The 47287-nt window shown below is 76.8% G+C and carries 48 protein-coding genes; 25 read left to right on the plus strand and 23 right to left on the minus strand.

Translation table 11 applies throughout. The annotated features are described in order from the left end of the window. Nucleotides 1-139: 139 nt before the first annotated feature. From ACI79R_RS22510 to ACI79R_RS22530, 5 genes are all read left to right on the plus strand, one after another. Nucleotides 140-535: a helix-turn-helix domain-containing protein gene (locus tag ACI79R_RS22510; RefSeq protein ID WP_456575915.1), complete on the plus strand. Its 396-nt coding sequence runs from the start codon at nt 140-142 to the stop codon at nt 533-535. Between the two features lie 125 nt (nt 536-660). After that, nucleotides 661-966, plus strand: coding sequence for a metal-sensitive transcriptional regulator (locus tag ACI79R_RS22515; protein ID WP_456575916.1), 306 nt, complete (start codon nt 661-663; stop codon nt 964-966). 25 nt (nt 967-991) lie between these two features. Beyond that, nucleotides 992-1201: a heavy-metal-associated domain-containing protein gene (locus ACI79R_RS22520; RefSeq protein WP_456575917.1), complete on the plus strand. Its 210-nt coding sequence runs from the start codon at nt 992-994 to the stop codon at nt 1199-1201. Nucleotides 1202-1226: 25 nt separating this feature from the next. Beyond that, a complete protein-coding gene (locus tag ACI79R_RS22525; RefSeq protein WP_456575918.1) occupies nt 1227-2183 on the plus strand; it encodes a hypothetical protein in 957 nt (318 codons plus the stop codon). Between the two features lie 9 nt (nt 2184-2192). Continuing rightward, a complete protein-coding gene (locus ACI79R_RS22530) occupies nt 2193-4433 on the plus strand; it encodes a heavy metal translocating P-type ATPase (protein ID WP_456575919.1) in 2241 nt (746 codons plus the stop codon). A 56-nt stretch (nt 4434-4489) separates the two neighbouring features. Here ACI79R_RS22530 and ACI79R_RS22535 read toward each other — a convergent pair whose 3' ends face one another. Both ACI79R_RS22535 and ACI79R_RS22540 read right to left on the minus strand, forming a co-directional pair. Next, a complete protein-coding gene (locus ACI79R_RS22535) occupies nt 4490-5422 on the minus strand; it encodes a M48 family metalloprotease (RefSeq protein WP_456575920.1) in 933 nt (310 codons plus the stop codon). 4 nt (nt 5423-5426) lie between these two features. After that, on the minus strand, nt 5427-5771 hold the full coding sequence (locus ACI79R_RS22540) for a BlaI/MecI/CopY family transcriptional regulator (protein WP_456575921.1): 345 nt from the start codon (nt 5769-5771) through the stop codon (nt 5427-5429). Nucleotides 5772-5879: 108 nt separating this feature from the next. Here ACI79R_RS22540 and ACI79R_RS22545 point away from each other — a divergent pair, with 108 nt between their 5' ends. Genes ACI79R_RS22545 through cydC form a run of 3 tightly spaced genes read left to right on the plus strand, consistent with a single transcriptional unit; the run spans nt 5880 to nt 11860 of the window. Then, complete coding sequence (locus ACI79R_RS22545; protein ID WP_456575922.1) at nt 5880-7451, plus strand: cytochrome ubiquinol oxidase subunit I; 1572 nt, start codon at nt 5880-5882, stop codon at nt 7449-7451. A 15-nt stretch (nt 7452-7466) separates the two neighbouring features. Next, nucleotides 7467-8486, plus strand: a complete 1020-nt coding sequence (gene cydB, locus ACI79R_RS22550) for a cytochrome d ubiquinol oxidase subunit II (RefSeq protein WP_456575923.1) — start codon at nt 7467-7469, stop codon at nt 8484-8486. After that, complete coding sequence (cydC, locus tag ACI79R_RS22555) at nt 8483-11860, plus strand: thiol reductant ABC exporter subunit CydC (RefSeq protein ID WP_456575924.1); 3378 nt, start codon at nt 8483-8485, stop codon at nt 11858-11860. Before cydB ends, cydC begins: the two co-directional genes overlap by 4 nt. Before the next feature lie 92 nt (nt 11861-11952). Here cydC and ACI79R_RS22560 read toward each other — a convergent pair whose 3' ends face one another. Both ACI79R_RS22560 and ACI79R_RS22565 read right to left on the minus strand, forming a co-directional pair. After that, the gene (locus ACI79R_RS22560) at nt 11953-13125 is read right to left on the minus strand and encodes a DUF222 domain-containing protein (RefSeq protein WP_456575925.1); all 1173 of its coding nucleotides are present in this window, start codon (nt 13123-13125) and stop codon (nt 11953-11955) included. A gap of 118 nt (nt 13126-13243) precedes the next feature. Then, the gene (locus ACI79R_RS22565; RefSeq protein ID WP_456575926.1) at nt 13244-13885 is read right to left on the minus strand and encodes a hypothetical protein; all 642 of its coding nucleotides are present in this window, start codon (nt 13883-13885) and stop codon (nt 13244-13246) included. A gap of 19 nt (nt 13886-13904) precedes the next feature. On the opposite strand from ACI79R_RS22565, the gene ACI79R_RS22570 reads away from it, so the two are divergent. Further along, nucleotides 13905-14153, plus strand: a complete 249-nt coding sequence (locus ACI79R_RS22570) for a hypothetical protein (protein WP_456575927.1) — start codon at nt 13905-13907, stop codon at nt 14151-14153. 133 nt (nt 14154-14286) lie between these two features. Then, on the plus strand, nt 14287-14682 hold the full coding sequence (locus ACI79R_RS22575) for a nuclear transport factor 2 family protein (protein WP_456575928.1): 396 nt from the start codon (nt 14287-14289) through the stop codon (nt 14680-14682). 9 nt (nt 14683-14691) lie between these two features. Here the strand turns inward: ACI79R_RS22575 and eutC are convergent, their stop codons facing one another. The 4 genes from eutC to ACI79R_RS22595 form a co-directional block, all read right to left on the minus strand. Then, nucleotides 14692-15441, minus strand: a complete 750-nt coding sequence (gene eutC / locus ACI79R_RS22580) for an ethanolamine ammonia-lyase subunit EutC (RefSeq protein ID WP_456575929.1) — start codon at nt 15439-15441, stop codon at nt 14692-14694. Beyond that, entirely contained in the window at nt 15438-16853 is a 1416-nt protein-coding gene (locus ACI79R_RS22585; protein WP_456575930.1) for an ethanolamine ammonia-lyase subunit EutB, read from the minus strand. The genes eutC and ACI79R_RS22585 overlap by 4 nt, the downstream gene beginning before the upstream one ends. A 47-nt stretch (nt 16854-16900) precedes the next feature. After that, nucleotides 16901-17806, minus strand: coding sequence for an SDR family NAD(P)-dependent oxidoreductase (locus ACI79R_RS22590; protein WP_456575931.1), 906 nt, complete (start codon nt 17804-17806; stop codon nt 16901-16903). A gap of 123 nt (nt 17807-17929) precedes the next feature. Next, nucleotides 17930-18319: a hypothetical protein gene (locus ACI79R_RS22595; protein ID WP_456575932.1), complete on the minus strand. Its 390-nt coding sequence runs from the start codon at nt 18317-18319 to the stop codon at nt 17930-17932. A 168-nt stretch (nt 18320-18487) separates the two neighbouring features. On the opposite strand from ACI79R_RS22595, the gene ACI79R_RS22600 reads away from it, so the two are divergent. From ACI79R_RS22600 to ACI79R_RS22615, 4 genes are all read left to right on the plus strand, one after another. Beyond that, nucleotides 18488-19102: a hypothetical protein gene (locus tag ACI79R_RS22600; RefSeq protein ID WP_456575933.1), complete on the plus strand. Its 615-nt coding sequence runs from the start codon at nt 18488-18490 to the stop codon at nt 19100-19102. Nucleotides 19103-19142: 40 nt separating this feature from the next. After that, a complete protein-coding gene (locus ACI79R_RS22605) occupies nt 19143-19412 on the plus strand; it encodes a DUF2277 domain-containing protein (protein ID WP_456575934.1) in 270 nt (89 codons plus the stop codon). Between the two features lie 90 nt (nt 19413-19502). Further along, the gene (locus ACI79R_RS22610) at nt 19503-20051 is read left to right on the plus strand and encodes a hypothetical protein (protein ID WP_456575935.1); all 549 of its coding nucleotides are present in this window, start codon (nt 19503-19505) and stop codon (nt 20049-20051) included. A gap of 96 nt (nt 20052-20147) precedes the next feature. Next, nucleotides 20148-20648, plus strand: a complete 501-nt coding sequence (locus tag ACI79R_RS22615; RefSeq protein WP_456575936.1) for a PGPGW domain-containing protein — start codon at nt 20148-20150, stop codon at nt 20646-20648. 19 nt (nt 20649-20667) lie between these two features. On the opposite strand, the gene ACI79R_RS22620 is transcribed toward ACI79R_RS22615, so the two are convergent. Continuing rightward, nucleotides 20668-20886, minus strand: coding sequence for a hypothetical protein (locus ACI79R_RS22620; RefSeq protein ID WP_456575937.1), 219 nt, complete (start codon nt 20884-20886; stop codon nt 20668-20670). A gap of 116 nt (nt 20887-21002) precedes the next feature. Between ACI79R_RS22620 and ACI79R_RS22625 the strand changes: the two genes are divergently transcribed. The 3 genes from ACI79R_RS22625 to ACI79R_RS22635 all read left to right on the plus strand — a co-directional run bounded on the left by ACI79R_RS22625 (nt 21003) and on the right by ACI79R_RS22635 (nt 23849). Beyond that, complete coding sequence (locus ACI79R_RS22625) at nt 21003-21560, plus strand: DUF6328 family protein (RefSeq protein WP_456575938.1); 558 nt, start codon at nt 21003-21005, stop codon at nt 21558-21560. A gap of 64 nt (nt 21561-21624) precedes the next feature. Then, the gene (locus ACI79R_RS22630; protein WP_456575939.1) at nt 21625-23064 is read left to right on the plus strand and encodes a hypothetical protein; all 1440 of its coding nucleotides are present in this window, start codon (nt 21625-21627) and stop codon (nt 23062-23064) included. 83 nt (nt 23065-23147) lie between these two features. Then, nucleotides 23148-23849, plus strand: coding sequence for an ATP-binding cassette domain-containing protein (locus ACI79R_RS22635; protein ID WP_456575940.1), 702 nt, complete (start codon nt 23148-23150; stop codon nt 23847-23849). On the opposite strand, the gene ACI79R_RS22640 is transcribed toward ACI79R_RS22635, so the two are convergent. The 6 genes from ACI79R_RS22640 to ACI79R_RS22665 all read right to left on the minus strand — a co-directional run bounded on the left by ACI79R_RS22640 (nt 23837) and on the right by ACI79R_RS22665 (nt 29932). Then, entirely contained in the window at nt 23837-24520 is a 684-nt protein-coding gene (locus ACI79R_RS22640) for a glycosyltransferase (RefSeq protein ID WP_456575941.1), read from the minus strand. The genes ACI79R_RS22635 and ACI79R_RS22640 overlap by 13 nt on opposite strands. After that, nucleotides 24517-25383: an NAD-dependent epimerase/dehydratase family protein gene (locus tag ACI79R_RS22645; protein WP_456575942.1), complete on the minus strand. Its 867-nt coding sequence runs from the start codon at nt 25381-25383 to the stop codon at nt 24517-24519. The genes ACI79R_RS22640 and ACI79R_RS22645 overlap by 4 nt, the downstream gene beginning before the upstream one ends. Beyond that, complete coding sequence (locus tag ACI79R_RS22650) at nt 25380-26168, minus strand: aldolase/citrate lyase family protein (RefSeq protein WP_456575943.1); 789 nt, start codon at nt 26166-26168, stop codon at nt 25380-25382. Before ACI79R_RS22650 ends, ACI79R_RS22645 begins: the two co-directional genes overlap by 4 nt. Before the next feature lie 55 nt (nt 26169-26223). Then, on the minus strand, nt 26224-27324 hold the full coding sequence (locus tag ACI79R_RS22655; RefSeq protein WP_456575944.1) for an ABC transporter ATP-binding protein: 1101 nt from the start codon (nt 27322-27324) through the stop codon (nt 26224-26226). Further along, the gene (locus tag ACI79R_RS22660; protein WP_456575945.1) at nt 27321-28805 is read right to left on the minus strand and encodes an ABC transporter permease; all 1485 of its coding nucleotides are present in this window, start codon (nt 28803-28805) and stop codon (nt 27321-27323) included. The genes ACI79R_RS22655 and ACI79R_RS22660 overlap by 4 nt, the downstream gene beginning before the upstream one ends. Before the next feature lie 98 nt (nt 28806-28903). Then, a complete protein-coding gene (locus ACI79R_RS22665; protein WP_456575946.1) occupies nt 28904-29932 on the minus strand; it encodes an iron ABC transporter substrate-binding protein in 1029 nt (342 codons plus the stop codon). Between the two features lie 101 nt (nt 29933-30033). Here ACI79R_RS22665 and ACI79R_RS22670 point away from each other — a divergent pair, with 101 nt between their 5' ends. Continuing rightward, the gene (locus ACI79R_RS22670; RefSeq protein WP_456575947.1) at nt 30034-30480 is read left to right on the plus strand and encodes a GNAT family N-acetyltransferase; all 447 of its coding nucleotides are present in this window, start codon (nt 30034-30036) and stop codon (nt 30478-30480) included. Between the two features lie 4 nt (nt 30481-30484). On the opposite strand, the gene ACI79R_RS22675 is transcribed toward ACI79R_RS22670, so the two are convergent. Beyond that, entirely contained in the window at nt 30485-31360 is an 876-nt protein-coding gene (locus ACI79R_RS22675; protein ID WP_456575948.1) for a bacteriorhodopsin, read from the minus strand. Nucleotides 31361-31416: 56 nt separating this feature from the next. On the opposite strand from ACI79R_RS22675, the gene ACI79R_RS22680 reads away from it, so the two are divergent. From ACI79R_RS22680 to ACI79R_RS22690, 3 genes are read left to right on the plus strand one after another with little or no spacing between them, the layout of a single operon-like run. Further along, entirely contained in the window at nt 31417-31722 is a 306-nt protein-coding gene (locus ACI79R_RS22680) for a hypothetical protein (RefSeq protein ID WP_456575949.1), read from the plus strand. Nucleotides 31723-31778: 56 nt separating this feature from the next. Further along, nucleotides 31779-32408, plus strand: a complete 630-nt coding sequence (locus ACI79R_RS22685) for a TetR/AcrR family transcriptional regulator (RefSeq protein ID WP_456575950.1) — start codon at nt 31779-31781, stop codon at nt 32406-32408. 9 nt (nt 32409-32417) lie between these two features. Then, on the plus strand, nt 32418-32891 hold the full coding sequence (locus ACI79R_RS22690) for an SRPBCC family protein (protein ID WP_456575951.1): 474 nt from the start codon (nt 32418-32420) through the stop codon (nt 32889-32891). Between the two features lie 6 nt (nt 32892-32897). Here ACI79R_RS22690 and ACI79R_RS22695 read toward each other — a convergent pair whose 3' ends face one another. Further along, nucleotides 32898-33467 carry a DM13 domain-containing protein gene (locus ACI79R_RS22695; protein ID WP_456575952.1) on the minus strand — a complete coding sequence of 190 codons (570 nt, stop codon included), beginning with the start codon at nt 33465-33467 and terminating at the stop codon, nt 32898-32900. Between the two features lie 115 nt (nt 33468-33582). On the opposite strand from ACI79R_RS22695, the gene ACI79R_RS22700 reads away from it, so the two are divergent. Next, nucleotides 33583-33966 (plus strand): PaaI family thioesterase, encoded by a 384-nt coding sequence (locus ACI79R_RS22700; protein WP_456575953.1) that lies wholly within the window; start codon nt 33583-33585, stop codon nt 33964-33966. A gap of 6 nt (nt 33967-33972) precedes the next feature. On the opposite strand, the gene ACI79R_RS22705 is transcribed toward ACI79R_RS22700, so the two are convergent. Then, nucleotides 33973-36735 (minus strand): AfsR/SARP family transcriptional regulator, encoded by a 2763-nt coding sequence (locus tag ACI79R_RS22705; protein ID WP_456575954.1) that lies wholly within the window; start codon nt 36733-36735, stop codon nt 33973-33975. Between the two features lie 118 nt (nt 36736-36853). Here ACI79R_RS22705 and ACI79R_RS22710 point away from each other — a divergent pair, with 118 nt between their 5' ends. Both ACI79R_RS22710 and ACI79R_RS22715 read left to right on the plus strand, forming a co-directional pair. Further along, a complete protein-coding gene (locus tag ACI79R_RS22710; RefSeq protein WP_456575955.1) occupies nt 36854-37522 on the plus strand; it encodes a hemerythrin domain-containing protein in 669 nt (222 codons plus the stop codon). Between the two features lie 51 nt (nt 37523-37573). Beyond that, entirely contained in the window at nt 37574-37855 is a 282-nt protein-coding gene (locus ACI79R_RS22715; protein WP_456575956.1) for a DUF427 domain-containing protein, read from the plus strand. Nucleotides 37856-37936: 81 nt separating this feature from the next. On the opposite strand, the gene ACI79R_RS22720 is transcribed toward ACI79R_RS22715, so the two are convergent. The 5 genes from ACI79R_RS22720 to ACI79R_RS22740 form a co-directional block, all read right to left on the minus strand. Next, nucleotides 37937-38362, minus strand: coding sequence for a hypothetical protein (locus ACI79R_RS22720; RefSeq protein WP_456575957.1), 426 nt, complete (start codon nt 38360-38362; stop codon nt 37937-37939). 112 nt (nt 38363-38474) lie between these two features. Then, on the minus strand, nt 38475-39446 hold the full coding sequence (locus ACI79R_RS22725; RefSeq protein ID WP_456575958.1) for a ferritin-like domain-containing protein: 972 nt from the start codon (nt 39444-39446) through the stop codon (nt 38475-38477). A gap of 179 nt (nt 39447-39625) precedes the next feature. Then, entirely contained in the window at nt 39626-39778 is a 153-nt protein-coding gene (locus ACI79R_RS22730; protein WP_456575959.1) for a hypothetical protein, read from the minus strand. 100 nt (nt 39779-39878) lie between these two features. Next, nucleotides 39879-40337, minus strand: a complete 459-nt coding sequence (locus tag ACI79R_RS22735) for an NUDIX domain-containing protein (RefSeq protein WP_456575960.1) — start codon at nt 40335-40337, stop codon at nt 39879-39881. A 308-nt stretch (nt 40338-40645) separates the two neighbouring features. Next, nucleotides 40646-40765, minus strand: a complete 120-nt coding sequence (locus ACI79R_RS22740) for an excalibur calcium-binding domain-containing protein (RefSeq protein WP_456575961.1) — start codon at nt 40763-40765, stop codon at nt 40646-40648. A 157-nt stretch (nt 40766-40922) separates the two neighbouring features. On the opposite strand from ACI79R_RS22740, the gene ACI79R_RS22745 reads away from it, so the two are divergent. Continuing rightward, on the plus strand, nt 40923-47090 hold the full coding sequence (locus tag ACI79R_RS22745; RefSeq protein WP_456575962.1) for a DUF3320 domain-containing protein: 6168 nt from the start codon (nt 40923-40925) through the stop codon (nt 47088-47090). The last annotated feature ends 197 nt before the right edge of the window (nt 47091-47287 follow it).

Genomic DNA, 47287 nt, shown 5'->3' on the forward strand with positions numbered 1-47287 from the left:
GGGCGATCCTGGCTGAGGATCGAGTATCACCCCGCCCGCCCCCCCCCCCCCCCCCCCCCCCCCCCCCCCCCCCCCCCCCCCCCCCCCCCCCCCCCCCCCCCCCCCCCCCCCCCCCCGACCGTTCCTGCGAGGAGGTCCCATGGCCGCAGCACGCGGCGCGCGCCCCGATCCCGGCCGCGACCCCCTCCACCGGCTGGACGACCCCGACTTCCCGGCCCTCACCATGAGCCAGGCCGCGGACCTGCTCGGCGTCCAGGCCGCCTTCCTGCGCAGCCTGGACGGCTCCGGCGTCCTCCAGCCGCACCGCTCCCCCGGCGGCCACCGCCGCTACTCCCGCCACCAGCTGGCCGTGGCGGCCCGCCTCCGGGGACTGCTCGACGACGGGCACAGCCTCTCCTCGGCCGAGGTCATCCTCGGCCTGCAGGACGAGCTCGCCGACGCCCGGGCGCACAGCGAGGAGCTCCAGGGCACCGTCGACCGGCTGCGCGCCGAGCGCGCCGGCCGCGACGGCGACCCATCCCCGTCGCGACCCTGACCCGCCGAGAGGGGCGGCACCGCACCGCGGTGCCGCCCCTCTCGCGTGTGCGGGGTCACGTGCGCCAGGTACCCAAGGGGGGTATGGTTTCTGGCGTCGGACCGGGACGCACCGCAGGAGGGCACATGGAGGACACCGCCGGGCACGCCCCGCACGGCTACATCCACCGCAAGGACGACTACCTGAAGCGGCTGCGCCGGATCGAGGGGCAGGCCCGCGGCCTGCAGCGGATGGTCGAGGAGGAGAAGTACTGCATCGACATCCTCACGCAGGTCTCGGCCATGACGAAGGCCCTCCAGTCGGTCGCGCTCGGCCTGCTCGAGGAGCACATGGGCCACTGCGTGGTCCAGGCCGCGCAGGCCGGCGGCCGCGAGGCCGAGGAGAAGGTCCGCGAGGCCTCCGAGGCGATCGCCCGCCTCGTCCGTTCCTGAACCCATCCCCGTGAGAGGACCCACCATGAGCACCGCCACCTACACCGTCGTCGGCATGACCTGCAGCCACTGCGTGAACGCGGTGACCCAGGAGGTCGGCGACCTGCCGGGCGTCACCGAGGTGTCCGTCGACCTCGACAGCGGCGCCCTGACCGTGCGCAGCGACGCCCCCGTCGACGACGCGGCCGTGGCCGCCGCCGTCGAGGAGGCCGGCTACCAGATCGCCGGGCGCTGACCCGGCCGGTCCCCCGGGAGGGACGATGAACACCCCCGCCCGCCTCGCCGCGTTCACCGCCGGCCTGGCCGCCGTCTTCGCCGCCACCGTTGGGATCGGCAGCGCCGTCGGCCCGCTCGGCGAGCCCGCGGACGCCGGGCACGAGGGCATGACGGCTCCCGCGTCGGCGACCGCCGAGCCGGCCGCCGGCGCGCCGCTCCCCGGCGGCCTGCAGGTCTCCGACCAGGGCGTCACCCTCGCGCTGGACAGCGGCGTCCTGCCCGCCGGCCCGGCCACCCCGGTCGCCTTCCGCGTGCTCGGCGCCGACGGCGCGCCGCTGACCGCCTACACCGAGGAGCACGGCGAGGACCTGCACCTGGTCGCCGTCCGCCGCGACCTCTCCGGCTACCAGCACGTGCACCCCGAGATGGCCGCCGACGGCACCTGGACGACGTCGCTCGACCTCACCCCGGGCAGCTGGCGGCTGCTGGCCGACACCACCCCGGCCGGGGGCCCCGCGCTCGTGCTGGGCGCCGACCTCTCGGTGCCGGGCGAGTACACCCCCGCTCCCCTGCCCGAGCCGTCGCTCACCGCGGAGGTCGACGGCTACACCGTCGTGCTGACCGGCGAGCTGGTGCCCGGCCGGGAGACGGAGCTGACGCTCAGCGTCAGCCGGGACGGCGTCCCCGTCCGCGACCTGCAGCCCTACCTCGGCGCCTACGGGCACCTGGTGGCACTGCGCGCCGGCGACCTCGCCTACCTGCACGTGCACCCCACCGACGGCGAGCCCGGCGACCCGGGCGTCGCCCCCGGCCCGCACGTCCGGTTCGCCGCCACCGCGCCCTCGGCCGGCACCTACCGGCTGTTCCTGGACTTCCGGCACGGCGACGTCGTGCACACCGCCGCCTTCACCGTGACCGCCGGTCCCGCTCCGGCCGGCGGCACGCCCGCACCCGACACCCCGGCCCACGACGGCTCCGCCGACCACGGCCACGGGAACTGAGGACTTCCGATGGACACCGGCACCACCCCCGCGCCGCACGAGATCGAGCTGCTGATCGGCGGGATGACCTGCGCCTCGTGCGCGGCCCGCGTGGAGAAGAAGCTCAACCGGCTCGACGGCGTCACGGCCACGGTCAACTACGCCACCGAGAAGGCGCGGGTGAGCTACGCCGACGGCGTCACGCCCGAGGACCTCGTCGCCACCGTCGAGAAGACCGGCTACACCGCGACGGTGCCCACGCCCGAACCGGAACCCGACGCCGAGCCCGCGCGGGACGACGCGGACGGCGCGCTCCGGCGGCGGCTGCTGGTCTCCGCCGTCCTGACCGTGCCGGTGGTCGTGCTGGCGATGGTGCCGGCGCTGCAGTTCGAGTACTGGCAGTGGCTCTCGCTCACCCTCGCCGCGCCGGTCGTGGTGTGGGGCGGCTGGCCGTTCCACCGGGCCACCTGGACCAACCTGCGGCACGGCGCCGCGACCATGGACACCCTGGTCACCCTCGGCACCGGCGCGGCGTTCCTGTGGTCGCTGTACGCGCTGTTCCTCGGCACCGCCGGGGAGCCGGGCATGGTGCACCCGTTCTCCTTCACCCTCGCCCGCACCGACGGCAGCGGCGACATCTACCTGGAGGCCGCCGCCGGGGTGACCACCTTCCTGCTGGCCGGCCGGTACGCCGAGGCCCGGTCCAAGCGGCGGGCCGGTGCCGCGCTGCGGGCGCTGCTGGAGATGGGCGCCAAGGACGTCGCCGTGCTGCGCGGCGGCACCGAGCGGCGCATCCCGGTGGGCGAGCTCGTGGTCGGCGACGTCTTCCTCGTGCGGCCGGGCGAGAAGATCGCCACCGACGGCGAGGTCACCGAGGGCTCCTCGGCCGTCGACACCTCCCTGCTCACCGGCGAGCCGGTGCCGGTGGAGGTCGGCCCCGGCGACGCCGTGGTCGGCGCGACGGTGAACGCCGGCGGCCGGCTGCTCGTGCGCGCGACCCGGGTGGGCGCGGAGACGCAGCTGGCGCAGATGGCCCGGCTGGTCGAGGAGGCGCAGGACGGCAAGGCCCAGGTGCAGCGGCTGGCCGACCGGGTGTCCGGGGTCTTCGTGCCGGTCGTGCTGGCCCTGGCGGTGGCCACGCTCGGCTTCTGGATCGGCACCGGCGCGGGCCTGGCCGCTGCCTTCCCGGCCGCGGTCGCGGTGCTGATCATCGCCTGCCCCTGCGCGCTGGGGCTGGCCACGCCGACGGCGCTGATGGTCGGCACCGGCCGCGGCGCCCAGCTGGGCATCCTCATCCGCGGCCCCGAGGTGCTGGAGAGCACCCGCACGGTCGACACCGTCGTCCTCGACAAGACCGGCACGGTCACCACCGGCCGCATGACGCTGCAGGACGTCGTCCCGGCGCCGGGCGAGGACGCCGACCGGGTGCTGCGGCTGGCCGGTGCCCTGGAGGACGCCTCCGAGCACCCGATCGCCCAGGCGGTCGCCCGCGGGGCGGCCGAGCGCGCCGGGGCCCTGCCGCCCGTCGAGGGGTTCACCAACGTGGAGGGGCTGGGCGTGCAGGGCGTCGTCGAGGGGACGGCGGTCGTCGTCGGCCGACGGCGGCTGCTGGCCGACTGGTCGATGTCCCTGCCCGAGGCGCTCGAGCGCGCCGCCGCCGAGGCGGAGGCCGCCGGCCGGACGGCGGTCGCCGTCGGCTGGGACGGCGCCGCGCGGGGCGTGCTGGTCGTCGCCGACGCGGTCAAGGAGGGCTCGGCCGAGGCGGTCGCCCGGCTGCGCGGCCTCGGGCTGCGGCCGGTGCTGCTGACCGGCGACAACGCCGCGGCCGCCCGCACCGTGGCCGGCCAGGTCGGCATCGACGAGGTGATCGCCGAGGTGCTGCCGCAGGACAAGGTCGACGTCGTCCGGCGGCTGCAGGACGACGGGCACGTCGTGGCGATGGTCGGCGACGGCGTCAACGACGCAGCCGCGCTCGCCCAGGCCGACCTCGGGCTGGCGATGGGCACCGGCACCGACGTCGCCATCCAGGCCAGCGACCTCACGCTGGTCCGCGGCGACCTGCGCACCGCCGCCGACGCCGTCCGGCTGTCCCGCCGGACGCTCGCGGTGATCAAGGGCAACCTGTTCTGGGCGTTCGCCTACAACGTGGCGGCGATCCCGCTGGCGATGGCCGGGCTGCTCAACCCGATGATCGCCGGCGCGGCCATGGCGTTCAGCTCGGTGTTCGTGGTGACCAACAGCCTGCGGCTGCGGCGGTTCGCCCCGCTCTGAGCCCGGATCCCGCCGTTCGCGCGCGGAAGGCGGTCGCCGTTCGCGCGCGAAAGGCGTCAGAGGGCGGGCAGGAGCAGCAGCGCGGTCGGCACGAGCAGCAGCAGCCCGGCCGCGGCCAGCGCCCCGGCGCGGGCGGCGGCCGGCAGGGGGGCCGGCGGCTGCAGCAGCCGGACGACGCGCGCGGCCACCGCTCCCCCGCTGACCGCCAGCGCTCCCGACGGCACCCCCGCCCCGCCGCCGGGCCCGCCCGCGGCGGCCACGATCGCCTGCGCCAGCGTGCGCCGGTGCGCGGCGCCGCCGAGGGCGGCCAGCGCGACGTCGTCGGCGCGCATCTCCACCAGCTCCCGCACCGCCGCGTGCGCCCGGGCGGCGGCCGGCAGCACGGGCAGCGCCGCCTCCCAGGCGACGAACGGCAGCAGCAGCAGGTGGTGGTGCTCGCGCAGGTGCGCCCGCTCGTGCGCGACGACGGCGGCGAGCTGGGCGTCGTCCAGCTCGGCCACCATGCCCGAGGAGACGACGACCAGCGGCCGCGCGCCGGGGATGCAGAAGGCCGCCGGCGCGGGGTGCTCGAGCAGCCGCGCCTCGGGATCCGCGGAGGGCCGGACGACGAGCTCGAGCAGCTCCCGGTGCCGGCGGCGGGCGCGGGCGGTGCGCACCCACGACAGCAGCAGCACCCCGAGCAGCTCGGCGGCGAGCACCCCGGCCAGGGTCAGGGCGACCCAGTGGTCGCCGCGGACCCGCTCCTCGGCCGGGTGCCCGGTGAGCACCGCCCAGCCGGCCTCGGGCAGCGAGTGCCCCCACGGCGCCAGCCCGTGCACCAGCAGCGCACCGATGATCGACAGGCCGCCGGCCAGGCCGATGGCCTGCCAGCAGACCAGGGCGACCAGCGGATCGCGGCGCGGCCAGCGCGCCCGGCCCAGCAGCGCCGGCACCGGCCAGGCCAGCAGCGCGGCGAGCACCGCCAGCGCCGCCGCGGTGGCGGGCAGCACGGGGTCAGCCCCCGGCGAGCAGCTCGCGCAGCAGCCGGGCCTCGTCCTCGCTGACGCTGCCGACGAACCGGGCGAGCACCGCCTGCCGGTCGCCGGAGCGGCCGAGCACCTCGTGCATGAGCTCGGCGGCGTGGTCCTCACGGCTGGCGCGGGCGCGGAACCGGCGCGGGCGGGCGTCGTCGTGCTCGACGAAACCCTTGGCCTCCAGCCGGCCGAGCACCGTGTGCACGGTGGTCAGCGCCAGGCCCCGGTCGGCCAGCGCGTCGCGCAGCTCCGCGGCCGACAGCGCCTCCCCGGCCGCCCACAGCCGGTCCATGACGGTCCGCTCCAGATCACCCAGCGAGGCCATCCGCGCTCCTGTCCTGCGTGTCACACGCTTCTTTTCTACAAGCCGTAGAAGTTTTCTTCTACGCGACGTAGAAAGGATACGTCGGCCCACGACCTGAGGAGAAGCGCGGTGGACGTGCTCGACATCGCCCGCTGGCAGTTCGGCATCACGACCGTCTACCACTTCCTGATGGTCCCGCTGACCATCGGGCTGGGGATCCTGGTCGCGGTCATGCACACGCTCTGGGTGCGGACGGACAAGCCCGAGTGGCTGCGGATGACCCGCTTCTGGGGCCGCATCTACCTGATCAACTTCGTGCTCGGCGTCGCGACCGGCCTGGTCCAGGAGTTCCAGTTCGGCCTGGCCTGGAGCGAGTACTCACGCTTCGTCGGAGATGTCTTCGGCTCGCTGCTGGCCCTGGAGGCCCTGCTGGCCTTCTTCCTCGAGTCGACCTTCCTCGGCCTGTGGATCTTCGGCTGGGGCCGGATCCCGAAGAAGCTGCACCTCGCCGCGCTGTGGGCCGCGGTCATCGGCTCGATCGTCAGCGCGTACTTCATCATCGCGGCCAACTCGTGGATGCAGCACCCCGTCGGGGTCGTCACCGACGACGAGACCGGCCGGCCGCTGCAGGTGGACTTCCTCGCCGTCCTGACCAACAACACCGCGCTGGCCGCCTTCAGCCACGCGATCGTCGCCGCACTCATGGTCGCCGGCGCCCTGCTGGTCGGCATCGGGCTGTGGCACCTGCGCAAGCGGAAGCTCGAGGAGCGCCCGGTCGAGGAGGTCGCGGCCCAGGGTGGGGATGACATGGTGTGGCGCCGCTCGGTGCGCTTGGGCGGCTGGGTGTCGCTGGCGGCGTTCGTGCTGGTCGCGCTCACCGGCGACTGGCAGGGCAAGCTCATGTACCAGCAGCAGCCGCTGAAGATGAGCTCGGCCGAGGCGCTGTGCGAGACCGAGGCCCCGGCGTCGTTCTCGATCTTCGCCGTCGCCAAGTTCGGCTCCAACGAGTGCGACGACGTGCACTCCTGGACGATCCCCTACGTCCTCTCCTTCCTCGCCCACGGCGACTTCAGCACCGCGGTGCCCGGCGTGAACGAGCTGCAGGAGGAGTACGCGGCGGTCTACGGCGCGACCTACCCCGACGACCCGTCGTTCGGCGACCGCGCCGGCCGGCCGATCGACTACACCCCGCTGCTCGCCGTCACCTACTGGAGCTTCCGGCTCATGATCGGCATGGGCGCGGTGTCGGCCGGCGTGGCCGCCTACGCCCTGTGGGCCACCCGGCGCGGCCGGGTGCCGACCTCGCGGATCGGCGTCTACGGCTCGCTGCTCGCCGTCGGGGCGCCGTTCGTGGCCAACGCGACCGGCTGGATCTTCACCGAGATGGGCCGCCAGCCCTTCGTCGTCTACCCGAACCCCGACGTCCCCGTGGACGAGCAGGTGTACTTCTTCACCGCGCAGGCCGTCTCGCCCGGCGTCAGCGCCGGGGAGGTGTGGACGTCGCTGATCTCCCTCGGCCTGGTCTACGGCGTGCTCGCCGTCATCGAGATCGGCCTGATCACCCGGTTCGTCCGCCGCGGCGTCACCACCGGCGACGGAACGCCGACCCCGCCCGCGGTCGACGACGCGGAGCCGGGCACGGGCGGCGGTCCGGACGGCGACCGGCGCGCCGACGACGACGTCCTCTCCTTCGCCCACTGAGCCCGGGAGCTCGACATGGACCTGCAGACCCTCTGGTTCGCCGCCGTCGCGGTGCTGTGGACCGGCTTCCTCCTGCTCGAGGGCTTCGACTTCGGCGTCGCCGCCCTGCTGCCCGTGCTCGGCCGGCGCACCGCCGACAAGCACCTGATGCTGCGCAGCATCGGCCCGGTCTGGGACGGCAACGAGGTCTGGCTGATCACCGCCACGGGCGCGGTCTTCGCCGCCTTCCCCGGCTGGTACGCCACCTGGCTGCCGGCGCTGTACCTGCCCTTCGTGCTGGTGCTGCTCGGGCTGATCGTCCGCGCGGTGGCCTTCGAGTGGCGGCACAGCTCGCACGACCCGCGGTGGGACCGCACCTGGACCACCGTCATCACCACCGGCTCGCTGATCGCCGCGCTCGGCGTGGGCGCCGCGCTGGGCGCCACCACGCTCGGCCTGCCGATCGACGCCGACGGCACGCGGGTGGGCGGCAGCTTCGCCGGCGTCGGCTGGTCGGCGCTGCTCGGCGCGGCCGCGGTGCTCGGCTTCTCGCTGGTGCACGGGGCGCTGTTCCTCGCGCTCAAGGTCGACGGCCCGGTGCGGCTGCGGGCCCGGGCGTTCGCGCTGCGCTGGTCGCCGGTGGCGGGGCTGCCGCTGCTGGCCTGGGCCGGTCTGGTGCACCTGCGCCAGGGCACGCCGGCCACCGCCGTGCTGTGGCTGGTCGCCGCGCTCGCCGTCGTCCTCACCTGGACGCAGGTGCGGCTGGACCGGGAGGGACGGGCGTTCCTCGGCTGGGCGGCCTTCCTGGTCGCCGCGGCGGCCACGCTGTTCGGCGCGGCGTATCCGGTGGTCGTCCCCTCGACCATCGACGCGGCCTTCGACCTCACGGTGTCGGCGGCCTCGGTCAGCGACTACACGCTGACGGTCATGACGTGGGTCGCCGCGGTGGGCCTGCCGGTGGTGCTGGCCTACCAGGCGTGGACCTACTGGGTCTTCCGCAAGCGGCTGACCGCCGAGCCGGTGCACGAGGAGACGCCCGCCGGGGTGGGCGCGTGACCCGCCCTCCGCGCGCGAAGGCCGGGCGCCCCGCTCGCCATTCGCGCGCGAATGGCGGGCCCCGGGGGCCGCTGGCCCCGCTGGCCGGCGTCCCGGGACTGCCCGGGGCGCTGGTCCGCGCCGCGCTGGCCGCCCTCGGCCAGACCGCGGGGCTGGTGCTGCTGGCCGCCGGGCTGGCGCACGCCGTGGCCCGCGCGGCCGGGCACGCCGACGGCGACCTGGCCGGGCCGCTGGTGCTGGCCACTGCCGGTGTCGCGCTGCGCTCGGCGGCCGGCACCCTCGGCGAGCTGGCGGCCGCCCGCGACGCCCGCCGCGCGGAGGAGCGGCTGCGGGCCCGCCTGCTGGACCGGCTGGCCTCCTCCCCCGCCGCGGTCACCGCCGCCGGCGGTCCCGGCCCGGCCGCGGTGCTGGCCACCACCCGGCTGGCCGATCTCGGACCCGGCCTGGCCGCGTACCTCCCGGCGCTCGCCCAGACGCTGGTCGTCCCACCGGCCCTGCTGGCCGTCCTCGCCGTCACCGACCTGCTCTCGGCCGGGCTGGTGGCGGTCACCCTGCCGCTGGTGCCGCTGTTCATGGTGCTGGTCGGCCTGGCCACCCGCGACGGCACGACCGCGGCGGCCCGGGCGCTGGACCGGATCGCCGCGCACGTGTCCGAGCTGGTCCGCGGGCTGCCGGTGCTCGTGGGCCTGGGCCGGGCCGCCGACCAGGCCGCGGCGCTGGCCGAGCTCGGTGACGCCTCGCGCCGGCGCACGCTGGCCACCCTGCGGCTGGCCTTCCTCTCCTCGCTGGTGCTCGAGCTGATCGCCACGCTGTCGGTGGCGCTGGTCGCGGTGACCGTCGGGCTGCGGCTGGTCGAGGGCACGCTGCCGCTCGCGGTCGGCCTGACGGCGCTGCTGCTGGCTCCCGAGGCGTTCGCGCCGCTGCGCGCGCTCGGCTCGGCGCACCACGCCAACGAGGCCGCCGCCCTGGCCGCGACGGAGGCTCGCGCGGTGCTGGCCGCCGAGGACGGCCGGTCGGTCGTCGCGGCCGGTGAGGACGACGACCCGCGCGGCGCCGACCTCGCCGTCACCGGGCTGACCGTGCGGTACCCCGGCCGCGCGGTGCCGGCGCTCCCGCCGGTGGACCTCGCCGTCCGCCCGGGCGAGCTCGTCGCGCTGCGCGGCCCGAGCGGATCGGGCAAGTCGACGCTGCTCGCCGTCCTCGCCGGGCTGGTCGGGGCCGACGCCGCGGTGGGCGGCACCGTCACCGGCGTGCCGGCCGGCGGCGTGGCCTGGGTGCCGCAGCACCCCCGCACCACGGGCGCCACCGTCGCCGACGAGCTGCGCCGGCACGCCGGCTCGGCGCCCGGCGTCGACGAGGTCGTCGGCGAGGCCTTCGTGGTGGAGGCGCTGGCGCGGGTGGGCGCGGAGCACCTGGCCGGCCGTGCCTGCACCACGCTCTCCCCCGGCGAGCTGCAGCGGGTGGCGCTCGCGCGGGCGCTGGTGCGGATCCGCCGCGGCGCCCGCCTGCTGCTGCTCGACGAGCCCACCGCGCACCTGGACGAGGAGGCGACCGCACGGGTCGCCGCGGTGCTCGCCGGCCTGCGCGGCACGGTCACCGTGCTGCTGGTGACCCACGACCCGGCGCTGGCCGCGCCGGCCGACCGCGCGGTGACGCTGCCCGCGCCCGCCGTCCCCGCCGCCGCGCCCCCGGCCCGCCCGCAGCCGGACGACGACCCGGCGCCCGTGCGCGCCCCCGGCGCGGAGCCCCCCGGCCGGCCGCGGCGCGCCCTGGCCCGCGCGGTCACGGCGGGCACGCTGTCGGCCGGTGCCGGGGTCGCGCTCACCGCCGTCTCCGGCTGGCTGATCGTGCGGGCCGCGGAGATGCCGCCGGTGCTCACGCTGCTGGTCGCGATCGTCGGCGTGCGCGCGTTCGGGATCGGCCGCGCCGTCCTGCGGTGGCTCGAACGGATGCTGGCGCACGACGCCGCCCTCCGGCTCGCCGCCGACCTGCGGGTGCGGGTGTGGTCGGCGCTGGCCCGCCAGGGCATCGCCGCCGAGCGCACCCCCGGCGCCGCGCTGGCCCGGGTGGTCGGGGACGTCGGCCTGGTGCAGGACCTCACCGTGCGGGTGCTGCCCCCGGCCCTGGTGGCGGGCACCGTCACCCTCGGCACCGTCGCGGCGCTCGCGCTGGTGTCGCCGGCCGCCGCCGGCGCCGCGGCGCTCGTGCTGCTCGCCGCCGTCGTCCTGGTGCTGCTGGTGCACCGGCGGGTCGACGCCGGCGCGGCCCGGGAGGAGGCGGAGCTGCGGATCGGCGCGCTGCGGGACACCGCCACCGCGCTCGAGGGTGCGGCCGACCTGCGGGCGCACGGCCTCGGGACGGCGACCGCCGCGGACCTCACCCGCGTCGGCCGCCGCCGGTCCGCGGCCGCCCGTACCGGCGACCGCGCCGGGGCCCTCGGCACGGGTCTCGTCGTGCTGGGCACCGGGCTGGCGGCCGTGGTCGCCACCCTCGCCGGCACGGCGGACGGCGTCACCGGCCCGGCGGTCGCGGTGGTGGCCCTCGCGCCGCTCGCGCTGGCCGAGCCGCTGTCGGGGCTGGTCACGGCGCTGCAGCGGCGGGGGGCGCTGGCCGACGCGCGGGCCCGGCTCGACGCCGTCCTCACCGCGCCGGTGCCCGCCGAGCCGGCCGCGCCGCTGCCCGCGCCGGCCCCCGTCGACCGGCTCGCCGTCGAGGAGCTCACTGCCGGCTGGCCGGGCGGCCCGGACGTGCTGCGCGGGCTGTCCGCCGAGGCCGGCACCGGCGGCTGGCTGGTCGTGCGCGGCCCCTCGGGCGCCGGGAAGTCGACCCTGCTGGCGGTGCTCATGGCGGCGATGCGGCCGCGGTCGGGCGCGTACACGCTGGGCGACGTGCCGGCCGAGCGGCTGACGACGGCCGACGTCCGGTCGCGGATGGCCTGGCTGCCGCAGGAGGCGCACGTCTTCGCCTCCACCATCCGCGCCAACCTCGCGCTGGCCGCGCCGCGGGGCGCGCTCGACGGCGCCGAGGGCGAGGCCCGGATGCGCGCCGCGCTCACCGCGGCCGGGCTGGGCGGCCTGCTCGCCGCCCTGCCGGACGGGCTGGACACGCCGGTCGGCGCCGGCGGCACGGCGCTGTCGGGCGGCGAGCGCCGGCGGCTGGCCGCGGCCCGCGCGCTGCTGGCCGACCGCGACGTCGTCCTGCTCGACGAGCCGACCGCGCACCTGGACCCGCCCACCGCCGCCGCGCTGGTGCACGACCTGCGGACGGCGCTGGCCGGGCGGGTGGTCGTCTGCGTGACCCACGACGACCACCTGGAGCAGCCCGGCGACACCGTGGTGACGCTGGACCGGCGGGCGGCGGCGCTGGCCGGCTGAGGGGCGGGACGGGGGCGGGCGCGGGCATGCCGGTGCCGCCGTCCGCGCGGGGCGCGGCGGCGGGCAGCCGGTGCTCGGGGCAGGCGGGCGGGTCAGGCGGCGGCGCGCAGCGGTGCGGGGGTGCCGATCTCGGTGCCGTCAGGCCGGAGGGTGCGCCATCGGCCGTCGGGTTGCCGTTCGACGCGGAACCCGTGGTGCACCTTGGTGTGGTGCCGCTCGCACAGCAGCGCGGAGTTGTCCAGGCTGGTGGCGCCACCGTCGATCCAGTGCACCAGGTGGTGGACGTCGCACCAGTGCGTCGGAGCGGTGCAGCCGGCGAACACGCAGGCCCCGTCCCGGGCTTCGACCGCCCGCCGCAGGTGCGGGGGCACGACGCGGGCGGTCCTGCCGACGTCCAGCGGCTGACCGTCGGGACCCATGACCAGGCGGGTGATCTCCCCGTCGCAGGCCAGCCACCGGGCGCGGGCGGCGGAGATGGCGGCACCGAACCCCATCCGCCCCGCACCGCGTGCGGTAGCGGGAGAGGCGAGGTCGGACAGCGGGATGGTGGCCAGCACCTGGGGCTTGCGGGTGCGCAGGACCGGCAGGTTGCCTGCGGCGAGGGTGTTGTCGATGGCCTGGACGAGGGCGTCGGCCTGCCGCTGGGCGCGGGTGCGGGTGTCGTCGGCGGGCCGGTCGGCCTGGGAATGGGCCTCGATGACGGTCTGCAGCTTCTCCCCGCCGACGGCGTCCAGCGTGCCGGAGAAGGTGACGGTGCCGTCGGCGTGCCGGCTGATCGTCAACGACCGCTGCTCGGTCGGGTCGGGTTCGGGGCCGTCGGGATCGAGGTTGTCGACGTACTTCTTCACCACCTGCACCAGGCTCTCGACCGGCTGGTCGATGGCCACCTGCGTCAAGACAGCGTCGATCACCGCCAGGTCGATCCCCTGCGCCGCCGCGGCCGCGAGCCGGGACGGGGTGACCGCGTCGGCGGCAATGTGCACCTGCTGCGCACTCACCAGCCCCGCCGCGAACGCCTCGGCCAGCGCCGGCAGGTGTTCCAGCGCGCGGCCGTTGCGCACCAGCCGCAGCGCCTCGGGCCCCGCCATCCGGCAGTGGCCCTTCAACCACGAGGTCATCGCCTTCAGCCCGTCCCGCTCGGCCGCCTGCGAGAGGTCCGCCGCCCGCACCTGCCGCGTCAGCTCGGCGTCCCGCCGGTTGCGCTCGGCGACCCCGACAGCGATCACGTCGAGGACATCGCCTCCCGGATCAAGCGTCGAACACATGTACGAAGTCTAACGGAGCGAGGGGTGCGCGGCAAGATGAAAGCGCAGGTCAGAGCCCCGAGCCCAGCCCCAGGAGTGAATCTCGGCCAGGTGCCAGAAGCGCGATTCCGGCTGCGGCCTAGCTCCCCGCCGGCACGTCCACCGGGATCTCCGGCCCCAGCCTCGCCCTCAGCAGCAGCGGCAGGTCGTCACCGGACCAGAAGCTGCCGGGGTCGTACCAGTTGCGCGGCCGGTCGGGCGGCAGCAGCCCCATCGCGGTGTAGGTCGTGGCGACCAGCTCCGCGCAGAACACCGTCTCCGCCGACGTGCCCCGGCGCAGCCGGCCGTTGAGCCATCCCCGCACCAGCCCGCGGGTGGTCGGGAACGGCCGGCCGTCGAAGCGGGCGATGGTCCGCAGGACGGCGTCCTCCATGGCCGGCGTCACCCCGCCGTCGTCGGCGGGCCCGACCAGCTGCCGCAGCCACGCCCGCTGGCCGTAGCGCTGCCGCCAGGTGGTCACCGCGTCGCGCAGGTCGTGCAGCTGCACGCCGCGCTGGTGCTCGCCGGTCCAGGCGTCGGGCAGCGAGCGGCCGAGCTCGGCGTGCCACATCAGCGGCGGGAGGTCCTCGAGCACCACGGCCATGCCGACGTGGTTGACCGGCGCGTTGGTCACCGCCCGGATCGCGCGGTCGGCCAGCGAGGCACCGCGGAACACCCAGACGTCGCCGGTACGGGTCAGCTCGACGGCCTCGTCCAGGGCGAGCGCGCGGGGCGGGGGCACGCGGCTACGTTAGGCGACCGTGCGCCTGCCCAAGCAGACCTGGAAGCTCCTCGGCCTGGCCGGTCTCGCCGGCGTCGCCGCCACCGGTGCCGTGCTGGTCCGCGGCGAGCGGCAGCGCCGCGCCTACTCGCCCGAGGACGTCCGGGCGCGGCTGCACGAGCGGCACGCCGCCGCGGCCGCCGTCCCCGAGCCGGACCCGGAGCCCGCGCCGGGCGCGCCCGCCGGGCGGCGGGCCCGGCTCGCGGCCCGGCTGCGCCGGCGCCGCTGACACCCGGACGCACCGCACGGACGCAGCGCCACCGCCACTCCGGCGCGCGGCCGATCCGGTTCCGGCGGGCGCACGCCCGGGTCGACACTGCTCCCGCCGTCCACGGGGGACCGACCTCGGGAGGGGAAGCGCCATGTCCGACCACCCCAACCTCGCCCGCATGCGGGAGGGCTACGAGGCCTTCTCCAAGGGCGACCTCACCACGCTCACCGAGCTGTGGCGCGACGACATCCGCTGGCACGAGCCGGGCGGCTCGCAGCTGTCCGGCACGTACGAGGGCCCGGAGGCCGTCTTCGGGATGTTTGCCCGCGCCATGGAGATGACCGAGAACAGCCTCCGGGCGGAGGCGTTGCTGGTGTGCGCCGACGACGCGCACGGCACGGCCCTCGTCCGGTTCACCGCGCACCGCGGGGAGCGGCACCTGGACACCCTGTGCGCCCACGTCGCCCGCTTCGACGCGGACGGGCGGCTGGCCGAGTTCTGGAACGCCCCCACCGAGGCGGCGGCCTTCGACGCCTTCTTCGCCTGATCCGCCGGGTCAGCCCGGCGGCAGCACCGGCCCCTCGTCCTTGAGCGCGACGCCCGAGGCGCCGAGCTCCCGGGCCGCCGCGAGCAGTGCGGCGATCGTGTCGGCGGCCTGCCCGTAGGACAGGCCGTGCGGCGGGCGGACGTTGGAGACGCAGTTGCGCTCGGCGTCCACCCGCCCCGGCCGCGGCGCCCAGGTGAGGTAGGCGCCGAGCGAGTCCGCGGCCGACAGCCCCGGCCGCTCGCCGATCAGCACGACGACCGCGCGCACTCCCAGGGCCGCGCCGATCGCGTCGCCGAGCGCCACGCGCGCCTGCCGGGCGACCACCAGCGGTGCCACCGACCAGCCGGGCAGGCGGGCCAGCAGGGCGGCCACCAGCCCGGGCGCGTGCGCGTGCACCGCCCGCGGGGACAGCCCGTCGGCGAGCACCACGGCGAGGTCGGCGCCGGTACGCGGGAGGACGGCGCCGTCGGCCAGCTGCCGGCCCAGGTCGGGGCGCTGCAGGTAGGTGGCGCGGTCGGGCGCCGCCGAGGAGACCTCCAGCACCTCGTGCCCGGCCAGGTCGGTGCGGAGCAGACCGGCGTCCAGCGGGGCGTGCACCGCGTCGCGGGCGGCGGCGTGCGCGGCACGGAACTCCAGCTCGCGCGCCGTGGGCAGCCCGTCGCCGGCCCGGCCGAGCGCGACCCGCGCGCGGGTGGCCCGCCGCAGCGCCGTCCACGGGTCGCCGCCGTTCGCGCGCGAATGGCGATGCGGGCCGGTCACGACGACGCCGCCGCCATCAGCGCCCGCACGGCCGGCGCATCCGCGGGCAGCTGGCGCACCCGGCCGTCGCCGTCCAGCAGGTCCATCCGCGCCAGCCACGCCTCGAACTCCGGCGCCGGCCGCAACCCGAGCACCTGCCGGGCGGTGAGGACGTCGGAGAACGACAGCGACTGGTAGTGCAGCATCACGTCGTCCGAACCGGGGACGGCGATCACGAACGAGCAGCCGGCCGCGCCGAGCAGCAGCACGAGCGCGTCGGTGTCGTCGCCGTCGACCTCGGCGTGGTTGGTGTAGCAGACGTCCACGCCCATGGGCAGGCCGAGCAGCTTGCCGCAGAAGTGGTCCTCCAGGCCGGCGCGCAGCACCTGCTTGCCGTCGTAGAGGTACTCCGGCCCGATGAAGCCGACGACGGTGTTCACCAGCAGCGGCGAGAAGTGCCGGGCGACGCCGTAGGCCCGGGCCTCCAGCGTCTGCTGGTCCACCGGCCGGCCGCCGACGCCCAGGTGCGCCCCGGCCGACAGCGCCGATCCCTGGCCGGTCTCAAAGTAGGTGACGTTCTCGCCCACCGTGCCGCGGCCGAGGGCCAGGGCGCCGGCGCGGGCCTCGGCCAGCAGGTCGAGGGTGACCCCGAAGGCCCGGTTGGCCTCCTGGGTGCCGGCCACCGACTGGAAGACCAGGTCCACCGGCGCGCCCTGCTCCAGCGCGCGCAGCGTGGTGGTGACGTGCGCGAGCACGCAGGACTGCGTCGGGATCTCGTACCGGCCGATCACCGCGTCGACCAGCTCGAGCAGCGCGACGGTGCGCGCCGGGGAGTCGGTGGCGGGGTTGATGCCGATGACCGCGTCGCCGGCGCCGTGCAGGAGCCCGTCGACGATGCCGGCCGTGACGCCCAGCGGATCGTCGGTGGGGTGGTTGGGCTGCAGCCGGGACGCCATCCGGCCGGGCAGGCCGATCGTGCTGCGCAGCCCGGTGACCACCCGCGCCCGCCGGCCGACGGCGACCAGGTCGGCGGTGCGCATGATCTTGGCCGTCGCGGCGACCATCTCCGGGGTCAGCCCGGGCGCCAGCGCGCTGATCGAGGCCTCGTCGCCGGCCGCGGCCCAGGCCAGCAGCCGATCGCGGAACTCCCCCACCGTCAGGGCGGCCACCGGGGCGAACGCCGTCCGGTCGTGGGTGTCGAGGATCAGCCGGGTGACGTCGTCCTCGTCGTAGCCGACGACCTGCTCCTCCAGGAAGGTCGCCAGGGACAGGTCGGCCAGCACGGACTGCGCGGCCACCCGCTCGGCGGCGGACCCCGCGGCGCAGCCGGCGAGGACGTCGCCGGAGCGGGCCGGCGTCGCCTTGGCCAGCAGGTCGGACAGCGTGGGGAACTCGTGGGTGTGGCCGCCCACGGTGCCGCGACGGACGGTCACGCCGGTCAGCGTCGCCGCCGGGCGCCGCGGCGGTCAACCACCGCGGCTCAGAACGAGCGCCACCGCCCGTCGACCGCGTTGCCCTCCGGCCGCGACCGGAACACGTTGCCCTCGCTCGGCGGCCGCTCCTCGCCGCCCAGCGCCAGCGTGCGCAGCAGCGGGCCGACCAGCGCGTCGTACACCCCCGGGAGCAGCCGGAACCCGGCCACGATCAGCGGGTTGAACAGGCCGGCGTGGGTCAGCCGGCGCGGATGCTCCAGCCGGGCCAGCACCGAGCGGGCCACCCGGTCGGCGGAGTAGACCGGCACCGGCGGCCGGCCGGTGCGCCCGGCCCACGTGCCGCCCTGGGAGTAGATGGGCGTGTTCACGCCGCCCGGGGCGACGGCCGAGATCCGGATGCCGGGGACGTCGCGGACCTCCTGCTGCAGCGTCCGGACCAGCCCGAGCTGCCCCCACTTGGCGGCGACGTAGCTGCCCATCAGCGGCGCGCTGACCTCGGCGAGCAGCGAGCTCACCACCACCAGGTGCCCGGCGCCCTGCCGGCGGAAGACCGGCAGCACGGTGCGGGCGAGGTTGGCGGTGCCGTGCAGCGCGGTGTCGACGACGGCCTCGAACGCCTCGCGCGGCACGTCCTCGACCCGGCCGTAGGCCATCACCTGGGCGGCGTGGACGACGACGTCGAGCCGGCCGAACCGCTGCACCACCGTGTCCACCGCCCGCTGCACCCCGGCGGCGTCGGCGACGTCGGCCGGGCAGACCAGCACCTCCGCCGCGCCGGCCGACCGGGCCTCGGCGGCGGTCTCCTCCAGCGACTCCCGGCCGCGGGCGACCAGCACCAGCCGGGCGCCCCGGCCGGCAAAGCGCATGGTGGTGGCCCGCCCGATGCCGCTGGAGGCACCGGTCACGAGGACGGCCGGGGCGCCGTCGGACGGCGGGGCGGCGGGTGCGGACATGCGCGGATCAGCTCCTGGGATCGAGGGACCGAGGACGTCGGGACCAGGGGGGCCGCACCGCACCGCCTCGGCTCGGCGGACGGCGCAGGGCTACCCCGCCGCGGGAGCGGCCATGCCGGGCGGTCACGGCGCGACGCCGTCCAGCAGGTCGAGCAGCCACCCCGGGCCGGTGACCGGCGTGCCGGCGGGCAGCCGGGCGCGCAGCCCCCGGTCGGCGGTCACCACGAGCGGCGGAGCGCCGGCGGCCAGCTCCTCCGCGCAGCCGACCAGGGCGTCGTCGCCGCTGCCGGGCGCGCGCACCAGCCGGACGCCGTCCGGCTCGGGCACGTCCCGCGCCGCTCCCTCGACGACGGCGACGACCTGCGTGCAGGTGCCGCCGGACCCGGGCAGCGCCCGGCCGGGCAGTCCGGCCAGCCGGGCCAGCAACCGGGAGGTCGCCCCCGCACGGTCCCGCCACCAGCCGTCGGGCCGGGCCCCCACGACGTTGGCGACGTCCACCAGCAGCACGGTCATCGCATCCCCTTCGTCCCGCGGGCCCCCGTCGGATGCCGTCCTCCGATCGGGCGACGCGCCTCGCCGGGCGGTTTGCCCGTCCGGCCCGCGGGCACGCCGCGCTCCGGCGTCCGAACCGTTGCAGCGCCGGCGCGGCCCGCCCCGCCGGCTCCACCCAGGGAGCTCCCGATGGCGCGAGACCACCGCATCCAGCAGGACCGCACGACCGAGGGGGCCACCGTCAGCCGGGGCCCCGAGCGCGACGCCGTCGCCGTGCAGCGCTCGGCGTTCGGCGGCATCAAGTGGGGCGCGGCGTTCTTCGGCTGGCTGTCGGCCAACGGCCTGGCCGTGCTGCTCGTCGCGCTGATCTCGGCGGCCGGGGTGGCCATCGGACTGACCCAGGGGCTGCCGACCGAGGAGGAGGCCACCGCGCAGGCCGACACGATCGGCATCGCCGGGGGCATCGCGCTGCTCGTCGTCCTCTTCCTGGCCTACCTCGCCGGCGGGTACGTGGCCGGGCGGATGGCCCGCTTCGACGGCGTCCGGCAGGGGGTGGCGGTGTGGGTGATCGGCCTGCTGGTCGTGCTCGCGCTGGCCGTCGCCGGATACCTGCTGGGCAACCAGTACAACGTGCTCGAGCGGCTGGACCTGCCGCGCATCCCGATCGACGAGGGCACCGCGACCACGGCCGGCATCGTCACGCTGGTCGCCGTCCTCCTGGTCACGCTGCTGGGGGCCGTCCTCGGCGGCAAGCTCGGCACCCGGTACCACCGCCGGATCGACCGGGCCGGCATCACCGCCTGAACGGCTGACGGGGGCTGCTACGGCTCCTACGCTGCCGGCCATGTGCCGGAACATCCGCCCCCTGTCGAACTTCGCGCCCCCGGCGACGGAGGAGGAGATCCGGGCCGCCGCGCTGCAGTACGTGCGCAAGATCAGCGGCACGGCCAAGCCCTCGCGGGTCAACGAGGAGGCCTTCGACCGCGCCGTCGAGGAGATCGCCGCGGCCTCCGCCCGGCTGCTGGACGCGCTGGTCACCATGGCTCCACCCAAGGACCGCGAGGTCGAGGCGGCCAAGGCGCGCCAGCGCGCGGCGCTGCGCTACGGCACGTGAGCGCGTCGATCCGATCGCGCGCAACCGGCATGGTCGCGCAGCTCCACGGGTAGGTGGCGGGCCCTTCCCCCGACCCCGTGGAGCTGCGTCATGGCCCGCAACACCCTCTCCCGCGCCCTGCACGACCTCGGCCTGTCCGCCTGGTTCGGCGGCACCCTGGCCAACGCCGTCGCCCTGAACTCCGCCGCCGGTGAGGCTGGAGGGGAGCGCGGCGCCGGCCGCGTCGCCAACGCCGGCTGGGACCGGTGGACGCCGGTCAACGCCCTCGCCATCGGCGCCCACCTCACCGGCGCGGTCGGCCAGCTGCGCGCCAACCGGCGCCGGGTGGCCGGGCAGGAGGGCGTGGCCGGGATGTCGGTGCTCAAGACCGCGCTGACCGCCGCCGCCCTCGGCGTGACCGCCTACAGCCGGGCGCTGGGCCAGGTGGTCTCCGGCGCCGGCGACGTGCCGGCGAAGTCGGGCACCAAGCCCAGCAAGCGCACCAAGGCCGAGGTCGCCGCCGCGCAGGAGCAGCTGGACCGGCTGCAGTGGGTGATCCCCGCCCTGACGGGGGCGCTCGTGGCGGTCAGCTCGTACGCCGGCGAGCAGCAGCGGCCCTCCGAGGTGCTGCGCGGGACCACCGCCACCACCCGCAGCTGACCCGGGCATAGGAGGCTTTGCGCACGGATCGGGCTCCGGAACGTGCGCGAAGCCTCCTATGCCTCGCTGCTGCGCAGCCCTCGAGGAGCCCCCCGCATGACCACCCGCACCGTCACCGTCTCCGGCAACACCGCCGCCGGGCAGCCCGCCCCGGCATCGGGCACCGCGCCGGGCGCGACCCGCTGCCCGGACTGCACCGACGGGCTGGGCGGGCCGCGGCCGATCGAGCCCGGCACCTTCCGGGCCCGCGTGCACGCCAACCGCGAGGTGGCGATCGCCTGGCGGATCGGCGTCTTCGTCGCCGGGCTGCTGTTCGTGCTGCTCGGCATCGCGCTGACCGTGCTGCCGGGGCCGCTGACCATCCCGCCGGTGCTGGTCGGCCTGTGGGTGTGGTCGACGGAGTTCGACTGGGCGCGGCGGCTGTTCGCCTCGTTCCGGCGCAAGGCGGTCGCCGCGTGGCGGCACGCCCGGCAGCACCCGGTCAGCTCGGCGGCGGTGACCGTCGGTGGCCTGGCCGCCGCCGCGGCCGTCTTCTGGGCGGTCGGGCACTTCCACCTCGTCGACCAGGCGAAGGCCGCGCTCGGCCTCGGCGGCTGACCGGCGCGGCCCGCGGGCGTCAGCCCGAGGTGCCCAGCTCCCGCGGATCCGGCGTGCGGAACGGCGGATCGGCCGGCGCGGGCGCGTCGGCCGGGCCGGCCGGCTCCTCCTCCGGCCGGTCGGGCTCCTCCCCGCCCACGCCGAAGCCGGGCGCCGGCTCGGGTGCGCCGGCGCCGGGATCGGCGGCGGGGATGCCGTCGTCGGGACGGGGCAGGCCGGGTTCGAGGGGCTGGGACATCGACATGTCGCTGCCGGTACCCCGTCCGGTGGACGGGAGGTGACGGGCAGCCGACTTCTGGGCATCCTCCCGCCCCGGGATCGGCCCGGGCACACATGGTGTCGGGGAGGACGGCCATGACGAGGACCGGCACGGGACGACGCAGCACCACCCCGGAGCCCCGCCGCGGGGACCGCACCGACGGCCGGCGGCGGGATCCCGGCGACCAGCGGGACGAGACCCACGCCGAGCGCGTCGACCGCGAGCTGATGGAGCTGCTCAACGAGCTGCGCGTCGCGCTGCCCGGCGTGCAGTTCCTGTTCGCCTTCCTGCTGATCGTGCCGTTCCAGGAGACCGCCGCCCGCGCGAGCGACTTCCAGCGCGACGTCTACCTGATCACCCTGCTCGCCGCCGTCGTCGCCACCAGCCTGCTGATCGCGCCCGCCGCGCAGCACCGGGCGCTGTTCCGCCAGCACGACAAGGAGCAGTTGCTGCGCCGCAGCAACCGCAACGCCTTCCTCGGCCTGATGGTGCTGGCGGTGGCGATCGTCGGGGCGGTGCTGGTCGTGGTCGACGTCCTGTTCACCCGCGGGCACGCCTACGTGGTGGGCGGCGTGGTCGCGCTGCTGCTCGGGTGGCTCTGGATCGGCAGCCCGATGCGGCACCGGGCGCGGGCGCTGGCCGACGAGGACTGACCGCCGGCGGCCGGACACCCGCGCCGCGCGCAGCCGGCAGGCCAGCCTCGCCTAACCTGCCGTCGTGACCACGACGGCGACCGCGGCGCGGCCGGTGGACCCCCCGGCCGCCCCGGGGGCATCCCGGTGGTCGCCGTGGGAGCTGCTCCCGCCCGCCGTCGTGGCCCTGCTGGGAACCGTGCTCCTGCTCCCCGGGCACGGGCTGTGGTTCGACGAGCTCTTCACCGCCGAGGTCGGTCGCATCCCCCTGCGCGACCTCCTCGCCGCCATCGTCGGCGGAGAGGGGACGGCGAGCTACCTGGCCGGGGTCCCGCCGTCCTACAACGCGCCCTACTACCTCGTGGTGCACGCCTGGATGTCGCTGCCGGGCCTGGGCGGCGACACCTCGCTCCGCGTGCTCTCGCTGCTGGCGACGGCGGGCGGGCTGGCCCTGGTCACGCGGGCGATCGCCCGGCTGGCCGGCCGGGCGACCGGCGTGCTCGCGGGGGTGGTGCTGGCCACCGGGCCCCTGGTGCTGGAGCAGGCGGTCGAGGCACGCAGCTACGGCCTCGTGGTGCTGGCCACCGGCGGCGCCGTTCTCGGCCTGGTGCGCTGGCTGCAGGAACCGCCCCGGGGACTGTGGCTGTTCGGCCTGGCGGGCGCGGGTATGGGGCTCGCGCACTGGTACGCGGGAACGGTGCTGGCCGCGTTCGCCGTGGCCGCCCTGATGCTCCGCGGCCGGGCGGCGGTCCGGCCGGCGCTGGTGGCGGTGGTCGCCGCGCTGCCGACCGCCGGGCTGATCACCGTGAACCTGCTCAACGGCACCGGCGCGCGCAACGCCGAGCACCTGCACGACACCGGCGGGCGGGTGGCCGACCTCGCCGTGGAGGCGTGGGCGGGCGGCCGGACGCCGCTGCTCTACGTCACCGTCGCACTCGCCGTCCTCGGCGCCCTGCGTGGCCACGGCGTGCGGGTGGTCGGGATCTGCTGGCTGCTGGTCCCCCTGGCACTGCTGCTCCTCGGCGAGCTGGTGCGCCCGGTGTACCTGCCCCGCTACCTCATGGCGGGCCTGCTGGGGCTGGGCGTCCTGGCCGCCGCGGGGGTGCGGGCCGTTCCGCGGGGCGCCCGCGGACCGGTCGCCGCGCTGCTGGTCGCGCTGTCGCTGCTGGCGAGCTCACCGCTGGCCGTGCGGGAGCCGCGAGAGCGCGCCGACGACGTCGTGCGCGCCCTGGCCGACCTGCAGCGGCCCGGCGAGCCCGTGGTGGCGGCCGACCAGCGCTCGGCGACCGGGCTGGACCACTACGTGCGGCTCCTCGAGCCGCGACTGCGCGCCGACCTCGTCCTCCCGCCCGACGACGCCCCCGCCGGAGCCGACCGGGTGTGGCTGGTGCGCCGGCTCTTCGACGGGGAGCCGGAGCCCACCGACGACGACGAGATCCTCACCGGTGCCGGCCTGCGGATCGTCGCCCGGTACGACTTCCCGGCCACGAAGACCGACCTGATCGTCCAGCTCTGGGAGCGCTGACCGCCGCCCCGACGATGAGTTCCCCGCGGGTGCGCCGTCAATGCTGGCGGAGGCGCCGGACGGCGCCGCGGGAGGGGCTGCCGGTGACGCCGCACGCTGCCCCCGCCGTCCGGCTCGCGGCACTCGTGGCCGACGCCGACGGCGTCCGCGTGCTCGACGGCGTGGACCTCACGGTGCCCCGCGGCACGGTGCACGCCGTCCTCGCCCCGGGCGGCACGGAGGGGTGCACGCTGCTGCGCGTCCTGGCCGGCGAACTGGCCCCGGTGACCGGCCGGGCCCAGGTGCTCGGCCGGGACGTCGGGAGCGCGGACGGTGGACGCGGCGCGCGGATCGCGCTCACCGGGCGGCCGCTGGTCCTGGACGAGCGGCGCAGCGGCGCGGAGCACCTGCGGCTGCGCGCCGAGCTGCTGGGGTTCTCCCGGCCGGGCGCCCACCGGCGGGCGCAGCAGCTGCTCCTGGCCCTGGGACTCGACGACCTCGGCACCGAGCCGGTGCGGCGGTACGACGCGGCCGCGCGCCGCTGCCTCGACCTCGCCCTGGGCCTGGTGCTGCGCCCCGACCTGCTGCTGGCCGGTGAGCCGACGCTCGGCCTGCCGGTCCCCGTCCGCGACCAGGTCACCGAGCTGTTCGGAGCGCTGGCCCGGGCGGGCACCGCGGTGCTGACCGCGACCCGCTGCCCCGCCGAGGCCGGACGCGGAGCCGACCGGGTCACCGTGCTGGCCGGCGGGCGCGTCGTCCCCGAGACCGTCCCCCGCCGCTGCTCCCCCGTCGCTCAGCCGCGGTGACGCACGGCCCAGAGCAGCGACCGCAGCGACTGCGCCGCGCGGGCGCGGGTGCTCCACGCCGAGCGGCCCTCGGTGCGCCGGTCGCGCGCCACGGGCACGCTGGTCACCGGGAGACCGGAGGCACCGACGGCGAGCACGATGCTGGGGGCGTCCCGGGCCAGCACGGCGGCGCGGGCGCGCGGACCCAGCGCGAGGAACGCACCGGCGTCGGGCGGCAGCCCGGTCAGCCGCGCGGCCAGCCTGCGGTGCAGCGCACCGGTGAGCCGCCGCGGCAGCGACTCGTAGCGGCCGCGCCGCCCGGCGAAGACGGCCTCCACGCCACCTGCGGCCCACCGCGCGAGCAGCAGGGGCACCGCCTCCGGCGGGTCCTGCAGGTCGGCGTCCAGGCAGATCCAGACGTCGGCGTCCGGCTCGGCGGCGAGCCCGTGGGCCAGCGCCGCGTGCTGGCCCACGTTCACCGTCAGCACGGTGACCCCGATCCGCGGATCGGCGGAGGCCAGCTCCTGCGCGACGCGCACGCTGTCGTCCGGCGAGTCGTCCACGACCAGCCGCAGCCGCCACTCCCAGCCGTCCAGCGCCGCGGCGAGCCGGGCGGCGAGGGGGCGCAGGGTGGCCTCGTTGCCGTAGACGGGGCTGACCACCGCCACCCGGCGGCCTCCGCCGGAGGTCACCCGGCCGCCCAGGTCCGCGCCAGCCCCTCGGCGAGGTCCACGCTGGCCCGCCAGCCCAGCAGCCGCTCGGCGGCCCGCGGATCGCTGACCCAGTCGTCGCTGTCCCAGGCGCGGCCGGGGTGCGCGCCGGGGACGACGGCGATCGGCCGCCCGGTGACCCGCTCCGCGACGGCGACGAGCTCCTCGGTGGTGGTCTGGACGCCGGTGCCGATGTTGAGCACCTGGCCGCCCGGCAGGGAGTCGTCGAGGGCCGCCCGGACGCAGGCGTCCACGACGTCGCCGACCCAGACCCAGTCCCGGCGGCTCACCCGGGCCGGCGTCGCGACGGGAGTGCCCGTGCGGGCGGCGGCCAGGACGACGGGCACCAGCCGGGTCGGGTGGTCGCCCGGGCCGTACACCTGGAAGGCGCGCAGGACCGCCGAGCGCACCCCGCGCTCGGCCGCCGCCGCCTGCAGCAGCAGGGAGCCGGCCGCCTTGGTCGCGCCGAAGAACCCGCGCGGCCGCAGGGGTGCGTCCTCGGCGAGCGGACCTGCGCCGGCGGCGTACTCGGTGGAGGAGCCCAGCCGGACGACGGCGCGGCACCGGTCCGGGAGGGCGTCGACCAGCCAGGGGCTGGTGTTCACCGCGACGGTGGCCGCCCGCTCCGCCGGGGTGGCCTTTCCCCGCCCGGCGGCCAGGGAGAACACCACGTCGGGATCGGCCGCACGCACGGCGGCGGCCGCTGCGGTCGCGTCGGTCAGGTCGACCTGCGCGCGGGTCACCGCCACGACGTCCCAGCCGTCGGCGGCCAGCCGGGCCACCAGGTGCCGGCCCACGAAGCCACCGGCGCCGGTGACCAGCGCCCGCAGGGGTGCGCCGGTCATCCCGCCGAGCCGACCGGCACCGCGCCGGTCACCGCCGCGACGAACTCGGTGCGCCGGGCGGCCGTCTCGGCCGGGGTCGCCCGGCGCAGCCCGGCCAGGACGGCGAGCAGCCGCGGCACCTCGACGAAGGGGTCCCGGCCGGCCATGTCGGCGGTGAAGGACCGCCGGAGGAAGGTGAAGTCGGCACCCAGCCGGACGAGCTCGGCGGCCAGGAGCAGCGCCGGAACCGGCCGCCCGCCCTCCGGCAGGGTCAGCCCGCCGACGCCGAACGGCTGGCGCGCCACCGCCCGGACGGCGTCCACCGTGCCGTCGACCAGCGGCGTGAACAGCTGGTCGGACCCCCGGTCGATGCGCAGGTCGTTGAGCCCGACGTAGATCCGCGACAGCGGCCGGCGGGCGAGGTCGGCCGCGGCGGCGACCCCGTCGTCGGTCTCGACCAGGATCCCCAGCCCGCACCGCCCGGAGACGAGGTCGAGCGTGCGGTCGACCTCCGCGCAGGTGCGCACCATCGGCAGGAGCAGCTCGTCGGCCCCGGCCGCCAGCGCGTCCTCGACCTCGCCGGCCGTCCACGGGCCGAACGCGTTGAGCCGGCACAGCAGCCGGCCGTCGGTCGCCGCCCGCATCCGCGCCAGGTCCTCGACGGTGTCGGCGTTGATCTGGGTGCCCTCACCGGCCTGCCGGCGGTGCTTTCCGCGGCGTTCCCAGTCGACGACGATGCCGGCGGCGCCGGCCGCGACGACGTCCCGCCCCCAGGCCGGGTCCACCGTGAAGAGGAGCAGATCCACGGGCGTGAGCTTAGGCACACCTAAGTGGATTGTCGTCGGTGGGGCACCCGGCGCGTCAGCGGCAGCCGGGAACCGCCGGGTCGAGGTCCTCCTCCACCGGCATCGCGGCGCCCTCGGCCACCGGTCCGGCCGGGAAGGGCAGCGCCTCGCCGACGACCCGGACGGTGACCGCGTCGCCGCGGGCCGGCAGCTGCCGGTTGCCGGTCCGGGCGCCCACCGTCGCGCCCGAGGGCAGCTCCAGCCAGACGCGGGCGTCGTGGCCGTAGAAGTCGACGGCCCGGACCGATGCCGGCGTGCCGGGCGAGCCGGCCGGCGCGAGGTGCAGTTGCTCCGGCCGCAGCAGGACCTGCGCGGGACCGTCCGGGCACGGGTGCCGGAGGACGACGTCGCCGAGCTCGCACCGTGCCTGCCCGGCGCGCACGTCGGCGGGCAGCACGACCGCGTCGCCCACGAAGGCGGCCACGTCGAGGTCGCTGGGGTCGTCGTAGAGCGTCCGGGGATCGGCCCGCTGCACCAGGCGGCCGCCGCGCAGGACGGCGACCTGGTCGGCCATCGAGAGGGCCTCGGCCTGGTCGTGGGTGACCAGCACCGCGGTGGCCCCGGTGACCGCCAGCGCCTCCCCGACCGCGTGGCGGGTCTCCTCCCGCAGCGAGGCGTCGAGGGAGGAGAACGGCTCGTCGAGCAGCACCAGCGACGGCTCGGGAGCGAGCGCGCGGGCCAGCGCGACCCGCTGCTGCTGGCCGCCGGAGAGCTGGTGCGGCGACCGGCCGGCCAGGTCGGGGTCGAGCCCGACCAGGTCGAGCATCTCCCCGATGCGCCGGTGGTCGCGGCGCTGCCGCCGGGGCAGCCCGAACGCGACGTTGGCGCCGACCGTCAGGTGGGGGAACAGCGCCCCCTCCTGGGGCACGAAGCCGATCCCCCGCCGGGCCGCGGGCACGCTCCGGCCCGCGCCGGCCACCACCCGGCCGCCCAGCTCCACGGTGCCGACGTCGGGGTCGTCGAACCCGGCGACGATCCGGAGCAGCGTGGTCTTCCCGCAGCCCGAGGGGCCCAGCAGCGCGGTGGTGCTGCCCTCGGGCACGTGCAGGTCCACCCCGGTGAGGACGGTGGTGGCGCCGTAGGACTTGCACAGGTCCCGCACGGTCAGGGAGCTCATGAGGGAACACCTCGCTGGGGGTCGCGGGAGAGCAGCACGGTGGCCGGCGCCGCCAGCAGGATCATGACCACGGCGTACGGGGCGGCGGCGCCGTACTCGAGGGCGCTGCTGGCCGACCAGAAGGCCGTGGCCAGCGTCCTCGTGCCGGTGGGGGCCAGCAGCAGGGTGGCGGTCAGCTCGGTGACGACGGCCAGGAACACCAGGGCCGCGCCGGAGCCGAGGCCCGGCGCCAGCAGCGGCAGCGTCACCCGCCGCAGCCGGTCGGCGCCGGTGGACCCGAGGGAGGCCGCGACGTCGTCGAACAGCCGGGGGCTCTGCTCGACGACCGCGCGCACCGGGACGACCGCCCGCGGGAGGAACAGGACGGCGTAGGCGGCCAGCAGGACCGGCACCGTCTGGTAGATCGCCGGGGTCAGCCGGATGCTCGCGGTGACCAGGGCGAGGGCCACGACGATTCCCGGCACCGCGCTGCCCAGGTAGACGCTGCGCTCGAGGAGCGTGGCCGCGCGGCTCGGGGCCCGCACGGCCAGCCAGCCGACGGGCACGGCCATCGCGGTGACGACCAGCGCGGCACCCGCGGCGAGGAACAGCGTCGTGCCGGTGGTCGTGGTGAGGGTCGCCCAGTCCAGGCCCGCGGAGGTGCCCCGGACCATCCAGACCGTCACGCTGCCGAGCGGGAGGACGACGGCGAGCGCGACGAGCGCACCGAGCCCGGCCAGCGCCGGCGCGGTCATCGGCCCCAGCCGCTGCGGGCGCACCGCGCGGGCCACCCCCGACCCGACGCGCGCGTAGCCGCGCCGGCCGCGCAGCCGCAGCTCGGCCAGGAGCAGCAGCAGGCACAGCAGCAGCAGGACCCCGGCCAGCATGGTGGCGCCCGGGCCGTTGAACGTCGCGCGGTACTGGTCGTAGATGGCGGTGGTGAAGGTGGGGTACCGCAGCATCTGCAGCGCGCCGAACTCGGCGAGCACGTGCAGCGCCACGAGCAGCCCGCCGCCGAGCAGCGCCACGCGCAGCTGCGGCAGCTGCACCCGGCGGAACACCGCCCAGCCGGAGAGCCCCAGGCCGCGGGCGGTCTCCTCGAGCGCGGGGTCCAGCCCGCGGAAGGCGGCCACCACGGGCAGGTAGACGAACGGGAAGTAGGACAGCGTCACCACCAGCAGCGCCCCGCCGTACCCGTCGACGCCGGGCAGCACCGAGACCCAGCCGAAGCTGTTGACGAAGGCCGGCACCGCCAGCGGCGCCACGAGCAGCACGTGCCACAGCCGCCGGCCGGGCACCGAGGAGCGTTCCAGCAGCCAGGCCGCGGCCACCCCGAGGACACCGCACAGGACGACCGTCCCGCCGACCAGGCGCACGGTGTTCCAGAGCAGCTCGGCGACCCGGGGCCGCAGCACCAGCTCGGTCACCCCCGCCCAGCCGAGGTCGACGGTCGCGACGGCGACGTATCCCAGCGGCAGGAGCGACAGCAGGGCGACGAGCACCGCCAGCAGGGTCAGGACCGGCGACCGGCGCAGCCCGCGTCCGCCCCGGGGTGCCCGCCGCCGGGGCACCGCGGAGCCGGCGAGCGGCGGGGCAGTGGTCAGAGCAGGCCGACTTCCTGCATCAGCTCGGTGACCCGGCGCTGGTCGAGGGCGCCGGGGTCGAGGGGTGGCGCCTGCAACTGGTCGAGCGGCGGCAGCGCCTCGGCCGAGGCGATCCCGGTGCCGACGGCGTACTCGAGGGCGCTGCTCTCGGCGAGCTTGCGCTGCGCCTCCGGACCGGTCAGGTACTCGACCAGCCGCTGGGCCTCCTCCGGCTGGTCGGTGGAGGCGAGGACACCGGCGCCGGACACGCTGACGAAGGCGCCCGGGTCCTCGTTGCCGAAGAAGTGCAGCCGGGCGTCGTCCCCCTGCAGGGCGTTCTCGGCCTGGTCGCGGTACCAGTAGTAGTGGTACATGACCCCGGCGTCGATCTCGCCCTCGTCGGCGGCGCGCATGACCGCGGTGTTGCTCTGGTAGATCTCGGCGTTGCGCTCCAGCCCCTCCAGCCAGGCCCGGGTGGCCTCCTCCCCGCGGAGGGCGAGGACGGCGCTGACGATGGCCTGGAAGTCCGGGCCGCCGGCGGCGATGCCGATGCGGCCCTCCCACTCCGGCTCGGCCAGCTCGAGGATCGAGGCGGGGAGATCGGCCTCGGCCAGCTGCTCGGGGTTGTAGACGAGCACGGTGGACCGGGCGGCGAACCCGGTCCAGGCGCCCGAGGACGGCCGGTACGGATCGGCGACCTGGTCGAGCGTCGACTGCTCCAGCGGGGCCAGGAGCCCCTCGTCGTCGAGGATGTCGATCGACGGGCTGTTCTCCGTGAGGAAGACATCGGCGGGGGACGCCTCGCCCTCCTGGATGATCTGGTTGGCCAGCTCCGCGTCGTTGCCGTCCCGGAACTCCAGCGCGATCCCGGTCTCCTCGGTGAAGTCCTCGAGCATCGTCCGGATCAGGCTCTCGTGCTGCGCGCTGTAGACGGTGAGGGTCGGTCCCTCCGCCGCCGACGAGTTGCCGCAGCCGGCGAGCGCCGCTCCGGCGAGGAGTGAGGACAGGACGGCGGCGGTCGTCCGCCCGAGCGTGGTAGCGCGCACACAGCGAAGGATAGGGAAGGCACGCCTTATCGGCGTCGACGGGCCGTCGTGGAGGCGCCGGCGCCCCGGCACGATCGCGGCGTGGGCGAGAATCGGCGTCCGTGACCACCGCACTGCCGCCCATCGCCACCGCCCGGTTCGCCGACCTCACGCCGTTCGAGGTCTACGCGCTGTGCCGGCTGCGGGTCGACGTCTTCGTCGTCGAGCAGGAGTGCCCCTACCCCGAGCTCGACGGCCGGGACATCGAGCCCACCACGCTGCACCTCTGGCAGGAGATCGACGGCGAGGTGGCCGCCACCATCCGGGTGCTCGACGACGGCGCCACGCGGGCGATCGGCCGGGTGGCCACCGCGCGGGCGCACCGTGGCAAGGGGCTGGCCGCGCGGCTGATCGAGGAGGGCATCGCGGTGTGCGCCGGGTACCCGATCACGCTGGGCGCGCAGGCGCACCTCGAGGGCTGGTACGAGCGCTTCGGCTTCCGCCGCAGCGGTCCGGGCTACGACGAGGACGGCATCCCGCACGTGCCGATGCGCCGCGAGCCCGCCTGACCGGTCACTCGGCGATCCGCCGCAGCTCCGGCTGCACGCCGTCGGCCTTGTGCACGTTGCTCGACCACACCGGCTCCGGATGGGTGTCGGCGCCGGCCGCGACGTCCTCCGCGGTGCGCAGCTTCGCGACCTTGTGCACCAGCACCCCGAAGCCGATCTTGGCGATGACGTCGGCGACCGAGTAGGCGACCTGCATGACGGTGAACCAGGCGGCGGTGACCTCGGCGAACACCGGCACGGCGTAGGCCAGCGGATAGATGCCGAAGCTGCTGAGCAGCACGATCGTGGCGTTGCGCAGGCTCGCGGCCGCCTCGGGACCCATCGTGGGCAGCGACGCGCGCACCGCGCCGATCAGCGCGACGTACAGGTAGGCGAAGAACGCCGTGCTGATCAGTCCCCAGACGACCAGCGCGACCGCATCGCGGCCGGAGTCGGCGACCTGCGCGCCCATGTAGCCGGTGACGATCATCAGGAACGCCGCCGCCATCACGCCGGCCCGCACCCGCCGGGCCCGGGCACCGGCCAGCGAGCAGACCGCGAGCAGCTCGACGGTCAGCAGCGGCACGGTCACCGACCAGTCGATGAACCGGGTGCCCTCCAGCGTGCGGGCCTCCTCGGTGGCCACGTAGACGCCGTCGGAGAGCCGGTAGCCGCTGTCCCAGTCGCTGTAGAGCAGCGCGTAGGCGACCGTCGCCACCGCGGCCAGGCACAGCGCCGCGTACGCCGAGGGGCGGTAGCGCGCGGACACCTCGTTGCGGCTGGTGATCGAGTACAGCAGGTAGGCCAGGAGCGCGAACCCGGCACCCAGCAGGGCGAACTCGACGACGTCATGCAGGCCGAGCGGAAGGGTCTGCAGCTCGGGCACGGGACGGTCGGACATGCCCCCGCGTGTCCCCGCTGCGCCCTCCGCTCAACCGCCGGAGCAGGATCGCGCCCGTGGAGCCCGCCGACCTGCTGCGCACCGCCGCCGACCGGCTGGAGGCGCTCGCCGCCCGCACCACCGCCGGCGACTGGCGGGCCGGCGGGCTGCTGGCCAGCCGGCCGGAGATCGTGGCGCACCGGGCCGACGGCGGCACCGAGCACGTCGCCGAGGCCCGCGCCGGCACGGCGGCCTGGCTCGTCGCCCTCTCCCCCGCCGTCGCCGCGCCGCTGGCCGCGGCCCTGCGCGCCGCCGCCCCCGTCACCGCGGACGGCGATCCGCTGGCCGACCTCGCGCGGGTGCTGCTCGAGCGGCTGCCCTGAGTGCTCCGGGACCTCCGACCCTGGGCGGGCGGCCGCGGCGGCTAGACCCTCTAGCCATGGCTACGGCATCGAGCCCGGCGGGCACCCGGATCGCCCGCCGGCGCGCCGCGGTCGTGGAGGAGGCGCTCGACCACGCCGAGGCCCTGATCGGCGAGCACGGCGCCGCTGCCCTGAGCGTCTCCGAGGTGGCCCGCCGCATGGGCATCCGCGGCCCCTCGCTCTACAAGTACTTCCCCTCCCGGGCGGCGGTCTACGACGCGCTGTTCGCCCGGGGGCTGGCCGGTCAGCAGCAGGCGGTCCGCGCCGCGGTCGAGGATGCCGCCCCGGGGCTGCCGCGGCTGCGGGCCGGGGGCCGGGCCGTGGTGGCCTGGGCGGTCGGGCATCCCGCCCTGGCCCAGCTGCTGTTCTGGCGGCCGGTCCCGGGGTTCGAGCCGTCCCCCGGCACCTTCGCCCCCAGCCGGGCGGAGCTGGCCGCCGTGCGCGCGGAGCTCGCGGCGGCGGTCCGCCTCGGCCAGCTGCGGGCATCGGCCGACAGCGACGACGCCGTCCGCCTCCTGACCGTCGTCCTCGCCGGCCTGATCTCCCAGCAGCTGGCCAACCAGCCCGGCGTCCCCCACGCCGAAGGCGTCTTCTCCCGGCTCGTCGAGCCGGCGCTCGACATGTTCGTCGCCGCCCACGCCCCCTGAGGAGTCGCCATGCAGACCCTGGACCGTGACGAGGTCAGCACCACGGTCGCCGCTCCGCCGGACCGGGTGTACGCGCTCGTCGCCGACGTGACGCGCATGCCCGAGCTGAGCCCCGACCTCGTCCGCTGCTCGTGGATCGGCGGTGCCACGGGTCCGGCGGTGGGCGCGCGGTTCGAGGCGGTCAACACGACGCCGGCCGGCCGCCGGTGGCGCAACCGCCCGGTCGTCACCGTCGCCGAGCCCGGCCGCGAGTTCGCCTTCGCCCGCACCGAGCCCTTCGCGGGCACCGTGGCGTGGCGCTACCGGCTCGAGCCCGTCGAGGGAGGGACCCGCGTGGTCGAGAGCTACGAGGTCGAGCGGCCGATCACGCGGATCGGCTGGTTCGTCATCGAGCGGGTGTTCCGCGCCGGCGACCGCCGGACGGCGCTGCGCTCGTCGATGACCGCGACGCTCGAACGCCTGCGGGCGGCGGCGGAGGGCTGACCGCGCTCAGACCGCCGTCAGGTCCGCCGCACCGAACGCGGCGTCGAACCGGTCGCACCAGATCACCACGCTGGTGTAGCCGGTGGCGTCCACACCCGGGGGGACGACGTAGTTCTGGTCGCCGATGTTGCCCTTGAGCGCCCCGAGGTCGACGTACTCGTCGTCGAACGCCGCCTCCTCGCCGTTGGCGCCGTTCTGCGACAGGTACACGTACAGCGCCGGGCCGTTGGAGGTCTCGAAGCCCTCGAGCCGCACGATCACCTGCCCGTCGGGCAGCTGCACCACCCGCGCGGTGCCCACCGTCTCGTGCTCGCGGGAGACGAAGGTGCCGGTGGCCAGGTCGACCGGCTCGGCCGGGGGTGCCGGGGACGCCGTCGGGTCCTCACCGCCGGTCTCGATCCCGCCGCCGCTGTCGCCGGCACTCCCGCCGTCCTCCACCGACGCCGACGGCAGCGCCTCCGACACCGTCTGGTCGTAGAAGAGCTTCTGGGGCTGGAACCAGATCAGCACGAAGGCGCCCAGCGCCGCCAGCACGACCGCCGCCACCACGATCCACGTCCGCTTCCGTACCGCCATGGCCGCGCACCATAGGGGCCCTCCCCATGATCGGGAACCTCCGCGAGCGCCGTCCGGCAGCCTGTGGACAACCGGGTGCGGCGTAGCGCCCCGACCGCCCGGGTAGGGCCCCGCCGTGGCAGACCAGGAGGGCCTCGGCGGCTTCGCCGGACGGCTCGGCGCGACCGTGGAGAGCACCGACGACGGCGGGGCGCGGATCGCCTTCGAGGTGGGTGACGAGCACCTCAACCCGGCCGGCACGCTGCACGGCGGGGTGGTCGCCACCCTCGTCGACAGCGCGATGGGCCAGGCGGTGCGCACCGTGACCGGCGCGGACGACGTCCCGGCGACCAGCCAGCTCACCGTCACCTACCTGCGTCCCGGGAAGCCCGGTCCGCTGCAGGTCACCGCCGCGGTGCGCACCCGCGGCGAGCACCTCACCGTGTGCGAGGCCGACGTCGAGCAGGACGGCCGGGCACTGGCGCACGCCGTCGCCACGTTCGCGCTGCTGCACCGCTGAGCGCGGTCACTCCCCCGCCAGCGCCACCAGCCCCGCCGGGCCTGCCTCGCGGGCGGCCCGCTCGCCGCGCGCCCGGTCGGCGGGGCTGCCGCCGGCGGCCAGCCGCTCGGCCACGCCTCGCTGGGTCGGCAGGTTCATCGCGTCCAGCCGCACGTCCAGCCGCGCCGCCCGGGTGAGGACCGCGGTGGCGACCGTGGCCGCGGCCCCGGGGCGGCCGAGGTCGGCGAGCGCGGCGGCGGCCACGACCAGGCAGCCGAGCACCCCGCTGACGTCGTCCTCGGCCAGGTGCCGGCCGGCGGCCCGCAGCGCCAGTGCGCGCGCCTGCGCCGGCTCCCCGGCGGCGAGGGCGAAGCCGGCCAGCAGCCGCTCGGCCATCCCGGCCGCCCAGACGTGGCCCGCCGCCTCGGCGGTGGCCACCGCCTCGAGCAGCAGCGCCCGCCCCTCCTCGGCGCGGCCCTGGGCCGCGGCCGCCGCCCCCGCGACCAGCTGCGCGGTGGCCTCCAGCGGGCCGAGCCCCGCCGCCCGGGCCCGCGGCAGGTTCTCCCGGGCGGTGGCCTCCGCGACGGCCGGGTCGCCGGCGATCAGCGCTCCCATCGCGCGGTAGTGCGGCACCAGGACGGCGGTCACCGCGAGGTCCGGATCGCCGGGGTCGGCGCCGGCCAGCAGCCGCTCGGCCTCGGCGAAGTCGGCGAGCGCGGCCGCGACGTCGCCGCCGAGGGCGTGCAGCGCGCCGGTCGCCGTCCGGGCGCGGGCCCGCAGGGCCGCGGGGGCGTCCGGTGCCGCGGCGAGCGCGGCGTCCAGCCAGCGACGGCCCTCCACCGCGGCTCCACGGCGGTACCACCACCAGTCCAGCCGGGTCGCGGTGCGCAGCGCCTCGACCGGCTCCTCGGCGAGGTCGGTGGCCAGCGCCGCGCGCAGGTTGGGCAGCTCCTCGGCCATCCGGCGGGTGGCGGCGGCCGCGCCCGGGCCCCACATCGCGATTTCCACCTCGGCGGCGACCGACCGCAGCCAGCGGGCCTGGGCCCGGCGGCTGCGGCCGGGGTCGGGGTCGAGCTGGCGGCAGCGGGCGCGCACGGTCTCCAGCAGGCCGAACCGGGTCGGGGTCCGCGCGGTGTCGGCGGCCACCACCGAGCGGCTGACCAGCGTGGCCAGCCGCGGCAGCACCCCCTCCCCGGCGACGGCCTCCGCGGCGTCCACGGTCAGCCCGCCGTCGAACGGCCACAGCCGCAGCAGCAGGTCCCGCTCGTCGGGGGCCAGCAGCGCCAGGCTCCAGTCGATCGCCGCGGCGAGGGTGGCGTGCGGGCTCACCCCGCCGCGGCCGATCCGGGCGTCGAAGGTCAGCGCGTCGTGCAGGTGGCCGGCGAGGTCGTCGAGCGAGAGCAGCCGGCTGCGCGCGGCGACCAGCTCCAGCGCCAGCGGCAGGCCGTCCAGCGCGGTGGCGATCCGCCGGAGCGTCGCCGCGTCGGCGGGGCCGGGCGCCCAGCCGGGGCGGACGGCGGCGATCCGGTCGGCCAGGAGGGCCACCGCGTCCTCCGCCAGCGGCGCGAGCGGCAGCACCACCTCGCCGTCCACCCCCAGCGGCTCGCGGCTGGTGGCCAGCACCGTCGTCCCGGGCGCCCCGTCCAGGACGGCGGCCACCAGGTCGGCGACCTCGTCGAGCAGGTGCTCGCAGTTGTCGAGGACGAGCAGGCCCGGCCGCCGTGCCAGCGCCGCGACGACGTCGTCCGGGCCGGCGACGCCCAGCGCCTGCGCGACCTGGAGCCCGACGAACCCGGGCCCGGACACCTCGGCCAGCCGCACCAGGTCGGCGGCCCCGGGATCGCCGCGGTCGGCGAGCAGCTCGACCACCAGTCGGGTCTTGCCGACCCCGCCCGGCCCGGTGACGGTCACCAGCGGCGCCGCGGCCAGGGCGGCGCGCAGCCGGGCGAGGTCGGCGTCGCGCCCGACGAAGCGGGTGGCCGGCCGGCGCGGCCGCGCGGACGGCGCCGGGTGCGGGGACGGCGCCGGCCGCGGGACGTCGAGCAGCAGCCGCGGGTCCTGCGCGAGGACGGCGGCCTCCAGGCGCTGCAGCTCCTCCCCCGGCGGGATGCCCAGCTCCCGGTCGAGCAGCGCCCGCACCCGGCGCAGGGTGGCCAGGGCGTCGGCCTGCCGGCCGGTCCGGTACAGCGCGAGCACCAGCAGCTCCCAGCCGCGCTCCCGGAACGGGGCGACCTCGGTGCGCGCGACCAGCTCGGGCACCGCGCCGGCGGCGTCGCCCAGCGCCAGGCGGGCGGCCAGCCGCGCCTCGACGGCGGTCTCGCGCAGCTCGGCCAGCCGCGCCCGCTCCGCCGCGAGGTCGTCCTCGCCGACGTCGGCGTAGGGGGTGCCGCGCCACAGGGCGAGCGCGGCGTCGAGCTCGGCCAGCGCGGCCCGCGGCCCGGCCGCCGCGGCGGCGGCGGCGATCCGGGAGGCGGCGACGTCGGCGTCGACCGTGCCCGGCGGGAGGGCCAGCGCGTAGCCGTCGCCGGCGCGGCGCAGCAGCGTGCGGCCGGCGTCGCCGAGCGCCGTCCGGAGCCGGGAGACGTGCGACTGCAGCGTCGCCGCGGCACCGCCCGGCACGCCGTCCGGCCAGAGCGCGCCGGCCAGCCGGTCGTCGGGCACCGGCGCCCCGCGGGCGGCGACGAGGACGGCCAGCAGCCGGCGGGGCGCGGGGCCGCGCAGCTCCTGCACCCGCCCGCCCCGCCGGACCTCGGTGGGTCCGAGCACGCCGATCCAGAGGTCCCCGCTCATGGCGGGAGGGAGCGTAGGGCCGATCGCCGTCCAGCGGCGGTCAAGGTCCGGTCAAGCGCCGCCGCCAGTCTCGGTTCCAGCGCGGCGAGCGGCCGCGGACCACCGAGAGGAGCTCTCCATGACCACCACCCCCGCCACCGACGAGCGCCCGCACGTGCACGACATGGTGGTCGCCCACCGCGTGTTCCGGCACGAGCTGGGCATGCTGCCCGCGCTCGTGGGCGGCACCGCCGAGGGCGACCGGGCCCGCGCCGGCGTGCTGGCCGACCACTATCGGTTCGTCACCGACGTGCTGCACCACCACCACTCGTTCGAGGACGAGCACTTCTGGCCGGTGCTGCTGCAGCGCTGCCCGATGGACGCCGCGCTGATCGAGCGGATGGAGGAGCAGCACGAGCGGGTCGCAGCGCTGCTGGCCGAGCTGCCCCCGCTGTGGGCGGCCTGGACCGGGGACGCCGGCGCCGCCGACCGCGACCGGCTCGCCGCCCGGCTGGCCGCGCTGTCGGCCGCGCTCGAGGAGCACCTGCACGACGAGGAGGTGCACCTGCTGCCGATCATGGAGCAGCACCTGAGCGTCGCCGAGTGGAACGCCTTCGGCGACTCCGCGGCCAAGGCGATGGACAAGAAGAAGGGGCTCTACTGGCTCGGCGTCGGCTTCGACCTGTGCGACGACGCGGAGCGGGAGCGGCTGTGGCACAAGATCCCGGGCTGGGCGCGGGTGCTGTGGCGGCTGGCCGGCGAGCGCGTCTACCGCCGGCAGCTCGCCCGGGTGCGCGGCACCGCCTGACCGCGCCGCCGTCCCTGGCCCGGGAGCCCCGCGGAGGGGGACGATCGGGCCATGACCACTGCGACCTGGAACGGCACCGTCATCGCCGAGTCCGACGACATCGTCACCGTCGAGGGCAACGCCTACTTCCCGCGCGAGGCGGTGCGCGAGGACGTGCTGCGCCCCTCGGCCACCCACACCACCTGCCCGTGGAAGGGCGAGGCGTCGTACTTCTCGCTCGAGGTGGACGGGCAGACCAATACCGACGCCGCCTGGTACTACCCGCAGCCCAAGGACGCGGCGAAGGAGATCACCGGGCGGGTGGCGTTCTGGAAGGGCGTCGAGGTCCGCTGAGAGTCCGGGCATAGGAGGCTTTACGCACGTTCCGGGGCCGAGAACGTGCGTAAAGCCTCCTGTGCCTGAGGTCGTCTCGCGCTACCGGCGCGGGCGGGCGCCCGCGAGGTCCCGCGCCGCCGCGGCGGCGTCGGGGTCCATGCCCTCGGTGCGCTCGTGCCGCTCGATCAGCCGGTGGTAGGCCGTCCACGCCTCCTCGGGCGCGGTGTCGAGGGCGGCGGCGATCTGCTCCCAGCTCGCGCCGCCGCGCAGCGCGGCCCGGAAGCCGACCAGCTGGCTGTCGCGCGCCTTGCGGGCGATCACCTCGCCGAGCGCCAGCAGCTCCAGCGACTCGGGGACGTCGAGGGAGGTCTCGGCGTCCTTGAACGACGCCCAGGAGTCCGGGTCGTCGTCGGCGACGGTGTTCAGGGTGGTGGCCCCGTTGTCCCGCCGGCTGAGGAAGTCCAGGCGGGTGGCGGCGGTCGTCAGCGAGAACTCCCGCTCGAGTGCCTCGGGTGTGATGCTCATGGGTCTCATCCATCCCCGGCCGGCTCGGCGGGTCAAACGCGGTGCGACGCAGATCTCCCGACGCGCGGAGGCCCCGCACCCGATGGGGTGCGGGGCCTCCGGAGCGTGGGGGTCAGCTGTCGACGCCCACGGCCTCCTTGGCGACGGCGGCCAGCGCGGTCTGCGCGGCGCTGATCACGCTCGACCGGTTCTTGTGCGTCTCCTCGTAGCGGATGATCACGTTGATGTCGCGCGGCGAGCGCAGCGCCTTGGCGGCCTTGGCGGCGTCCGAGGTGCCGAGCGAGTCGTAGCCCTTGATCGGCAGCTCGTCGGCGGAGACGTCACCGAGCTCCTCCCGCGCGGCCTGGGCGGCGTCGGCGGCGTCCCGGTTGCCCTCGCGACGGGCGATCCGCTCCGCCCGGCGCAGCGCGGCGCTGCGGCCGACGGTCAGCGTCTCGCGGACGGCGTCGGTGAACTGGCCGGCCTTGCCGGCCACCTCACCGAGCTTCTCGCCGGCCTCCTCGCGCCGCTGCTGGGCGGTGTCGAGCACCTCGTTCACCCGGTTGGCCACGAACCGGTACGGCGCGTTGGCGGCGCGGGCGGCGGTGCCGGCGACGCGCTGGAAGGGGGTGGCCACCAGCGCGGCCGGGCCACCGAGGGCCTCCTCGGCCAGGACGACGGTCAGCCACTCGACGGTCGCCTCGTGCGCGGTGATCAGGCGCTCGGCGAGGTGCTGCACCCGCGGCAGCTCGGCCTTCTGGGCGAGCACCTTGAGGTAGGTGGCGCGGTCGAGCAGCTGGTGCTCGAGCTGCAGGTCCTGCAGGAGGGCCTCCTCGAGCGGCTCGGCCTGCTCGAAGGTGGCCTTGAGGACGGCCGACAGCCGGCCGATCGCGGGGGTCACGACGTCGGGGACCCCGCCGAGCGCGCGCAGCTGCTCGGTGATCAGGCGGGTCCGCTCCGCGGCGTGGTCGGCGTTCTGCGTGAGCTCCCGGCGGACGGCGTCGGTCCGCGCCTGGGCCACCCGGGTGCGCGCGACCTGCTCCTCGGTCTGGGTGAGGAGGACGAGGGCGCGCAGCTGGTTGATGATCTTGGCGTTGTCGGTCATGACGGTGGGAACTCCAGAGATCGGGGATGACCGGACGTCTGGAGAGATGCCCACCGGGGGCCGACCGCTAACTCCTGCAAGCGGATTGCTAGCAGTGAACCCCGTCACGACATGTCGACATGCCGACGTGTCCCCCGGGCGGCCGGGCCTCGTCGCGCGGGCCGCCCGGGGTGCGCCGCTCAGGCGGTCGGCACCGGGGTGGCCGGGGGCACGGGGGGCTTGCGGCGCGTCTCCAGCCGGAGCACCGGCTGGGTGAGCTGGAGCAGCGCTGCTCCGCAGGAGACGCAGTAGGTGCCACGCTGGTCGGCGGTGCCGCAGGTGTCGCAGTGCACGGGGTACTCCTCTCGACGAGTCCGGCGCGGACTCGGGCCAGGAGAACCTGCCACCCCCGAGCGGCCGTCCCGAGCGCCCTGGGACGGGTGGGACGAGACGTCAGCGAACCGTCATCTGCAGCCGGTCGAGGAACGGCAGTTGGCCCCTGACCAGCGCGACCCGCGCCGCGTCCAGCCCGAACCAGGCGGCCCGGTCGATCTCTGGGAACTCCTGCATGCGCCCGGACCGGGGCGGCCACTCCAGCGAGAAGGTGTTGCTGCGGACGGCGTCCGCGTCGAGGTCCCCCTCGGCCGCCCAGACGGCGAGCACCTTGCCCGAGGCCCGCACCTCGCCCAGCGGCACGAGCTCCGCCGCGGGCACCGGGGAGCCGGTCTCCTCCTCGAACTCGCGGCGCGCGGCTGCCAGCGGGTCGTCGTCCGCGCCGTGCTCGCCCTTGGGGATCGACCACGCCCCGGCGTCCTTGCGCGCCCAGAACGGCCCGCCCATGTGGCCGAGCAGCACCTCGCGGCCGGCCGGTCCGGCGCGGTGGAGCAGGATCCCGGCGCTGCGTCGAGGCACCCGCCCAGCCTGTCAGAGCAGCAGGCCCGGGTGCCGACCCCTCAGCGGGCGGCGCCAGCCTGGCCGCTCCCCCACCGCGACCGCACCCGGCGGATCGCCGTCGCCTGCGGGCGGCAGCCCGTGCAGGGGCGCTCCGCACCCTGCCACCCCTCGCCCTGCCGACCACACTGCTGGCACGCCATGACCGACCTCCTCGTCCGTGGAACGGGGCGGGACGGTCGCACGCGGGGCGTGCGCGCCGGAAGCAGCGGCGCGACCGATCGACCAGTTGTCCCCCGGACGTAGCGGGACGTTCACGCGCGGGGGCGTCAGTTCTCGCAGCCGATGCCGTCGCCGTCCCGGTCCAGCTTGGTCGAGTAGCCGGGGTCGCCGCGGTGGATCGGCGCCGCCGGGGCCGGGGGTGCTCGGCACCGCCCCACCTGCCTCACGGGCCCCGGCGTCCCGCGCGCGGATCGGCAGCCCGGCGCGTCCGGGGAACCACCGTGGACGACCCGCCGGCAACGATCGGCACCGTCCGTCACACCCGTCCCAGACGCTCGCGTGGGGTGACCGGACCGGTCCGTCCGGACCGGTAGACAGGCAGCCATGAGCACCACTCCGGACGGCCGGGCGCGCGCGCACGCTCCCGACACGACGGCCCGCGCGGCCGTGGCGATCCAGGCGACGAGCACCCCGGTGCTCAGCTACGCCCTGGCGCACAACCGGGTGCCGGTGGTCTCCCGCCTGGCCTTCACCAACCACGGGGGCGCGGTCCGCGCCGCGACCGTGCGGCTGGGCGTGCGCGACGCCGAGGGCCGCATCGGCAGCGCGGTGGAGGTGCTCGTCGACCTCGACGCCGGGCAGACGACGGTGCTCAGCGACGTCGGCCTGGTCATGGACCCCGCGGCCATGCTGCAGATCGAGGAGCAGCGGCCCGGCTCGATCGAGATCGACCTGCTCGTCGACGGCGAGGACGTCGGCGGCACCGCCGTCCCCGTGCAGGTGCTCGCGGCCAGCCAGTGGCTGGCCGCTCCCGTGCCGCTGGCGCTGGAGATGCTCGCCGCGCACGTGCAGCCCAACCACCCCGCCGTCGGCGTGCTGGTCGACGAGGCGAGCGCGCTGCTGGCCGAGCGCACCGGCGACCCGTCGGTGCAGGGCTACCAGTCCGGGCCCGAGCGGGCCGACGAGATCGTCGGGTCGCTGGTCGAGGCGATGCGCCGCCGCGGCATCCGCTACAGCGAGCCGCCGGCCAGCTGGGCCGACGTCGGGCAGAAGGTGCGCACCCCCGGCGACGTGCTCGACGGCCGGGTCGGCACCTGCCTGGACACCGTCGTCACCCTCGCCGCCGCCCTGGAGCAGGCCGGCATCCGCCCGCTGCTGTGGATCGCCGACGGGCACGCCTTCCTCGGCTACTGGCGCGAGGAACGCAGCGCCGAGAGCGCGGCCACCACCGACGTCGCGCCGCTGGTCAACCTGGTCGACCTCGGGCTGGTCCGGCTGGTGGAGACGACGCTGCTCACCAGCCGCGCCGACGGCGCCGCCCCGGCCGACCTGCACCGCGCCGCCTACGCCGCCTGGCTGACCGGCGACCTCGACCGGGTGCTGGGCGTGACCGACGTGCACCGCGCCCGCCGCGACGGCATCGTGCCGCTGCCGGCCCGCACCCGCGGCGCGGACGGCACCGTGCAGGTCGTCGAGTACCGCCCAGCGGTGCACAGCGTGGCCGCCCGCCCGGTCGAGCGGACGCCGGCTCCTCCGGTGCCCGGCCGGCCCGAGGCGCCGGCGCGGGTGCAGCAGTGGAAGAACAGCCTGCTCGACCTCTCGCTGCGCAACCGGCTGATCAACTACACCGAGCGGGCCGGCCTGCCGCTCACCGTGCCGGACGAGCACCTGGCCACGCTGGAGAACTTCGTCTCCGACGGCACGCCGATCACCCTGCTGCCGGCCGACCGGCTGCCCGCCGTGGCCCGCGAGCGCGGCATCGGCACCGCCCGCGACCTGCCGGCCGACCAGCTCGCCGAGGCCCTCGTCGAGCGCCGCGCCGTGCACGCCGACGTCAGCGAGGGCGGCTACCTCTCCCGGCTGCGCGGGCTGGCCTACAAGGCCAAGACCGTGCGCGAGGAGACCGGCGCCAACAACCTCTACCTGGCGCTGGGGTCGCTGGTCTGGGAGCTGAACGGCCGGCCGCTGCGCTCGCCGCTGGTGCTCGTGCCCGTCGTCCTCACCCCGGCCTCGCGCAACGGCGTCTACCGGCTGGCGCTCGACGAGAGCGGCACCTCCACGCCCAACCACTGCCTGCTGGAGAAGCTGCGCCAGCTGCACGGCCTCACCGTGCCCGGCCTGGCCGACCCCGCCGAGGACGGCTCCGGCATCGACCTGGACCGCGCGCTGACCGCCATGCGCCAGGCGCTGGCCGACTCGGGCCTACCCCACCGGGTGGAGCCGACCGCCGACCTCGCGGTCCTGCAGTTCGCGAAGTACCGGCTGTGGAAGGACCTCGACGAGCACTGGGCCGACTTCGCGGCCAACCCGCTGGTGCACCACCTGGTGCACCAGCCGACCGAGGCCTTCGCCGACCCGGCGCCCGACACCGCCGCCCGCGCCGACCTCGACGAGCTGGCCGCGGCCTGCCCGGTGCCCGCCGACGGCTCCCAGCTGCGCGCGATCGCCGAGGCCGCGGCCGGGCGCACGTTCGTGCTGGAGGGCCCGCCCGGCACCGGCAAGTCCCAGACGATCACCAACCTGCTGACCCGCGCGGTCGCCGACGGCAAGCGGGTGCTGTTCGTCGCCGAGAAGCGGGCCGCGCTCGACGTCGTCGCCCGCCGGCTGGACGCCGTGGGCATGGGGCCCTTCGCACTGGACCTGCACGACAAGGGCAGCAAGGCCGCCGTCGTCCGGGCGCAGGTCAAGGAGGCGCTGGAGCACGCCGTCGCCGTCGACGAGCAGGGCCTGGCCGCCGACGGCGAGGATCTCCGCTCGGCCCGCCGCACGCTGGCCCGCTACGCCGACCGGCTGCACGCCGAGAACGCCGCCGGGCTGTCGTTCTACTCGGCGCGGACGGCGGTGCTCGCCGCCGGCGACGCCGTCGAGCCGATGCCGCTGCCGGCGCCGTTCGTCGCCGCCGCGGAGCCGGAGGCGATGACCGCCGTCCGCCGCGCGCTGGCGCTGCTGCCCGACATCGCCGACCTCGCCCGCCCCACGCCGCGGCACGCGTGGGCGTTCGTCGACTCCCCCGCCGTCGACCTGCTGGCCGCGCAGCAGACCGCCGCCGCCGTCGACGCCGCGATCCGCGAGCTGCCGGCCGAGGAGCAGCTGCAGCGGGCGCTGCGCGAGGTGCGCACGCCCGAGGACCTCGACGGGCTGGCCCACCTGCTGGGCGGCCCGGAGGTGCACCTGGACGTCCTCGACGAGGTGCCGACCGGCCGCTGGCGGACGGCGACCACGACGGTGCTGCGCGAGGTGGCCGAGTTCGCCGCGGCCGTGCACCCGGGCCTGGAGGTGGCCACCCCGCAGGCGCTGGAGCTGCCCCTGGCGGACATGTACGTGGCCGCCCAGACCGCCCAGGCCGCCCGCTGGTGGGCCCGCCGGCGGGGGCTGCGCGCGGTGCGCGACCAGCTGGCGCCGGTGCTGCGGCCGGACGTGACCGTGAAGCTCAAGGACGTCCCGGAGCTCACCGCCTCGCTGTGGCGGCTGCAGACCGCGGCGCACACGCTGGCCGCGCGTGCCTCGGTGATCCCGGGGCTGGCGGTGCCGGCCGGGTGGAATCCCCTGCTGGACCCGGCGCTGCTCGAGGGCCAGGTGGAGTGGCTGCGCCGGGCCGGCGCCGTCGTCGACAGCTCCTCGGACTTCGCCGTCTCGCTGCGGCGCTACGTCGTCGCCGGGCCCGGCCCCGACGCCGCCGCGGCCGCGGCGGTGCGCCGGCTGGCCGACGCCGTCCGCGGGCTGCTGGAGGTGTGCGGCTGCACGGCGGCGCGGCTGGCCGCCTGGGCCGGCGACGACGGCCTGCTGTTCCGCTGGGCGATGACCCGCCCCGAGCGCGGCGTCGAGCACACCGGGCTGATGTCGCTGCGCCGGTGGCTGACGTTCCTCGACACGCTGGAGCCGCTGCGCGCCGCCGGGCTGACCGAGGCGCGCACCGCCCTGGTCCGGGGTGAGCTGCCCGCCGACGACGCGCTGCGCGCCTTCGAGTACGGCATTGCGCTGGCCTCGGTGGCCGAGCGGCGGGACGCCGCCGGCCTGGACGGGTTCGACCAGGGGGTGCACGAGAAGGCGATCGCCCGGTTCACCGCGGCCTCGCGCGCGGTGCGCCGGCACCTGACCGCGGCGCTGCCGGCGTCGGTGCTGGCCGCCCGGCCGTTCGACGCGGCCAGCGGCAACGGCCAGGTCGGCGCGCTGCAGCGGGAGCTGGCCAAGCAGCGGCGCGGGCTGGGCGTGCGCGGGCTGCTGGCGCAGTACGGCGAGCTGGTCACCTCGGTCATGCCGTGCGTGCTGGTCAGCCCCGACTCGGTGGCGCGGTTCTTCCCGGCCGAGGCCGGCCTGTTCGACCTGGTCGTGTTCGACGAGGCCTCGCAGATCCGGGTGGCCGACGCCGTGGGCGCGCTGGGCCGGGCGAAGGCGGCGGTCGTGGTCGGGGACAGCCGGCAGATGCCGCCGACGTCGTTCGCCGAGGTCTCCACCGGCTCCGCGGACGACGACGCCGGTGAGCTGCTGGGCACCGCGGTCGAGGACGAGGAGTCGATCCTCAGCGAGTGCGTGCAGGCCCGGGTGCCGCGGCAGTGGCTGTCGTGGCACTACCGCAGCCAGGACGAGTCGCTGATCGCCTTCAGCAACGCGAACTACTACGAGAACCGGCTGTCGTCGTTCCCGGCGCCCACGCACGGGCAGGCCTCGGCCGAGCCCGACGGCCGCGGCATCTCGCTGGTGCGCGTCAACGGCACGTTCCACCGGTCGGGCGCCGGCCGGCTGCTGCGGACCAACCCGATGGAGGCCAAGGCCGTGGTGGCGGAGATCCGCCGCCGGTTCGACGCCTCGCCGGACGCGCTGCCCTCGATCGGCGTGGTCACGTCCAACGCCCAGCAGCGCTCCTACATCGAGGCGCTGCTGCGCGACGCCGGCGACGAGCGGCTCGTCGAGGCGCTGGACCGCACCGACGGCGAGGGCCTGTTCGTCAAGAACCTGGAGAACGTGCAGGGCGACGAGCGGGACGTCGTGTTCTTCTCGACGGCGTTCAGCGTCAACGACCGCGGGTTCCTGCCGCTGAACTTCGGCCCGCTCAACCGGGTCGGCGGGGAACGGCGGCTCAACGTCGCGGTCACCCGCGCCCGGCGCCAGGTGGTCGTGTTCTCGTCGTTCGACCCGTCGCAGCTGCGCGCTGAGCAGACGTCGTCGGTGGGCGTGAAGCACCTGCGGGCCTACCTGGACCTCGCCGCGCTGGGCACCGACGCGCTGCCCCGCGAGGCCCGGCCGGCCGCGGTCCCCGACCGGCACCGCGAGGAGATCGCCGAGGCGCTGCGCGGCCGCGGGCTGGTGGTGCGCACCGACGTCGGGCTCTCGGAGTTCCGCATCGACCTGTCGGTGGCTCGCCCCGAGCGGCCGGACGCCCCGGTCATGGCGGTGCTGCTCGACGGCCCGGCCTGGGCCCGGCGGCGGACCGTCGGCGACCGCGACGGCCTCCCGGTCGACGTGCTGTCGGGGATGCTGCGCTGGCCGGCCGTGGAGCGGGTGTGGCTGCCGTCGTGGCTGCGCGACCGCGAGGCGGTGCTCGACGCGCTGGTCGCCGCGGTGCCGGCCGCTCCCCCGGTGCCGCCCGCGGTGCCCGTGCCCGTGCCCGTGACGCCGCCGGTCCGGCCGGTGCTGTCGGTCGTGGACGACCGGCCCGCGCCCGCCGCTGCGCCCGTCGTGCCGGCCCTGCCCGCGGCACCCGAGCCGCCGCGCGCGGTGGTGACGCCGCTGCGGTCGGTGCCGGCCGCGGTGCACGCCGTGCCCGTCGCGGTGCCCGTCGCCGAGCCCGTCGCCGAGCCCGTCGCCGTGCCCGTCGCCGAGCCGGAGCCGGCGGTCGAGCTCTCCGTCGTGCCGGAGCCGGCGCCCGAGCCGGAGCCCGAGCCGGTCGCCGTCCCCGAGCCGGCGGCCGGGCAGCCGGCCGGGAAGCCGGCCGCCCAGCCGGCGCCGAAGCCGGCCCGCCGCCCGTCCGCGCGGAAGTCGCCGGCCCAGCTCGACGACGAGCTGCCGTTCGTGCCGTGGGTGCCCCGCACCGCCGGCGAGCGCAAGGTGCTCGACCAGCTGGCCGACGCCCGGGTGGCGCGGACCGTGCGCCGGGTGCTCACGGCCGGCGTCAAGGCGGAGGGGCCGATCCACCGCGACCGGCTGACCCGCCTGGCGGCCGGCGCCTTCGGGCTGTCCCGGGTGACCGAGGCCCGCCGCGACGCGCTGCTGGCGCTGCTGCCGCAGGGCTGCGTGGTCGGCGACTTCGTGTGGTCCGAGGCGACCGACCGGTGCGCCTACTCCGGGTTCCGCCGGCAGGCCTCGAGCGCCGACCGGCCGCTGGAGCACGTCCCGCCCGAGGAGATCGGCAACGCGATGGTGGCGCTGTGCCGGGCCAGTGCCGGCATGACGCAGGACGAGCTGTTCCTGCGCACCGGCGAGGTGTTCGGCTACCGCCGCCGCACGCCGTCGCTGGCGCCGGTGCTGGAGAAGGCGCTGACGCTGGTGGTCGCCAAGCACCGGCTGGTCCGGCAGGACACCGGGTTGCTCGTCGTGCCGCCCGTAGCCGACTAGTTCCTCCGCGCGTCCTCGTGCTCTGCCCACCGGTGTGGGCAGAGCACGAGCTTCCGGGGGGCAACACCCCGGCCCCGTCTTCGTGGGGGGGGGCCCCGGGGGGGGGGGGGGCGGGGGGGGGGCCGGCCCCCCCCCCCCCCCGGCGGGGGGGGGGGGGGGGGGGGGGGGGGGCCGCGCCGTGGGGGGGCGGGGGGGGG

The organism is Blastococcus sp. SYSU D00820, assembly GCF_054050695.1.

Bases quoted from the DNA above. Each gene is read 5' to 3' on its own strand.
- ACI79R_RS22510 (WP_456575915.1), top strand. From the start codon at position 140: ATGGCCGCAGCACGCGGCGCGCGCCCCGATCCCGGCCGCGACCCCCTC.
- ACI79R_RS22515 (WP_456575916.1), top strand. From the start codon at position 661: ATGGAGGACACCGCCGGGCACGCCCCGCACGGCTACATCCACCGCAAG.
- ACI79R_RS22520 (WP_456575917.1), top strand. From the start codon at position 992: ATGAGCACCGCCACCTACACCGTCGTCGGCATGACCTGCAGCCACTGC.
- ACI79R_RS22525 (WP_456575918.1), top strand. From the start codon at position 1,227: ATGAACACCCCCGCCCGCCTCGCCGCGTTCACCGCCGGCCTGGCCGCC.
- ACI79R_RS22530 (WP_456575919.1), top strand. From the start codon at position 2,193: ATGGACACCGGCACCACCCCCGCGCCGCACGAGATCGAGCTGCTGATC.
- ACI79R_RS22540 (WP_456575921.1), bottom strand. From the start codon at position 5,771: ATGGCCTCGCTGGGTGATCTGGAGCGGACCGTCATGGACCGGCTGTGG.
- cydB (WP_456575923.1), top strand. From the start codon at position 7,467: ATGGACCTGCAGACCCTCTGGTTCGCCGCCGTCGCGGTGCTGTGGACC.
- ACI79R_RS22560 (WP_456575925.1), bottom strand. From the start codon at position 13,125: ATGTGTTCGACGCTTGATCCGGGAGGCGATGTCCTCGACGTGATCGCT.
- ACI79R_RS22575 (WP_456575928.1), top strand. From the start codon at position 14,287: ATGTCCGACCACCCCAACCTCGCCCGCATGCGGGAGGGCTACGAGGCC.
- ACI79R_RS22590 (WP_456575931.1), bottom strand. From the start codon at position 17,806: ATGTCCGCACCCGCCGCCCCGCCGTCCGACGGCGCCCCGGCCGTCCTC.
- ACI79R_RS22595 (WP_456575932.1), bottom strand. From the start codon at position 18,319: ATGACCGTGCTGCTGGTGGACGTCGCCAACGTCGTGGGGGCCCGGCCC.
- ACI79R_RS22600 (WP_456575933.1), top strand. From the start codon at position 18,488: ATGGCGCGAGACCACCGCATCCAGCAGGACCGCACGACCGAGGGGGCC.
- ACI79R_RS22605 (WP_456575934.1), top strand. From the start codon at position 19,143: ATGTGCCGGAACATCCGCCCCCTGTCGAACTTCGCGCCCCCGGCGACG.
- ACI79R_RS22610 (WP_456575935.1), top strand. From the start codon at position 19,503: ATGGCCCGCAACACCCTCTCCCGCGCCCTGCACGACCTCGGCCTGTCC.
- ACI79R_RS22615 (WP_456575936.1), top strand. From the start codon at position 20,148: ATGACCACCCGCACCGTCACCGTCTCCGGCAACACCGCCGCCGGGCAG.
- ACI79R_RS22620 (WP_456575937.1), bottom strand. From the start codon at position 20,886: ATGTCCCAGCCCCTCGAACCCGGCCTGCCCCGTCCCGACGACGGCATC.
- ACI79R_RS22625 (WP_456575938.1), top strand. From the start codon at position 21,003: ATGACGAGGACCGGCACGGGACGACGCAGCACCACCCCGGAGCCCCGC.
- ACI79R_RS22645 (WP_456575942.1), bottom strand. From the start codon at position 25,383: ATGACCGGCGCACCCCTGCGGGCGCTGGTCACCGGCGCCGGTGGCTTC.
- ACI79R_RS22655 (WP_456575944.1), bottom strand. From the start codon at position 27,324: ATGAGCTCCCTGACCGTGCGGGACCTGTGCAAGTCCTACGGCGCCACC.
- ACI79R_RS22675 (WP_456575948.1), bottom strand. From the start codon at position 31,360: ATGTCCGACCGTCCCGTGCCCGAGCTGCAGACCCTTCCGCTCGGCCTG.
- ACI79R_RS22685 (WP_456575950.1), top strand. From the start codon at position 31,779: ATGGCTACGGCATCGAGCCCGGCGGGCACCCGGATCGCCCGCCGGCGC.
- ACI79R_RS22690 (WP_456575951.1), top strand. From the start codon at position 32,418: ATGCAGACCCTGGACCGTGACGAGGTCAGCACCACGGTCGCCGCTCCG.
- ACI79R_RS22695 (WP_456575952.1), bottom strand. From the start codon at position 33,467: ATGGCGGTACGGAAGCGGACGTGGATCGTGGTGGCGGCGGTCGTGCTG.
- ACI79R_RS22705 (WP_456575954.1), bottom strand. From the start codon at position 36,735: ATGAGCGGGGACCTCTGGATCGGCGTGCTCGGACCCACCGAGGTCCGG.
- ACI79R_RS22710 (WP_456575955.1), top strand. From the start codon at position 36,854: ATGACCACCACCCCCGCCACCGACGAGCGCCCGCACGTGCACGACATG.
- ACI79R_RS22715 (WP_456575956.1), top strand. From the start codon at position 37,574: ATGACCACTGCGACCTGGAACGGCACCGTCATCGCCGAGTCCGACGAC.
- ACI79R_RS22720 (WP_456575957.1), bottom strand. From the start codon at position 38,362: ATGAGCATCACACCCGAGGCACTCGAGCGGGAGTTCTCGCTGACGACC.
- ACI79R_RS22725 (WP_456575958.1), bottom strand. From the start codon at position 39,446: ATGACCGACAACGCCAAGATCATCAACCAGCTGCGCGCCCTCGTCCTC.
- ACI79R_RS22745 (WP_456575962.1), top strand. From the start codon at position 40,923: ATGAGCACCACTCCGGACGGCCGGGCGCGCGCGCACGCTCCCGACACG.